Here is a 56,819-nt window from a genome sequence, read left to right on the forward strand (position 1 = left end):
TCGAACATGTGCAGGCTCGTTGACCTGGCCACCTGCGACTTTTCGGGGTAGATAACGCCACAACGCCGGGCTGAGCTGGCCCCCTGATTGAGCCTTTTCGCAGGCGGGCGGACCTCAGCCGTTGACGGCCGCTGCGATCTGCCGGGCCGCCTCGGCGGGTGTGAGGTGTGTGGTGTCGATGACCTCGGCCTCGGCGTGCAGCCAGGTGCGGGCCGCCTCGGCGTAGGGCTCAAGGTACTTGAGACGGAATGGGGAGTTGGGGCCGAGGACAGTGTCCCCCGCGATGCGCCCACGGAGGGTGGCCTGGTCGGTGTGGAGGACGAAGTGCCGTACTGGGATGGCATGTTGGGCGAGTCCCGTGCTGATCTCACGCCAGTACTGCTCGACCAGGACGGTCATGGGTATCACCAGAGTGCCGCCGGTGTAGTCGAGCACATGGCGGGCGGTCTCGACCACGAGCTGCCGCCACGGCGGCCAGTGCTGGAAGTTGTCCGTCCTGGGCAGCCCCGGCGTGATGTCCATGAGTGTCTCGCCGACCTTCTCGGCGTCGAACACCCGTGAATCCGGGATCAGTGGCTGCACGAGTGCACTGGTCGTTGTCTTGCCCGCGCCGTGGGTGCCGTTGAGCCATACGATCACGCCGCCCGATGCTAGCGCTGTACGGACCGCGGGAACGGGCACGGCAGAAATCCGGTACGGCTTCGGTGTTTCTCAGTGGTGTCAACCACCAAGATCAGGTGTCACCTATCTCGAAAAGTCGCACCACCGGGCCAAGCCCGACGCTCAGGCGGGCCAACCCTGACGCTCACGGGCCAACTCGGCCGCTCAGCCTCAGCGACCGAGCTGTGAGGTGAATCACAGTGGCGGGCTGTCACGATTCCGCCGGTGCGGGGTGTCTCGATGGCGTCCGAGGAGAGGGGCCGGGTGTGGCACCGGAGTGTCGACGCGTCCGAGAGGCCGTCACCTGCGACGGCATGCCCGCGGCACGGTCCCCCGCCGACGGTCGACCCGGAGAAGCCGCACCGTGCCGACACGGTGCGCACACTCGACAGAGGAGCACACCGGCAGTGGAAACCATGACGGTCGAACGCACCATCCACGCCCCGATCGACGAGGTGTTCGCCTGGCTCACCACGACCACCAACTACACGAGCTCGCCCCTGGTGCTGCGCTGCCGCCTGACCCGGCACGGCGGAACCGCGCCCTACGGCGTCGGCGCGGTGCGTGACCACCTCTGGCTGATCGGCTGGTTCCGGGAACGCATCACCCACTACGACCCGCCGTACGCCACCGAGTACCTCGTCGAGCGCAGCCTGCCGCCGTCCAGGCACGAACTCGGCCGCATGACGTTCACCGAGGTCGACGGCGGCACCCGGGTCCGCTGGACCACCCGCGCCGAGATCCCCGTCCCGTTGCTCGGCCCCCTCCTCACCCGGCTCCTCGCCCGGCCGATCATCACCCGCACCTTCCGCAACATCCTCGACGCCGCCGACACCGCTCTGGCCCGACACCCCCGGCCGGAGCCGAGCGGGCCGACCGCGCAGGCGCCGGTCCGCGGACCCGAGCCCCGCTGACGGCCCCGGCGGGGTGGCGCCGGCAGGCACGCGGTCCCGGGCGGGGAGGCGGCCACGACGCTCGCCGGCCGGCTCGGGCGCTCAGCCACGCCCGGGCAGCCCGGCGGCCCCGGTGGGCCGCACGGATTGCCGGGCGTGGCGCGGGCTCGGCTAGCCTGAGGGCACGATGAACCGCTTCACCACGCCCTGGGGCGCACTCGACCTGACCCGCTTCCCCGAGGACCCCCGGGACCGGCTGCGTGCCTGGGACGCCGCCGACGAGTACCTGCTGCGGCGGCTGGCGGGTGAACCGAGCGGGAAGCAGGCCGAGGCCGCGGGGGCAGTCGAACCGGCCGACCTTTCGGGGTGCGTGGTCGTGCTGGGCGACCGGTGGGGCGCGCTGACCACCGCGCTCGCCGCGCACCGTCCGGTCCAGATCTCCGACTCCTTCCTCACCCGGCAGGCCACCCGGGCCAACCTGGCCCGCAACGGCGCGGATCCGGACGCGGTGGAGCTGCGGTCCACCCGGGACGCGCCGCCGGAGCGGATCGACGTGCTGCTGGTCCGGGTCCCGAAGAGCCTGGCGCTGCTGGAGGACCAGCTGCACCGGCTGGCCCCCGCCGTCCATCCCGGCACCCTGGTGGTCGGCACCGGGATGACCACCGAGATCCACACCTCGACGCTGCGGCTCTTCGAGCGGATCCTCGGCCCGACCCGCACCTCGCTGGCGGTGCGCAAGGCGCGACTGGTCTTCTGCGCCCCGGACCCGGCCCTCGCCCCGGCCGCCAGCCCGTGGCCGCTGCGCTACGCGCTGCCGGACGGTCTCGGGGCCGCGTCCGGCCTGACCGTGACCAACCACGCCGGGGTGTTCTGCGCCGAGCGCCTGGACATCGGGACCCGGTTCTTCCTCGGCCACCTGCCGCGGCGACCCGGCCCGGCCCGGATCGTCGACCTGGGCTGCGGCAACGGGGTGTTGGGTACCGCCGCCGCGCTGGCCAGCCCGGGCGCCGAGCTGGTCTTCGTCGACGAGTCGTACCAGGCGGTGGCCTCGGCCGAGGAGACCTTCCGGGCCAACACCGACCCGACGGCCCGCGCGGAGTTCCTGGTGGGCGACGGCATGGCGGCGGTCCCGGCCGGCTCGGTGGACCTGGTGCTCAACAACCCGCCGTTCCACAGCCACCGGGCGACCACCGACGCGACGGCCTGGCGGATGTTCACCGGCTCGCGGCGGGCACTGCGGCCCGGCGGCGAGCTGTGGGTGATCGGCAACCGGCACCTCGGCTACCACGTCAAGCTCCGGCGGCTGTTCGGCAACTGCGCGGTGGTGGCGAGCGATCCGAAGTTCGTGCTGCTGCGGGCCGTCAAGAACTGAGACCGTCGCCGACCGCGACGTCCTGGCCTGCGCCCGGCCTGAGCGGGATTGTCGGACCTCCCTGGCAGGATGACCACGGGCCGTCAGGTGACGGTCCGTCATCAGCTACGGGCGAGGAGTGGCGGCATGGGCGACGGAGGGTTCTCGGCGGCCAGGGTCCGCCGGCTGCGCGGCGCGCTGGCCGGCCATGTCGACAGCGGCGCGGTGCCCGGCCTGGTGGCCCTGATCGACCGGCGCGGCGAGGTGCACGCGGAGGCGCTCGGCGCGCGTTCGCAGGGCGGGCCGCCGATCGGCCAGGACACCATCTTCCGGATCGCCTCGCTGAGCAAGCCGATCACCGCCGTCGCGGCGCTGATCCTGGTCGAGGAGTGCCGGCTACGGCTGGACGAACCGGTCGACCGGCTGCTGCCGGAGCTGGCCGACCGCCGAGTGCTGCGACGTCCGGACGGGCCGGTCGACGACACCGTGCCCGCCGAGCGTCCGATCACCGTCCGTGATCTCCTCACCTTCCGGATGGGCTTCGGCATCCTGATGCAGCCACCCGGCAGCTGGCCGATCCAGCGCGCCGCGGACGAGCTGGCGCTCGGCCAGGGCATGCCGCACCCGGCCGTTCCGCCGGAGCCGGACGAGTGGATCCGCCGGCTGGGCAGCCTGCCGCTGATCCACCAGCCGGGTGAGCGCTGGCTCTACCACACCGGCTCCGACGTGCTCGGCGTGCTGATCGCGCGGGCCGCCGGCCAGCCCTTCGAGGACTTCCTGCGGGAGCGGATCTTCGAGCCGCTGGGCATGACGGACACCGGCTTCTCGGTGGACGAGGAGCAGCTGCACCGGCTGGCCACCAGCTACTGGACCCCCGACCCGGCCAGCGACACGCTGCAGGTCTACGACGAGGCGGACGGCGGCGAGTGGAGCCGGCCACCGGCGTTCCCCTCCGGTGGCGGGGGCCTGGTCTCCACCGCCGACGACCTGCTCGCCTTCGGTCGGATGCTGCGCGGCCTCGGCCGGTACGACGGCGGGCGGTTGCTCTCCCGGCCCACCGTGGAGACCATGGTCACCGACCAGCTGACGGATGGCCAGAAGGCGCTCTCCGTGATCTCCCCGGGGTTCTTCGAGAGCCACGGGTGGGGCTTCGGGGTGGCCGTCACCACCCGGCGAACCACCCCGGTGGAACCGGTCGGCTGCTACGGGTGGGACGGCGGCCTGGGCACCACCTGGCGGGTCGACCCGCGCGAGGAGCTGGTCACCGTCCTGCTGACCCAGCGGGCCTTCACCTCCCCGGTGCCGCCACCGGTCTGCCAGGACTTCTGGACGGCGACGTACCAGGCGATCGACGACTGAGCTCCCGCCCCGGGGCAGCGGTTCAGCAGCGGGTTCGCGTCGCCGTACGCGTGCCGGAGGCAGGAGTGGCGCGGCGCCCCGGCGTGGCAGCGGACCCGGCAGCAGCAGGCCGGGGACTCGGGGTCGGGGGCGCGTGGCCGCCGTCATCGGCGAGGCGGTCTGGCGCGCCGCGCCCGGTGGGGCCAGAGTGTCGGCATGCAGACTCCGTCCTCCGCCGTGGATGTCCCCGACCGGGCCGAGTTGCTGGCCGACCTGATCGCCGAGGGGGACGGCCTGGACGGCCTGGTGGCCGAGTTGGATGCGACCGGCTGGGCCACGCCGACTCCCGCGCCGGGCTGGACGATTGCCCACCAGATCGCCCATCTGGCCTGGACCGACACGTGGTCGCTGCGCGCGGTGCGCGATCCGGCGGGGTTCCCCGCCGCCGCCCGAGCCTCGTTCACGGGCGCGGAACCCGGGTCGGGCGACGGGATCGAGCTGGGCGGGGCGGTGGACCTGGGCGCCGAGGCCGGCGCCCGGCGGCCGCACCCCGAACTGCTGGCCGGCTGGCGCACCGGTCGGGCCGAGCTGGCGCGGGCGTTGGCCCGGACCGCGCCGGACACCCGACTGCCCTGGATGGGGCCGCCGATGAAGCCGGCCTCGATGGCCACCGCCCGGATCATGGAGACCTGGGCGCACGGACAGGACGTCGCGGACGCGCTCGGCGTGGTCCGCTCCCCCACCGCACGGCTGCGGCACATCGCCCATCTGGGGGTGCGCACCCGGGGGTTCGCCTTCACGGTGCACGGGCTGGCCGCGCCGGCCGAGCCGGTCCGAGTGGAACTCACCGGCCCAACTGGTGAGTTGTGGAGCTGGGGACCGGCCGGGGCAGCCGACCGGATCACCGGGCCGGCGCTGGACTTCTGCCTGCTGGTCACCCAGCGCCGTCACCACGCCGACCTGGCCCTGACCCCCGAGGGCCCGGTGGCGACGGCCTGGCTGCCGATCGCGCAGGCCTTCGCCGGACCACCGGGAGCGGGCCGGGCCCGTCGCGGCTAGCACCCGCCCGGGCTCAATCCCCTGGCACCGCAGGCCCGTTGAGCACTGGCTCTGGCAGTTCGCCGTGATGTTCGCCAACACCACGGTCGGCTACCTCGCCTCCCCCTGGGCCTCCGCGTTGCTGGGCCGCACCCCCACCCCCGCCCAACTCGTGCTGGTCTCCGCCGCGTTCACCCTCGCCTGCGCCCCGGTCAACGCCTACGGGATCAACCTGCCGCGCTGGTTCGTCTCGCTCGGCATCGCCGCCGAGTCGATCGCCTCGGCGCTGGTCGGAGTGTCGCTGCTGCTCTTCTTCCGCAAGCACGGCTTCGGCCTGCTGACCGACACCCTGGGCGCACCCGCCGCCTCCGGCAGCAGCACCTGGGCGGCCTTCCTCGCGGTGATCGCGGTCGGCGGGTGGGCCTTCATCGGCTTCGACGCCTGCGTGTCGACCGCCGAGGAGACCAAGGACGCGGGCCGCCAGGTGCCGCGCGCGATGTGGTACGCGCTGCTCAGCGTCGGGGCGGTGGTGATCCTGAACGCGGTCGGCGTCGCGCTCGCCCACCCCGACCCGGCGGCCGTGGTCTCCGGCAAGGACCTCGACCCGGTGACCACCGCGGTGACCAGCTCGTTCGATGACCGGTCGGCCAAGCCCTTCGTGGCCGTGGTGCTGGCCAGCTTCACCGCCTGCCTGATGGCCTCGCAGGGCGGCGCGGCACGCGGGCTCTACTCGCTGGCCCGGGACGGGGCGTTCCCGTTCTCCGCGCGGGTGCGGCTGGTCAACAAGCACCAGGCCCCGATCGGCGGGCTGGTCGCGCCCACCCTGATCAGTTGCGCGGCGCTCCCGCTCGGCCTGAGGAGCGCCGCGATGGGCAACCTGATCACCTTCGACGGTGCCGCCACCTTCCTGCCGTTCTTCCCGCTCACGGTGGCCGCGCCGATCGGCCGGCTGCGCGGCGGCCGGCGGGGGCGGTCGGCTACGGCCGGCTCGGGACGCCGCTGAACGTGCTGGCGGTGCTGTGGACCGGCCCGGAGGTGCTGAACGTCTGCTGGCCGCGGGCCGTCCTGGCGCCGCCCGGCGCGCCCTGGTACCAGGTGTGGGCCACGCCGATCGGGGTCGGCGCGGTCTCCCTGGTCGGCCTCGGCTACCTGCCGGTCAGCCGCCCGCAGGACCGGATGCGCGCCCAGGAGGCGGCGCCCGCGACGACGGAACCGTCCCCGACGCCGCCGGCCCAGCTCCCGGACGGAACGGCGCCGCCGGAGCCCGCGTCGGGGTTTCGGCGGCGCTCGACACCCCGGCACCGCCGAACCCACTAATATGGCATGCGCATCACAAGATCTTCCAATGAACCGCCAGAGTAGCGCGCGACGGGGTGACTTCGTGCGAATTCGGGCTGATTATGGCCCATCACCAGCACCTCCCGGTATCCATGGGGCGGAAAGGATGCGCACTTGATCTTCAGCCGGATACGCCCCCGCAGACCGGAACCCGCCCCCGGGTGCCCGCTCGGCCACGGCGGCCCGTTCCCCGCCGCCCCCACCGCCCCGGAGCCCCCCGCCGGGGAGTTCACCGACCCCGAGGCGGCCGAGGCCTTCGTCCGCCAGTTCCACGCCGACCAACCCACCGGCGGGGACGTGGAAGTGCGGGTCGGCCAGGTGATCGAGGAGATCGCCCGGACCGGCACCTACCGGCACACCCCCGAGGAACTCGCCTACGGCGCCCGGGTCGCCTGGCGCAACTCCGCGCGCTGCATCGGCCGGCTGTACTGGCGCAGCCTGGTGGTCCGCGACCGCCGCGAGGCCGGCTCGGCGGACGAGATGGCCGAGGAGTGCTTCGAGCACCTGCGGATCGCCACCAACGGCGGCCGGATCCGCCCGGTCATCACGGTCTTCGCCCCGGACCGCCCGGGCCGTCCGGCCACCCGGATCGTCAACCAACAGCTGGTCCGCTACGCCGGCTACCGGCGGCCGGACGGCGGTTGGACCGGTGATCCGGCCGGCGGTCAACTCGCCTGCCGGGCCAGGGACCTGGGCTGGAAGTCGGCCGAAGGCCGGTTCGACGTCCTGCCGCTGCTGATCCAGGAGCGCCCCGGCGAGCGGCCGCACTGGTACGAGGTGCCGGACGACGCGACCCTGGAGGTGCCGCTCTCGCACCCCGACCACCGCTGGTTCGCCGGGCTGGGCCTGCGCTGGTACGCGGTGCCGGCGATCAGCGACATGACCCTGGAGATCGGCGGCATCCACTACCCCGCCGCGCCGTTCAACGGCTGGTACATGGGCACCGAGATCGGCTCCCGCAACCTCGCCGACGCCGACCGCTACGACCTGCTGGCCGAACTGGCCGAGCGGCTCGACCTGGACACCTCCAGCGAACGCACGCTCTGGCGGGACCGCACGCTGGTCGAGCTCAACCGCGCCGTGCTGCACTCCTTCGAGCTGGCCGGCGTGACCATGGCCGACCACCACACCGAGTCGGAGCGGTTCCTCAAGCACATCGCCCAGGAGCAGCGGCTGGGCCGGCCGACCCCGGCCGACTGGAGCTGGATCGTGCCGCCGCTCTCCGGCGGGGCGACGGCGGTCTTCCACCGCTACTACGACCCGGTGGACCCGGCGCTGCGCCCGGCGTTCACGGCCCGCGCACCCTGGTGACCGCTCAGCGCGCGAGCCGGGCGAACCGCAGCTCCAGCCCGTCCAGCAAGGCCTCCAGCCCGGTCTCGAAGGCCCCCTCGTCGACCGCGCGTCGGTGCTCGGCCAGCCGGTGCGCCTCGCCGAGGTGCGGGTACTCGGTCGCGTAGAGCTGGGCGTCCTCCGGGAACCCGGCGGCGAACGAGCCGAGCGCCGAGCCGGTGACGAAGTAGCGCATCAGCGCGCCGATCCGGGTCGCCTGGCCGCGCGGCCAGCCGGCCCGCACCAGGCAGCCGAAGACCGCGTCGGCCAGCCGCAACGCGTTCGGCCGCCGGCCCGGCCCCTGCGCCAGAACCGGCACGATGTGCGGGTGCGCGGCGAGCGCCGCCCGGTACGAGCGGGCCCAGTCGTGCAGCGCGGTGCGCCAGGGCGCGCCGCTGTCGAACATGCCCAGCTCCACCTCGCCCATCACGCTGTCCACCACCGCGTCCAGCAGCTCGTCCTTGGTGGCGAAGTGGTTGTACAGGGACGGTCCGCTGACCGACAGCTCGGTGGCCAGCCGGCGGGTGGAGAGCGCGTCCAGGCCCTCGGCGTCCACCAGGGCCAGCGCGGCGGCGACGATCCGCTCGCGACTGAGCAGCGGTGTGCGGGGCCGGGCCATGACGCTCTCCTCCGATCGGGTGACTGGACCGGCATTCTCGCAGCCGGCTCCTCCCGGGCGGCCGCCTCTTCCCAGAATGGCGTCGGCGGGCTAGAGTCCAAAAAACTTGCACCGCTAGTTTAAGGGGTCGAGACCATGGATCTGGAGCTGTCCGAGGAACAGGCGGCCGTCCGCGCGCTGGCCGCCGAGTTCACCGACCGCGAGATCCTGCCCTTCGCCGCCGAGTGGGACCGTGCCGAGTCGGTGGACCGGGTGATCGTCGGCAAGCTGGGCAAGCTCGGCTTCCTCGGCCTGACCATCCCCGAGGAGTACGGCGGCAGCGGCGGCGACCACCTGGCGTACTGCCTGGTCCTGGAGGAGCTGGGCCGCGGCGACTCGGCGGTGCGCGGCATCGTCTCGGTCTCGCTCGGCCTGGTGGCCAAGTCGATCAACAGCTACGGCAGCGAGGAGCAGAAGCGGCACTGGCTGCCCCGGCTGACCTCCGGCGAGGCGCTCGGCTGCTTCGCCCTCACCGAGCCCGGCGCCGGCTCGGACGCGGCCAACCTCTCCACCCGCGCGGTGCGCGACGGCGCCGGTTGGACGCTCAGCGGCAGCAAGATGTTCATCACCAACGGCACCTGGGCCGAGGTCGCGCTGGTCTTCGCCCGCACCGGCGGCCCCGGCCACCAGGGCGTCACCGCCTTCCTGGTGCCCACCGCCACCCCCGGCCTGGAGCGCCGGGAGATCCACGGCAAGCTCGGACTGCGCGGCCAGGCCACCGCCGAGCTGGTGCTGGACGGCGTACGGGTGCCGGACAGCGCCCGGCTCGGCCCGGAGGGCAAGGGCTTCACGGTGGCGATGGCCGCGCTCGCCAAGGGCCGGATGTCGGTCGCGGCCGGCTGCGTCGGCATCGCCCGGGCCTGTCTGGACGCCGCCGTCCGCTACAGCACCGAGCGCGACCAGTTCGGCAAGCCGATCGCCTCCTACCAGCTGGTACAGGAGCTGCTCTCGGACATCGCGGTGGACCTGGCCGCCGCCCGGCTGCTCACCTGGCGGGTCGCCGACCACATCGAGCGCGGGCTGCCGTTCGCCACCGAATCCTCGATGGCCAAGCTGTTCGCCAGCGAGGCGGCCGTCAAGGCTGCCAACAACGCGCTGCAGGTCTTCGGCGGCTACGGCTTCATCGACGAGTACCCGGTCGGCAAGCTGCTGCGCGACGCCCGGGTGATGACCCTCTACGAGGGCACCACACAGATACAGAAACTGCTGATCGGCCGGTCCCTCACCGGCATCAACGCCTTCTGACCTCCCGGATCTGGAGCAACGCCGTGCGTCCTGTCTACTTCGCCGCCGCCCGCCGCACCCCGATCGGCCGGCTGCGCGGCGCCCTCGCCACCGTCCGTCCCGACGACCTGTCGGCCGCCGTGCTGCGCGGCCTGCTGGGCGACGTGCCCGCCCTCGATCCGGCCCGGATCGACGACGTCTACTGGGGCGCCGCCAACCAGGCCGGTGAGGACAACCGCAACGCCGCCCGGATGGCGGTGCTGCTGGCCGGCCTGCCGGAGACCGTCCCCGGCGCCACCGTCAACCGGCTCTGCGCCTCCGGCCTGGAGGCGGTGACCACCGCCGCCCGGGCGATCGGCTCCGGTGAGGCGGAGATCGTGGTGGCCGGCGGCTGCGAGTCGATGTCCCGCGCACCGTTCGTGCTGCCCCGCCCGGACGAGGCGCTGCCGCACAAACTGGAGACCTTCGACACCCGGCTCGGCTGGCGGCTGACCAACCCCCTGATGACCGAGCTGCACGGCGTGCTCAGCATGGGCGAGACCGCCGAGGAGGTCGCCACCCGCTACCGGATCGACCGTGACCGGCAGGACGCCTTCGCGCTGCGCAGCCACCAGCGGGCCGCCGCCGCCCGCAAGGACGGCCACTTCGACGCCGAGCTGCTGCCGGTGCTGCGCCCGGACGGGGTGAGCGTCGGCGCGGACGAGGGCATCCGCGAGGACAGCACGCTGGAGCGACTCGGCAGGCTGAAGCCGGTCTTCCGGGACGGTGGCACGGTGACGGCGGGCAACTCCTCGCCGCTCAACGACGGCGCGGCCGCGCTGCTGCTGGTCAGCGAGGCGGCGCTGAACGAGCTGGGCCTGGAGCCGCTCGGCCGGTACGCGGCCGGCGCCTCGGCCGGGGTCCACCCGGACGTGATGGGCATCGGCCCGGTGCCGGCCACCCGCAAGGTGTTGGCCAGGCTGGGCTGGAGCGTGGCCGACATCGAGGAGGCCGAGTTCAACGAGGCCTTCGCCGCCCAGGCGTTGGCCTGCCTGGACCAGCTGGGCTTCGACCCGGAGCTGGTCAACCCGTCCGGCGGCGCGATCGCGCTGGGCCACCCGCTGGGCTGCTCCGGCGCCCGGATCCTGACCACCCTGCTGCACCGGATGCGCCGCACCGGCGCCCGGCGCGGCCTGGCCACCATGTGCGTCGGTGTCGGCCAGGGCACCGCCGTACTCGTCGAGAACAGCTGAGGGAGCCACCGTGGCACGATTCACCGGAAAGATCGCCATCGTCACCGGCGCCGGGCAGGGCATCGGCGCGGCCACCGCCCGCCTGCTGGCCGAGCAGGGCGCCGCGGTCGCCGTCATCGACCTGACGCCGGAGCGGGCGAAGGCCACCGTCGACGCCATCGTCGAGCAGGGCGGCACCGCCCGGGGCTACGGCTGCGACGTCTCCGACTACGACGCGGTGGCGGCCGTCTTCGCCACTGTGGTCGAGGAGTTGGGCGGTCTGCACATCCTGGTCAACAACGCCGGGATCACCCGGGACAACCTGTTCTTCAAGATGCCCAGGGCGGACTGGGACGCCGTCCTGTCGGTCAACCTGACCAGCGCCTACAACTGCAGCCACGTGGCGCAGAAGTACCTGGTGGCGCAGAAGTACGGCAAGATCGTCTCGCTCAGCTCGCGCTCCGCGCTGGGCAACCGGGGACAGGCCAACTACGCCGCCGCGAAGGCCGGGATCCAGGGGCTGACCGCCACTCTGGCGATCGAGCTGGGGCCGTTCAACATCAACGTCAACGCGGTGGCGCCCGGTTACGTCGTCACCTCGATGACCGAGGCCACCGCGGCCCGGGTCGGTGCCACGCCGGAGGAGCACCAGGCCGAGGTGGCCGCCCGCACTCCGCTGCGGCGGCCCGGCCTCCCGGAGGAGATCGCGTCGGTGGTGGCCTTCCTGGCGAGCGAGGAGGCCTCCTACGTCAGCGGCCAGACCCTCTACGTGAACGGCGGCGCGCGCTGACCGGTGGACGGCCCGGTGGACCGTTCGGCGGATCCCGCGCCTGAATCTCCGTCAGCCGTTCGGTTGATCTCCGGGTTCCGCCCGGCTGGGTGGGAATCGATCACGCCTGAGCCGTGCTGTGAGCGGCGGAACGCCGTTGAACACGTGAGGGGAACGTCATGGCAGTGGAGCGCGCGCTGGTGCTGGGCGGCGGTGGCCTGGCCGGGGCCGCCTGGGAGACCGGGGTGTTGGCGGGGCTGGCCGAGCGGGGGGTGGACGCCACCGGGGCGGACCACCTGGTCGGCACCTCCGCCGGCTCGGTGGTCGCCGCCCAGCTGGGCAGCGGGCTGCAGTTGGCCGAGCTGTTCCGGCGTCAGGCTGATCCGTCCTGGCAGAACGCCGAGTTGATCCCGTCCGGGCTCACCGTCCCCGAACTGCTGGAAATCTGGGCGAAGTTGGCGGCGAACGCCACCGATCCGTCGGAACTCCGCCGCCAGCTGGGCGAGTTGGCATTGAGCGTCGAGACGGTGAGCGAGCGGGCACGGTTCGAGGTGATCGAGGGCCGGCTGCCCGTGCACAGCTGGCCCGAGCGCCGGATCACCCTGGTCGCGGTGGACACCCGCAGTGGCGAGAGGCGACTCTTCGACCGGCGGTCCGGGGTCGGATTGGTGGACGCGGTGGCCGCGAGCTGCGCCGTGCCGGGAATCTGGCCACCGGTCACCATCGGGGGCGCGCGCTACATGGACGGCGGCGTCCACTCCAACGCCAACGCGGACCTGGCGGCCGGCGCCGATCGGGTGCTGGTGTTGGCCCCGCTGTCCGACCCGGCGCTGGAGGAGCAGACAGCCCTGCTGGCCGGGTCGGCCCGGGTCGAGACGATCGTGCCGGACGAGGCCTCGGCCGCCGCGTTCGGCGGCGACCCGCTGGATCCGGCCTCCCGGACCCCCTCCGCGCACGCGGGCTTCGCCCAGGGGCAGCGGGTGGCGGAGGTGGTCCGGGAGCTGTGGTCGTAGGGCCGCTGTCCTGGTGGGGCCGGTCCCGACCGGCCCCACCACCCGGCGCCGACGTCCGGACCCGGGTGAGGTCCGGGTCGGCCCGGGTCGGTCCGGGACCAGCCCTGGATCAGTGCGTCCAGTGCGGGCGCAGGGTGACGCTGAGGATGGTCCGGTACTCGGCCGGCTCCGCCGCCGGGACGGTGAACGGCGCGCTCGGGTCGGTGCCGTAGACCGAGCCGGTGCCGGGCAGCGGCTTGGGCGTGGAGTAGCCGGCGAAGACCATGGTCAACGTGCCGTTGTCGTTCCGCACCACGGTCGGATCGTAGACCCGGCCGGAGTAGTAGCCGCTGACGTCCAGCGCGCCACCGCCGGTCGCCTGCTCGGCCAGGGCGGAGAAGGTGTAGTCGGTGCCGATCAGCTTCTGCGGGGCCGACCAGCTCTCGCCGTCCCGGGAGGAGGAGTAGAAGATCTGGTTGAAGGCGTCACTGTCGCCGTCCGAGGCGTAGGCGCCGGAGAGGAAGAGGCCGTAGCTGCCGTCCGGGTTGGTCACCACGGTGCCGCGCGAGCCGATCCAGCGCAGCACGCTGTCGCTGTTGCCGGCCGGGTCGTTGAGGCCGCCGACCTGACCGAGGTCGGTGAAGTGCAGGCCGTCGTAGGTGTAGGCGGCGCGGACCACGGTGTAGTCCTCGTTGTTGCCGAAGAGCGACTTCGGCTTGTCCTTGCCCTCGCCGGTCTGTGCGAGCCGCGCGTACGGCACCACGGCGGCGCCGGGCGCGCCGACGCTGCTGCCCTTGGCCACCATGCCGGTGCCGCCGGTGCAGCCGGTCAGCTGGGTGGCGTCGGCGCCGGTGCAGGTCACCTGGACGATGCCGGCCGCGGTGCCCAGGCTGACGGTGACCGGGCCGCCGGTCGGCCGGAGCGCGGAGCTGTCCGCGACCGGCAGGGTGGCGGTCGGCAGGGTGACCGCGGCCGTGGTGGTGGTCGGCGTGTAGTAGTTGACGATCTTCTCGGTGTAGAGCACCGGGACGCTGCCCTTGGGCGCGCCCGGGTAGTGCGGCAGGGTGCTGATGATGCCGTCCGGGGCGATCAGGCCGGAGGTCCGCTGGGCGGTCGGCGGGATCACCGCGTCGGCCTTGACCGCGTCGCCGGCGGCGATGGTCACCCCGCCGGACGTGCGGGTGGTGCAGCCGGTGAACGCGGTCGCGGTGGCGGCGGCGTCGTTGCAGTCCACCGTGGTGCCGTCGACCGTGAAGTGGCCCGGCTGCTCGAAGTCGGCCGTGCTGCCGACCGCGATGGTGACGCCCGCGCCGCCGGGGCCGGCCGGGACGGTGACCGGCGCGGTCGCGGTGGTGGCGCCGCCCTCGCCGACCGGCTCGGCGGCGGGCAGGCCGGCCAGCGGGTCGCCGTCCTCGGGTGCGAGCCGGTGGACGATCAGGTTGACGCCCAGCGCGTCGCCCGAGGGGCGGGAGAGCGTGTAGAGGAACCGGCCGCTTCGGCCACGGCCGGCGGCGTCCGGCACGGTGAGCACGAAGGCGTGACCCTGACCGTCGTCGTTGGTGTTGCCGTTCGGACAGAGCCCGGCGTTCTGCTCCAGCGCCTCCCCGGTGTAGCGCCAGGTGCGGCCGTGGTCGGTGGAGGTGGCCGAGACCACCGCCTCGTCCCCGTCCTTGGGGCGGTAGTCGAACAGGCCGGTGAGAGTGGCGCCACCGTCCTGGCTCGTGACGAACGGGAAGTAGTACGGCTGCATGGGCAGCGTGCTGCCCTTCGGCTGGCGCAGCACGCTGCCGGTCTCGGGGGTGGGGCCGCCACTGGAGCAGTAGCCGGTCAGCGGGCCGGGGCTGCCGGTGACACCGCTGGCGGCCGGGACCGCACCGGAGCCCGCCGGGTCCACGGCCAGGTTCGGGTAGGTCACCCCGCCGACCGTCACCGTGGCGCCCAGGGTGGGGTCGCCCTGGGCGAGTGTCCAGGGGCCGCCCTCGACCCTGTCGACGACCGGGGTGCCGACGGTGTAGCCGATGGCGCCGTGCCGGTGGTGCGGGCCCTCCGGACCGCCGGCGGCGAGGGCGGGGTCGGCGGTCGCGGTGAGGGCGGCCAGTGCGGTGACACCGATGGCGGCTGCGGTCGCTAGGCGGCGACGGGGCATCGTTGCTTCCTTCCGGGAGTTCCCGATGGCGTCCGCACGGGGGGAGCCGCGCGGTCGGTCGAGATCCTGGCCGCTGCCGGGGGCGGGCGGGGGCGGGTCCGGGATTGTTCACCGACCGTTCGTCACCGCGTCTTCGGAGCCGATCCGAGCATCGGCGACCCGCACCGCGCCCCCTCGGGTTGCAGGATCGGGGCGGCACAGGTAGGTCGGCGGCGATGCCGTTTTTACCGTGTTTTGACGGCACTTCGGCCCGGTCGGGCCGGCCGGGGGCAGCACGAACCATCCGCCAGGCGGGTGAGCTGTCGGTATGCCGAGTGATCATGCCAAAGAATGTCAAGGGTCCGAATTGACTATAGATTCATCTGGTCTTCACACGGTGGGATACCGGAGCCGACTCCGTGTCGGTTCCGACCCCCGTCCCAAAGGAGTTCCATGGGCCTCTCCCCCGCCACCGCGGGCTCCCGACGCCCCGCCGGCACCCGTGCGCTGGCCCTGTTCGCCGTCGCGGCCACCGCCCTGACGGCCAGCGCGGTCACCGCCCCGACGGCCGCCGCCCTGGCCCAGAGCGCACCGGCTCAGGCCGCGTTCAAGCTGATTCCCGCCTCCGCCGGCCACTTCAACGCCACCGCGCACCCCGCCCCGACCAGCACCACCCAGTGCGTGGCGCAGCTCAAGATCCACTGCTACTCGCCGCTGCAGTACCGCACCGCGTACAACCTCAACCCGCTGTACAAGCAGGGCATCACCGGCAAGGGCCGGACCATCGTGATCGTGGACTCCTTCGGCTCGCCGACGATCCAGCACGACCTGGAGACCTTCGACAAGCAGTGGGGCATCCAGGACACCAACGTCGAGGTCATGAAGTGGGGCAACGTCCCGGCCTTCGACCCGAACAACTCGGACATGACCAGTTGGGCCGGTGAGACCACCCTCGACGTCGAGTACGCGCACTCCATCGCGCCCGACGCGCACATCATCCTGGTCGAGACCGGCGTCTCCGAGACCGAGGGCGTCACCGGCCTGCCGGAGATGATGGACGCGGAGCAGGCGCTGATCAAGGCCGGCCGCGGCGACGTCATCACCCAGAGCTTCGGCGCCACCGAGAACACCTTCCCGGGCTTCGCCCAGGGCAACTACAAGTCGCTCACCGACCTCCGCTACGCGTTCAAGGAGGCCGCCGCGCACAACGTCACCGTGCTCGCCTCCTCCGGCGACAACGGGGTGACCGACTCGGACCTGAACAACAACAACTACCCGTACAAGGTCAACTCCTGGCCCTCCTCGGACCCGCTGGTGACCTCGGTCGGCGGCACCGAGCTGACCCTGGACGACAACGGCAACCGCACCGCGCCGGACAAGGTCTGGAACGACGGCTACGGCGCCGGCGGTGGTGGCGTCTCCGCCATCTTCGGCCGTCCGTGGTACCAGTACGCGGTCAACACCGGCGGCGGCACCCACCGCACCACCCCGGACATCAGCATGAGCGCCGCGGTGGACGGCTCGGCCTGGACCTACGAGTCCTACGACCCGAAGTCGGTCGGCTGGCACCTGACCGGTGGCACCAGCGAGGCCTCGCCGCTCTTCTCCGGCGTGGTCGCCCTCGCCGACCAGCTGGCCGGCCACCGGCTGGGCCAGATCAACGGCTCGATGTACGCGATGTCGTGGCTGCCCAGCCAGTGGAGCGGCATCGTCGACGTCACCACCGGCAACAACAGCTTCGGTGGCGTGACCGGCTACACCGCCGGCAAGGGCTACGACATGGCGTCGGGCCTGGGCACGGTGGACGGCGCCAAGTTCGTGCGCGCGCTCGCGGACCACTGAGGTAGCAGCAGGCCGCGGTTGTCCGCCCCCGTGACTCCGGGGGCGGACAACCCGTGTCACTCCGCCGCCGTCAGCTGCGCCAGATACCGCTGCGCCGAACGCAACTTGCGACCGTCCGGCCCGGGCAGCAGCGCGCGCAGCTCCAGCAACTCCGGGGCGAAGCCGATCGCCTGGTCACGGTCCCGGACGGCCCGCCAGCAGGCCTCGGCATTGGTCGTGACCTGCTGTGTCTCCGGGTCGTCCGGTCCCCGCTCGGCGAGCAGCACCAGGGCGACCTCGCGGTAGAGCTCCGCCGCCCCAGCCGGATCGCCGGCCAACCTGGCCACGTGCGCGCGCACCTGACGGATCATCAGTACTGCTTCGGCATCCGGTCCGTGCGCGTCGGCGGCCTCCCGCTCCAGGACGCGGGCGAGTTCGGCGGCGGTGGCGTGCTCGCCGGCGTCGGCCGTGTGGACGATCCGGCCGATCGCCTCGCGGTAGTCGGTGGGCGCGGTCACCCGCTCGCTCTCGGCCGACGACCGCGGTCGCACCGCACCGGCGGGCAGCACCGGGGCGTCCGCCTTGGCCAGCGACACCGCCGCTCCACCCGCGGCCCCGCCGGCCGCGTTGCGGAAGATCGGCCGCTCCGGACCGTACTCCGTGACCACCAGCGCGTCCGCCGGCAGCGCCGCGTCCACCCGCTCCCGCAGCCGCTCCGGCGTCAGCAGGGGACCGGCACCCGGCCGACCGGCCCGCACCGCCTCGACCAGCGCCGACGTGAACGCGCCCGGTGGCTCGGCATCCGGGCTGACCACCGCCCAGAGCGGCAGACCGTCGGCCAGCGGCGAGGGCGTGCCCCGCACCAGCGGCCGGACGTCCGGGTCGGCGCCGAGGTCGGCGAGCACCAGGGTGTCCAGCCCGGCCGGGCGGGAGCGCAGTTCTTCCGCCACGCTCCGCCAGGCCAGCCCGTCCGGCCCGCGCAGCATCAACGACAGCCCACCGCCGGGGCGCTCGGCGCCCAGCCGGCCGGCGAGGTGCAGCAACAGCGGGCCGGGGTGCCGGGCGGCGGCCCGCAGGTGGGCGAGGACGGTCTCCAGGTCGCTCGCGGACGGCAGGTGCACGGCGTCCACCTGCTCGGCGGCGAGCAGCGTCTGCGGTGCGATGTCCGCGAGCAGCACGGAGACCCGCGCGCCGGCGTGCGCGCCCTCGATGGTCAGGATCCGCCCGCGCTGCCCCTCCCCGACCACCGCCGACGGGCCTTCGGCGGCATCGACGGCGGGTTCGGGCCTGACCACCCGCAGCACCGCCGTCGGCGCCGCGCCCGCGACCGGTGACGAGGAGAACCGCATGGTCAGCTGGTCCGCCGCCGGCTCGTCCCAGACGTCAGCGGGTCCGACTTCTCCGGAGATCGATGAACTGTCCGCCAACGCCGGTCACCACCCCGCCCGCCACCTCGGCGGTCTCTGTCCGCGGGTCACGGCCCGTGCCGCCGCTCCCCTCCCGCGCCACCTTACGGGGTTCCCGGCGCTCCGCTCCAGGGCGGCGGCGACCTGACGGCCTACCCCGGGACCGCCGCCTTCGGTAGGTTCACCATCGAACCATCACCCCCGAAGGGACCATCATGACCACCGAGCGCCCGTCGCCGCCGATGATCGCCGGCGAGCGCGAAACGCTGCGCGCCTTCCTCGACTTCCACCGGGCGACGCTCGTCATGAAGTGCGACGGGCTCTCCACCGAGGAGCTGCGCCGGCAGTCGATGCCACCCTCGACGCTCTCCCTGCTCGGCCTGGTGCGGCACCTGGCCGAGGTGGAGCGGCAGTGGTTCCGCCGCGTGGTCAACGGCGAGGACATCCCGCTCGTCTGGTCGGACCAGGGGGACTTCCAGGTCGCGTACGACACCACCGGCGCCACCCGGTCGGAGGCGTTCGACGCCTGGCGGGTGGAGGTCGAGCACGCCCGCCGGATCGAGCGGGAGGCGGAGTCGCTGGACGTGGTCGCGCACTGCGCCAGGTGGGGCGAGGACGTGTCCCTGCGCATGGTGATGCTGCATCTGATCCACGAGTACGCCCGGCACAACGGCCACGCGGACTTCCTGCGCGAGGGGATCGACGGCACCGTGGGTGCCTGATGGATCATCAGGCAGCCTAACGGGGGCCGCTGTTCAACATTCTGTCATGCGCACGGACTTCACGTGCCACCGGTGCTGTGCCTTACTGGTGGGCGCTACGCGCGTTGCCTTCGTCCGACCGCGTCAGGAGCCCCCGCATGAGCTTCACCCACCGTGTCCTGCTCACCCTCACCACCGGCGCCTCCGCCGCCGCCACCCTGCTCGCCCCCACCGCCGCGCACGCCGCCGGCGCCTACTCGCTGCAGATCCTGCCGGATCAGGGCGAGAGCGCGATCTACGACTTCGTCGAGTCGGCCAGCAAGTCGATCGACATGACCATGTACGAGCTGCGCGACACCACCATGGTCAACGACCTGGTGAGCAAGGAGAAGGCAGGCGTCAGAGTCAGAGTGATCCTGGACGCCGCGCAGACCTCGGTCAACAGCGCCGCCTACAGCGCGCTTTCGGCCGGCGGGGTCGGGGTCACCTACTCGTCCTCGGCCTTCGTCTACACCCACCAGAAGACGATCACCGTCGACGCTGCCGAGTCGTACGTCAGCACCGGCAACCTCGACACCACCTACTACAGCACCTCACGCGACTACGGGGTCTACGACACCGACTCCGCCGACGTCGCGGCCATTGAGCAGGTCTTCGACGCCGACTACGCCAAGACCTCGATCACCCCGTCCGACGGCGACGACCTCGTCTGGTCGCCCACCGACTCGCAGAGCCGCCTGCTGGCGCTGATCAACGGGGCACAGCACAGCCTCGACGTCGAGGAGGAGGAGTTCGACGACACCGCACTGGTCAACGCGATCGTCGCGGACGCGCAGCGCGGGGTCACGGTCCGGGTCGTCGCGGAGAACGAGTCGTCGACGTACAGCAGCGAGCTCAACCAGGTGACCGCCGCGGGCGGCAAGGTGACCACCTACACCAGCCCCACCGGCTTCTACATCCACGCCAAGGCGATCGTCGCCGACTACGGCACCCCGACCGCGAAGGTGTTCGCCGGCTCGGAGAACTTCTCCGACAACTCGCTCAACCACAACCGCGAGTTGGGGCTGATCATCAGTGACCCCGGCGTGCTGAACGGCATCGAGTCGACCTTCAACGCCGACTTCAACCAGACCAGCAGCGGCGGCGGCAGCGTGGCCGTGACCAGCCCCGGCAACCAGACCGGCACCGTGGGCACCGCCACCAGCCTGCAGATCTCGGCGAGCGACACCGCCGGCGGCACGCTCGGCTACACGGCCACCGGCCTCCCGGCCGGGCTGTCGATCAACCCCTCGACCGGCCTGATCTCCGGCACCCCCACAGCCGCCGGCACCTCCACCGTCTCGGTCACCGCCACCGACAGCACCAACGCCACCGGCAGCACCACCTTCAGCTGGACCGTCAACCCGGCCGCCGGCAGCTGCACCGCGGCCCAGCTGCTGGGCGACCCCGGCTTCGAGACCGGTAGCGCGGCGCCGTGGTCCGCGTCGTCCGGCGTGATCAGCGACAGCAGCGACGAGCCACCGCACAGCGGTTCCTGGGACGCCTGGCTCGACGGGTACGGCACGACGCACACCGACACCCTCTCCCAGGCCGTCAGCCTCCCGAGCGGATGCCGCAGCTACCAGCTGAGCTTCTGGCTGCACGTCGACACGGCGGAGACCAGCACCACCACCGCCTACGACACCCTGAACGTGCAGGTCCTGAACAGCTCCGGCACGGTGCTGGGCACCCTGGCGACCTACTCGAACCTCGACCACGGCACCGGCTACGCCCAGCACACCTTCGACCTGTCGCCCTACGCCGGACAGAACATCACGCTGAAGTTCACCGGCACCGAGGACTACGAGCTGCAGACCTCGTTCGTCATCGACGACACGGCCCTCAACGTCGGCTGATCCCCACGCCCACCCGGCTCCCGTCCCCTCGCAGGGGGCGGGAGCCGTCACCCGTACCCTCGTGCCCGTCAATGGACCGTGATCACCTGCACGTTCATCCCGTGTGGACATGCCGTAGGGTCCGGAGCTCGATGCGTACTGGCTCCCCGGTCGAAATCGACCGGCCGACGCGCTCGTTCGTCCAGCGAACCAAGGAGAACGCGGGACTCCCGCCTGCGTGGCCGGCCACCACCCCGCTATGCCGCGCTGCGCGGCGGCAGCCGCCGTGTGATCCGGTCGAACAGCTCCTCCAGCGGTTCGCCGAGGTCCCGGCCGAACTCGGTCAGCCCGTAGCTGACCTGGGGCGGCGTCGTCGGCTCGACCTCCCGCCAGACCAGGCCGTCCTGAACCAGCGCGCGCAGGGTCTGGGCCAGCATCTTCTCGCTGATGCCCTGAATGCTCTCGCGCAGCTCGTAGAACCGGAGGTCGTTGCTCCGCAAGGAGATCAACACCCAGATGCCCCACCTGCTGGTCACGTGGTCGACCACATCGCGCGCCGGGCAGTCGGTGTGAAACACCTCATACCGCTTCCCGGCCCCGGCCCGCTCGTCCTGCACACCTACCACCATGTCCCGAGCTTACGTCAAGGTATGTCCTTACCAAGGGTTAGCCGCGGCTCCTAGCGTGAAGGCCACAGAGGACATCGGGCAAGGAGCTGATCATGATCGTGGTGACCGGGGCTACCGGGAACGTGGGCCGGCCGCTGACGCGGGCGCTGGCGGAGGCGGGCCGGCAGGTGACGGCGGTGTCGCGGCACGCGGCGGCGGTGCCGGACGGTGTCCGCCACCTGGCGGCCGACATTGCCGAGCCGGCCGGCCTCGAGCCCGCGCTGACCGGGGCGACCGCGCTGTTCCTGCTGCTCTCCGGCGACCTGCACGCCGCCGGAGCCAGCCCGGCCGACATCATCGGCCAGGCCGCGGCCAGCGGGGTCCGCCGGGTCGTCCTGCTCTCCACGCAGGGCGTGGCGACCAGGCCCTGCGGCGCAACGCGGATCGCGATGCGCGCGCTGGAGGAGGTGCTGCGCGAGTCCGGCCTGGAGTGGGCCATCCTGCGGCCGGGCGGTTTCGCCTCCAACGCCCTGTGGTGGGCCGAGTCCGTCCGCGCGCGGCGGGTCGTCGCCGCTCCCTTCGGCGACGTGGGGGTGCCGATCATCGACCCGGCGGACATCGCCGAGGTCGCGGCGGCCTGCCTGCTGGACGACCGGCACACCGGCGGTGTGTACGAGCTGACCGGCCCGGAGGTGATCACACCGCGCCAGCAGGCGGAGGCCATCGGCGCCGCGCTGGGCGCGCCAGTGCGGTTCCACGACCTCACCCGCGACGAGGCCAAGACCGCCATGGCCCAGAGCATGCCGGCGGAGCTCGCCGAGGACACCCTGGACATCCTCGGCTCCCCGAGCCCGGCCGAACTGCGCGTCAGCCCGGACGTGCGGCGGGTCCTCGGCCGCGCCCCGCGTCCCTTCGGCTGCTGGGCCGTCCGCAATGCCGCCGCGTTCCGCTGAGTCCGGCCAGCGCCGCAGGGGACTGCTCGGCGTGCTCGGCGATCCACTGCTGACAGTCGAGGAACCTGATCCGAGGTCGACGTCGGCACTCTGGATCGGGACTTGAACACTCCAGATGGCCAGTTCCTGCGGGCACCGCCATCGGCACCGCATGCTCACGGTGCCCCTTGCTCGCGCTCTCGCGGTGAAAGCCCGGTAGGGAATGGAACCTGACGGTTCCATTCCGGAGTAGGTGCGCAGCAGATCCCGGATTTGCGCATTCACTGCGCATCATCCTCCGACATCGCGCATCGAACTGCGGAACCCACACATGCGCCTCCCGTTGTCACGCACCGGAGAGGAGGTCGCGGAGCAGGGAGACGGTGTCGGGGTCGAGGCTGCGGCCGGTGCGGCGGCTGAGGGCGTCCAGGCGGTTGACGGCCTTCAGGAGCTGGTCGCGGGCGCCGGCCGAGGCGTAGGCGTAGAAGAGGTCGCGGTGCAGGAGTTCGACGTCGGGTGCCACGGCGAGGCCGCGGAAGACCGCTGCCTCGGCGTTGCGGTGGTCGCCGTACTGGAGCCTGCGGGCGGCCAGTTCGTGGGCGGTGTCGACGACGGTGGCGAGCATGTCCTGGCGGTCGGCCTCGGCCCAGCCGTAGGCGGTGGCCGGGGTCTCCGCGAACGGGGCGCCGCGGACCAGGGCCAGCGCGTGCGCCAGCGCGGCATCGGCGGTGGAGCTGGTACTGCGCATGCCGCGACGGTAGAGGCTGCGGAACTCGTCCCAGTCGCAGGTGACGGTGGGGGCGAAGGCGCAGCCCTCGGGGGTGTCCTGGCGCAGGAAGGCGCGGCCGTCGGGGGCGTTGCCGAGCCAGCCCGCCAGCTCGTCGAGGGAGGCGGGCAGCGGCTGGTCCGGGCGGGCGTGGTCGCCGGGGTGCAGGGCGCGGTCGATGGCCTCGGGGGTCGCCCCGGGGTGCAGGGCCAGGTACGCGGCGAGTTCGGTGAGGCCGGGGCGGGCGGACGGCTCGGCCGGGCCGATGGCGCCGAGCACGTCCACCGGGCCGAGCAGACGGATCCGGGGAGCGGCGCGGAAGGCGTGGGCCTCCGGGGAGCGGAGGATGGCGAGCAGGTCGTCGGCGTCGCTGCGGACGGGAGTGGTCGTCGCGGTGAGCGGGGCGGGGGCGGCTGGTTCCGGACGGGACGGGACGCCGGGGTCGGCCTCGGCGAGCGCGGGGGCCGTGTCGTGGGTGGGGAGGGGCTCGGGGGTGGGGTCAGGAGTGGAGTCGGGGACTGCGACGAGTTCGGTGGGGCCGGGGGTGGGGACGAGGTCGGTGGGAGTGGGGTCGTCGGTGGCGGGCTCGATGTCCGGCCGGGTCTCGGGCGACACGAGGGGAACCGGGAGTACCGGCGCCACCGGGGGGACGGGGGACACCGCGGCCACCGGAGGCTGGCTGGCCTGCAGGCCACGGCCGTTGAGCGCGTGCCGGGGCCGCAGCGGGAAGGCCGGGAGCACCGGTACCACCGTCGGAGTGGCGTCACCGGTGCCGCCGCACGGTGCGGCAGCCGGGTCGACGGTCGCGAACGGGCTGCTGCCCGTGCCGACCACCCGGGCGATCAACCGCGGGCCGCTCTCCGGCAGGCCCTCCGGCAGTGAGGCGCCGATGAACGGCAGGTCGGACGCACCAACTCCGGCCAGTACCGGTACTGGCACCGGCAGTTCGGACGGGTCCAGCTCGTCGCCGTCCAACGTCCAGTCGGGCGCGGGCCGTTGCTCGGTGGATCCGGAGGTGTGCAGCAACTCGGTCCAGTGCGCGTACTGTTCGTCGGTCAGCCGCTGCAGTTGCAGTTGCAGGTTCAGGCCGGGCAGGGTGGCCGGGCCGCTGCTGGGCAGCGTCCAGCGCGCGACCGGGCCGGCGCCGCGCTCGGGGGCCCGGGTGACCACGGCGAGGCAGGTGCGCGGGCGGCCGTCCAGCAGCCGGCCCAGCTCGGCCGGGAGCTCCCCGCCGGGTGACTGGACGGAGAGCACGATCTCCGGCACCCAGGCCTCGTCGGCCTGGCCGCGACTGCGCGCGTCCCTCGGGTGGGTGGCCCCGGCGGCCACCAGGGTGGCGCGGGCCCGGTCGGTGCGCGGGCCGACCGCGTCGAGCGCCGCCTCCAGGCTGGCGTACCGGTGGACCCGGTCGACCACCGTGTCGGAGACCGGCAGGTCGTCGGCGAAGCCCACCAGGTGCAGGTTGAGCTTGTCGGCGAGCGGGCTGTGCGCGAGTTCCAGCGCGATGGTGCGCAGCACGTCGCGGGCGTCCTCCGGCTGACCCGAGAGGTGCAGCAGCCGGGCGGTCTCCAGGTCGGCCAGGACGGCCGCGCCGTCAGCGGCGGTGCCCAGGGTGACCAGCGCGGGGTAGGGGGCGGTCACCTTGGCCGCCTGCTCGGCGGTCAACAGCCCGTCCGAATCGGCGGTGCACCACCAGATGTTGGCGGTGTGCGCGGCCCGGAACGGGGCGATCGGTGCGGCCGCCACGGCCAGGTGCAGCTCCACGGTGCCGCCGGTGGTCACCCGGACCGCGGCGAGCGCGGGCAACCGCTTGCCGGTCCGGCTCACGTTGCGCGCCATGGTGCGCAACGCACGGTTCAACAGGTCGAGGCCGTAGTTGTTCTGACGTGTCTTCAGTTCGGACTCGAAGACCGCGGCGGGCGGTGCGGGCAGCGGGATCCGGCGACGCGGCCGGCGGGCCCGCTGTTGGGCACCGCGCCGGTGGGCGACCGCACCGATCAGCACGGCGGCGAGCAGCACACCGACCCCGGAGACGGCCAGGGCGTCGGTGTAGTCGCCGCTCGGGTCCTCGGCCCGGGCTCCGTCATGGCTGCGCGTCTGGGCCCGGCCGCCGCGCGGGTGGGCCGGGGTGGCCGGCCGGGCGTCGGCGGACGGCCCGGGCGCCCCGCCGGGGTGGGCGTCGCCCCGGAGGCCCGGGTCGTGCTGCGGGGCCGCGGGAGCCGGGTCCGCCTGGGCAGGCGCGGGCGCCGGGGCCGCCGGGGCGGGGGCGGCAGGGGCGGGCGTGGCCTGGGCGCCCGGGATGGTGAGCACCATGCCCGGCACCACGACGTTGGGATCGGTCAGCCGCTCCCCGTCCGGCGCCTGCACCCCCTTGTTGGCGTCGAAGAGTTGCGGCCAGTCGTCCGAACTGCCCAACTCCCGTTGGGCGATGGCGGACAGCGTGTCGCCGTCGCGGACCGTGGTGCTGGCCGGCCGCGCGTCCCCGGCCGGCGCGGACCGCCGCGCCGCGGGGGCGGGCGTGGCGGCCTGGGCGGCAGAGCCGTCCGGCTCGGCGTCGGCCGGCATGAGCAGTTGCCAACCGGGCTGGATCGGCCGGTCCGCGTCGAACCGGGCCCCCGAACCGTCCATCACCCGGCCGTCGTTGAGCTTGGCGATCTCCTGCCAGCGGTCGCCCGAGCCGAGTTGACGCTCGGCGATCGACCAGAGACTGTCGGCGGGCCGGCTGTCCCGCACGGTGTAGGTTGGCTGTTGCTGGGGATCGGAGGCCTGCAGCGCGGTCACCGGGGTCGCCGACGGACCGGCGGTGAGCGCCGCGAGCCGTGGTGCCGCGGCGAGTTGGGCGGGAGCCGTGGCGGCCGGCAGTCGTGGCACGGTGGCGGCGAACGAGGCGCCGGCCACCGGCAGCAGCGCGATCACCGCACCGACCAGACCCGCCGCCATCCGCTGACTCCAGCCGAAGGCCGGGATCCGGCGGGCCACCCGTCCGCGCAACTGGGCGGGGACCTCCAGCAGGACGGACGAGACGAAGCAGAACCAACCGATCCAGCCGATGCCGACCAGCGCCCAGAGGAAGAGCTGTCCGTTGTCCGGACCGGTCAGCAGCGCACCGGGGTCGGCGAGATCCACCCCGCCCATCGCCAGCACCGCGTCGGTGCCGTACCAGAGCAGCGCGGGCACGCCGAGCAGCAGCACGGCGAGCGCCAGCAGTGCGCCGAGCGCGGCCGGGAGTGAGCGCAGCGTGTCCGAACCACGCCCCGGCGGGCCGGAGTTCGGCTTTCCGCCCAGCGAACTCCCTTGGGACCTCGCGGCGTTCGGGGCGCCGGAGGCCGCCTCGGGGTTCGGGCGGGCATGGACCTTGGCTCGTGGTGCGGCCATCAGGCGCCCCCCGCTTCCTCATCGCCGGGCACCAGGGTGGCGGTGCCGGTTCCTTGCACGGTCAGGGTGGGTGTGTCGAAGAGCCCCAGCAGGGCGGTCCGATACGTGGTGTTGATCACCACGGTGATCGAGGTGGCGAGCGCCGCGGGCGGACTGCCGTCCGGCGGATCGGCGTGCAGCCCGTACGGCCTGAGGTAGGCGTTGGCGGCCGCGTATCCCTCGGCCGTGTTGATCAGCAGACCCTGGCCGGTGAGCAGGGCCCGCTGGTCGATCTCCTGCCCGCCGACCCGGGCGGCCTCCTGCGCCAGTGCGTCGGCGTTGGCGATCGCCCGCAGGCGCCCGCCGCAGTCGAGCACGATGCCGACGAACATCAGCATCATCGCGGCGCTCAGTGCCACGAAGATCGAGACGGTGCCCCTGTCGCGGGCGTCCCGACGGACCCTCACTACCCCTCCCCAGGGCGTACGGTGTGCTACTGCGACCGGTAGCGGTCGATGACCGAGGTGAAGCTCCCGGTCATCGTCTCCGAGCCCGGTACCCACAGTGGGAACAGATCACTCACCCTGACCTGGCAGGTCACGGTGACGTTGACGGCGTTCAGGGTGGTGTCGCCGACCGGCAGCTGCTCCGGCGTCGCGGAGACGGCGAGGTCCGGGCAGACCACGCCCCGGGCGCGCAGGACCTCGGCGGCCGACTCGCTCGCGACCTCCTGTGCCGAGCGGGTCGAACGGTCGAGCGTGGCGCTGCGGGCCGCGGTCCGGGCCGCCTCGTCGACCGTGCCGCCGACCACCTGCAGCCGGCCGATCACGATCACCAGGCAGAACAGCACCAGGATGGCCGGCACCAGGATCGCGGCCTCGATGGCCAGGCTGCCGCGCTGCGGATCGGGCCCGCCGGACGGACGGGCGGTCGTGGCGCCACGGACGGTCATGGCGCCACGTACCGTTCGATCGGTGCCGTGGCGCTCTGGGTGATCCACAGGCCGCTGACCCCCGGTGGGAGGAACAGCGGCTCGAAGCGCACGGTGACCCTGATGGTGTTGGGGTCCGGGTGCTCCACCTTGACCTCGGGTTTGTCGAGCAGCCCCTGGCACAGGGCGAGGAAGTCGGTGGCGCGCTGCTGGGCGGCCTGGTCGTTGCTCTGGTACCCGCGTCCCGCGTCCACGCCCTCCCGGGCGGCGGTCAGCGCGACGGAGTCGGAGTACCAGAGCAGCGCGACCTGGGCCACCCCGATGACCAGGAAGAGCACCGCCGGGAAGACGAGCGCGAAACTGAGACTGAGGACTCCGCTGTCGTCCCACCGGCGGCGCCCGGTCACGAGTGCACGCCGTTGGGGATCGTGGTCGGCACCTGCTTGCTGACCGCGCCACCCAGGGTGGTCAGGGCCGCCAGCACCGCGCCGGCGATGCCGATCACCACGATGACGATCAGCGCCATCTCGACGCTCAGCGCGCCGCGGTCGCCCGCGGACCGGGCGGCCCGCAGCCGTCCGGTGTGGACCCGCAGCAGGGCGGTGGCGAGCAGCAGCGGCAGCAGCAGCGGTTGCAGGAACTGGCGGGGCAGACTGCGCAGGGACTTCATGATTCGCTCTCCCAGGGGGGACGGAACTCCGGTGGGCCGGAGTGGACTTGATCCGGACGGGTGTGCAGCGGGGGATATCGGCCGGTCCTTCGGAAGACCGGCCCTTCAGAAGACATGGAGCATCTGGTACAGCGCGGGGTAGACGATCAGGACGGTCATCAGCAGGGTGAGCGCCGCGCCGGGCGCCACCATCCGCTCGCTGTCGGTGCCGGCCTTGGCCAGCTCGTCGGCGAGCAGCTCGTCCCGCAGACCCTTGGCCCGGGCCCGCAGGGTGTCGTACACGGCGGCGCCGTCGGTGCCCGAGATCCGCATGATGTCGGCGACGTCCTGCAGCGGAGTCAGGCCGAGCTCCTCGGCGAGCGTGTCCAGGCCGTCCCAGGGCGGCAGCCGGTCGGTGGCGGCCCGCTCCAGGGCGTCCCGGATCCGGCGCAGCACCGCGCCGCGGCCGATCGCCGCCGCCCGGCGCATCGCCTCGGCCGGACCGTGGTCCGACGCCCGCTCCAGCGCGACGAGTTCGAGGTAGGCGGCGATGCCGTGCAGGTACTCGACCCGGGCCTCCTTCGCCTCGCTCTGCACGATGGCGTCGGGCAGCAGCCAGCCGCCCGCGGCCATGCCGAGCCCGGCCAGCATCGGAACCGCCACCGGCAGGGCCACGCCGCCGACCGCTGCCATCGCGGACAGGTAGCCGGGCAGCACCAGGCCGATCAGGGCGAAGAGCAGCTTGTGCGCCATGAAACGAGCCGGGGCGCGGCCGATCAGAGCCAGCTCCTGCCGCGGCACCCGGGCACCGACCACGGCCAGTGCGCGGGCGCCGAGCTGGTCGTACCAGCTCGCCCGGGCGGTGGTGGCGGCCGTCCGCCGGGGGCTCGGGGCGCGGTGCAGGCGCTCCAGGGCCTGACCCAGGTCGGGTGGCGCGGGGCGGAGTTCGGAGATCAGCACGGCGAGTCCGCCGGCGGCGGCGGCACCCGCCAGCACGGCCCAGGGCGAGATCACCGGGCCTCCCTGAGCAGGGACTGGCCGGCGGCCGGTCCGTCGTCGGGGGTGCGGGCCGGGTCGGGGCCGTGGGCGGGGTCGGCGAGTCCGCGGTCGTCGCCCGGGTCGTGCTCGCCGTCCGACTCCGGCAGTGCCATCACCCGGCTGCGGCGGTCGGGCTCCAGCAGGCGTGGCAGCGGCGGATTGGCGGCGAGCGACCGCATCCAGGCGATCACGGCGACGAAGAGCGCGGCCAGCACGCCGAGCACCAGCTGGCCCTGGAAGGTGCTGTAGGGCGCGGTGTAGCGGCTGTTGAACGAGCCGACCACGATCACGATCAGGATGATTCCGACCAACCAGCGGATGGTCGTCCGGTGCTTGGCCCGGTCCGCCTCGATCGAGCGGCGCTGGCGCACCTCGTCGCGGACCGAGTCCGCCAGGTCGGCCAGCGACCTCGCCAGCCCCGGACCGCTGTCGCCGGAGCGCAGCAGCAGGGCGGCCAGCACCTTGTCGGCGGTGGCGTCGGCGAGGCTGTCGGCGAAGGCGCGCAGCGCGTCCTCGACCCGCCAACGGGCCTGCAGGCGGGAGGCGAGATCGTCGATCTCGTCGGCGAGCGCGGCGGGGGCGGTCCGACGGCTGGTCAGCAGCGCCTGGTTGAGGCCGGTGCCGAGGAGCAGGACGTCGGCCAGCCGCTGGGTCCACTCGGCCAGCGCCTCCAAGCGGACGATCTGCCGGGTGTCCGAGCGGGTCGCGGCGAACAGCCAGGGGAGGCCGAAGAAGGCCAGCGGCGCCAGGCCGGCGGTGACCGGGATCCCGGTGAACAGCCAGAGCAGCGGCGCGGCGGCCAGGGAGAGGCCGAGCTGGATCCGGCGCAGTCGGGCCGTACCGGGGCTCGCCGCACCGGGCGCGCCGTACCAGAGGACGTGCGCCCGGGTGGCGAGCGGTCCGGGCTCGGCGGGCCGGGCGGCCCGGCTGCCGCGAACGCCGACGACCAGTGCGACCAGACCACCCGACAGCAGGACCCCGCACAGGGTGTAGAGGAGCATCAGTGGCCCCTTCCAAGGGTGGTGAGCGGTGCTCTCGGGGTTGGCGGCGTTGGCATGGGAGCGGCGCTCTTCTTCGCGAGCAGCGCTCTCGGCTTCGGCGCGAGAGCACTGCTCCCGTCCGTGAGCAGCGCCCGCAACGAGATCAGTGCTCTCGTTTTGGAACAGCGATCTCGGGAGCAGAGCAGTGCTCTCGCGCCGGATGCCGTGGACTGCGAGCAGAGCACTGCTCTCGCCTCCGACACCCTGAGCTGCGAGCAGAGCGCCGCTCTCGTTTCGGGCACTGTTTTCATCGCAGACCACCGATCCGCAACGAGAGCGGTGCACTCCAACTGCCGTGCGCCGACTGCAGGAGCCCGGCGTCGAAGCCGGCCCGCCGCAGGTCGTCCAGGCAGTGCGGCGGCGTGTGCGGGACGGCTCTGGGCTCGCCGAGATCCGGGCGGGGGCCGAACACCGTGTTGAGCGCCGGCCTGCCGTTCTCCCCGAGCCCGGTCACCTCCAGCACGTGCGACACGAACCGGTGACGCTGCCCGCCGACGGCCGTCTCGTCCACCATCGCCACGTGCACGATCAGGTCCACCGCGTTGGCGGTGAGCCGGTAGGCGAGGCTGTCGGTCATGTGTGAGCCGTACTCCAGGCAGAGCTCGGCGATCCGGTCGACCACCATGTGCGGTCCCCGGGCGTGCAGGGTGCACATCGACCCGCCCTCGCCGTTGGTCATCACCCGCAGCATCGGCACCACCTCGCCCGAGCGGACCTCGCCCACGATGATCCGGGAGAGCGTCATCCGCAGTGCGGCCGGGATGAGTTCACCGATCGTGAGCTCACCGGCGACCCGGCCGTCGACCCGTTCGCCGTTCCCCTCCCGGGCCTCCATCGGCACGACCTGGCGCAGGTGTCCCAGCGTGTGCAGCCACAGCTCGAACTCCGACTCCAGAGTGCCGATCCGCTCGTCCGGCGGGATCTCGGCGGCCATCGCCCGCAGCAGGCTGGTCTTGCCGACGCCCTGGGTCCCGGTGATCATCACGTTCTTCCGGGCCCGGATGGCCGAGGCCAGGAAGGCGGCGATGGTCGAATCGACGGTCCCCAGGGTCACCAGATCGGCCAGGGTGGCCGAGGCCACCCGGTGGCGGCGGATCGCGACGTACGGCCGCGGAGTCACCTCGGTCAGCGCCTGCAGCCGCATGCCCCCCTCCAGGCGCAGCGCCAGGGTCGGGCTCGCGGTGCTCAGGGTCCGCTCACCGCCGCCGTGCTGGCGGGCCAAGTCCTGGAGCAGCTCGATGAGTTCGGCATCGCTGTTGGCCACCGGCGGTACCTGGCACAGGGGTTGGTGGACCCGGGAGACCCAGACGTCGTCGCACCCGTTGATCACGATGTTCTCGATGTCGGGATCGTCCAGGTAGGGCTGCAACCGGCCGGCCCGGAACATCAGGTCGTAGACGGCCTCGGCCAGCGCGCGGTCCTGCTCGCGGGTCGGGCTCACCCCGTGGGTCACCGCGTACGCGTCGGACCAGCGGGCCACCGCCTCCTCGATCAGCGCCCGGCCACGCTGCCGCCGGGTCGCCCGGTCGGTGTCGGGCCCGTGGGTCCCGGGCGCCCGGGAGAGCTGCTGGTGCAGTTCGGTGGCGACCTGCCGCTTGAGCTCGCGGGCGACCTGCGGATCGACGGCGGGGACCGCCCCGACCTCCCACGTCCCGCTGGCGGGCAGCACGGGCAGGCCCGACGGGGTGGCGGTCGCGCCGGGCGTCGGCGCGGTGGTGGCGGACGGGACGGACGGACGGGCCGCCGCCACCCGTGCACCGGCGCGCGGCCCGGCACCCGACGGCTCGGGCGCCGCCGGACGCGTGCCGGGCACCACGGCCCACGGCAGGGCGGCCGGATCGGCCGGGCCAATCGGGGCGGTCGCGGGCACGTCCCGCATCGGGCTACCGCGCACGGAGCACCTCTCCCGGGGCGTCGGCGCTCTCCGCGGGGGCGGGGAACGGTGCGGGCGCGGCCGGATGTGGCGCTATTCCGGCGAACGGCGGGGGCACGGGGGCAGGGGCGGGTTCCGGCGCGGTTCCGGTCTCCTGGGCGGGCCCGGTCTGCGGCCCGTAGAGCTGACCGGACGCAGCGGCGTAGCCGGCCGGACCGGGCCGTGGTGCCGGGGCCGCGGCCATCGGGCCGGGGAGCACCGCACCGTTCACCGGGGGCCCGGGGGTGAAGGGAGTGCCCTCCGCCCAGGCCGGTTCGCCGACCGGACCGAAGTTCTGACCGGACGGTGGGGCGTAGGCACCGCCGCCGTGCGGTTCATGGGCCTGCCCCTCGGCGTGGAAAGCCGGCGGAGCCGACTCCTGGGGCCGAGCGAGGGGGTAGGAGTCCACGGTCGACGGGTCCGCCCAGCCGTTCCACTCGCCAGCGGGGCCGGGGCCGCCCGGGAGGTCGGCGGCAGGGCTCGCAGGGGCGCCGGTGGCGGCAGGGCCGGCAGTGACAGCAGGGCCGGCGGGAACGCCCGGGACAACAGGGACACCGGGAACAGCGGCGGCGACACCCGAGCCGGCGGGCCCACCCGAAGTGCCGGCCCCGGCGGAGGCCCCGGGCGTGAGCCGCACCCGCCGCCGCCCGACGAGCGCCTGCAACTCGTCGGCCGCCGTCCGTACCGTGCGCATCAACTCCGAGCGGACGAACCGCCGGTCCGTGCTGTCACCGCCGTCCGAGAGGACGCGGGCCGTGCGGACCGCGTGCGGCAGCGTGGCGAGCACCGGCAGCCCGAACTCGCGGGTGATCTCCGCCGCCGGGTACGGGCCCTCGGCGACGACCAGCAGGCCGAGCGCGTCCGCGCCGGTCCCGGCGCTCTCCAGGTCCGCGCGGAGCGCGGCCAGCCGCGGCCGGGCCGTGCTGAGCCCGCGCAGCGTGCTCCGCACGGTCACCGCGACCGCGTCGGCCCGCCGGGCCAGCACCGCGCTGCGCCCGAACGCGCCGGACCGACCGAGGTCGAGCAGCACGTCGTAGCCCTGCGCCTCCAGCCCGTGCAGCGTCTCGACCAGCGGCTCCCAGGTGTAGGCGAGCCCGGCGGCCTGGGCCGGATCGGTCAGGCCGGGCAGCAGCAGCCGGTCCCCCGCGCCCTGTGGTGAGACGTCGATCAGCTGCTCCCACAGGGTCTGCGCGAGCAGGCCGCGCCGGTCCGCGACCGCGAGGTTGCGCAGCCCGTACACCGCCTCGACCCGGCCCTCCAGCGCGCCGGCCAGCGCCGCCCCGCCGTCCGGGTCACACTCGACGAGCAGCACCCTGCGCCCGGCCGGCAGCGGCCAGGCGAGCAGCAGGGCGAGGGCCGTGGTGGTGGCCCCGGGCGCGCCCGGGCCACCGGCGATCGCGATCACCGCCATCAGGAACCGCCCCCGCTCTGGCCACCCGTGCTCGGACTCGATGACGCCTGTGGTGCGGACGAGGGCGACCGCGCCGCCAGGATCACCTCGACCCGACCGCTCGCCACCCACGCCGCCAGCGTCGGCCCGTTGCTCGCCGGCACCGCGACGTTCACCACCTGCCCGCCGTCGCCGTCCGGTTTGCTCGCGTCCGCGACCACCGCGTTCATCGTGGTCGGCGAGCCCCCGGGCAGTCCGCCCGTGGACGGATCGCCGGTCAGCACGAGGACCACCTGCTGGCCGGCCTCGAGGTCGCCGGCGGGCAGTTGGCCGCGCTTGAGCGAGACCCCGACCACCTGCTGGTCCGGCTGCACCACCAGCGCCCGGGTGATGTCCGCCACCAGCAGCAGCGCCCCGCGGTGCAGGTCGGTGGTGGCCCGCTGGCCGATCGCCAGCTGCTCGTCGGCCGCGTTCACCGGAGCCAGCGCCGGGTCGCTGGCGATCCGCGCCACCACCAGGTCGGCCGCGGTCAGCGGCTGTCCGTACGGGACGTCACGAGCCAGCGCCAGCACGGCGATCCGCTGTCCGGTGCTGTTGTAGAGGACGGCGCCACCGAGCCCGCCGGCCGCGATCAGCGTGGCGGCCATCGCGATCACCGCGGGCCGGCGGCGCCGGGCGCGCAGCGAACGGGACGGCGCGACCGGGTCCGGCCGCTCCTCCGAGCGTGCCGGCACCGCCACCCCGGCCGCCTGCTCCCGGCCGAAGGCGGACCTGCCGAGGGTCGGTGCCGGGAAGGTGCGGTTCTCCATCGGGCGTCGGCCTTCCTCACGAGGTACGGGGTACCACCAGGTACGGGGTTTCGGGTACAGGTGCTGTGCCACGGGCTAGTTGAGGACCTGCAACTCGTTCACCGACAGCCCGATCGGGTCGCTCGCCACGGTGATCGTGAGGTCCGGATAGGCCTGGTCGCCGGCGGTGTTGTTCCACGAACTGACCGTCCAGTACTCGGTGGCCGTCAGGTAGAACCCCGCCGGGCCCCCCGCGGCGGCCGAGGGAGCGGCCGTCGGGGTGGTCGCCTTGCTGAACGTCCTGGTGCACGCGCCGGCCGGCACGTCCTGCTCCAGGCCCGGCTGGTACGGCACCCCGGGCCCCTTGCAGTCGAGCACCGCCTCCTGGCCGGTCGTCGGATCCACGTAGCCGAGGTCCCAGAGCACGTGGTCGAGCCGCGCGGTGGCGGTCACCGAGAGGCCGTTGAGCGAGACCGTGGTGCTCTGCGGTCCGACCGTCTGGTCCTGGTCCGCGGCCGAGGTCTCGTACCAGAACCAGACCGGCACCCCCACCAGCGCCGTTCCGGCCGGCGCGGTGTGCACCACCGGTTTGGCGAACTTCAGTTGCTTGATGGCCATCTGGGCCGCCGTGCCCGGGTCGGGTGGCGCCTGCCCGGTCCCCGGCGGCTTGGCCAGCCAGACGGGGCTCTCGACCTCCAGCCCGCCGCCGGTCAGCGCACACGTCTTGGCGTACACCGCGCCGTCACTCGAGCTGTGGCCGTCCCAGAGCGGATCGCCCGGATCCGGCTGCGGACTCAACTCGTCGAAGTAGCAGCCGGACGAGCTGTCGAACCAGCCGTAGTCCGGATCCCAGCACGGCCACTGCTGACCGTTCCAACTGCACATCGCCGGGCCGCCACCACCCGAGCCGGTACCGCCACCACCGCCGGAGCCCGGCGTCGGGCTGCTCCCCGGTGAGGTGACCACCACGCAGACCTCCAACACCACACAGGGGTTGACGCCACCCCTGGTGGGTCCGGCCGCCGCGGCGGGTGGGGTCGTGCCGGGTAGCAGGGTCGTGCCGGCCAGCAGACCGGCGATCAGCAGGAGTTGGCCCATCGTGCGGCGTAATGACCTCAACATGTCCGGCCCGCCTCGCGGTTGAACTCGAATACCTTCCAACTGCTGTCATTGATCCGCAGCACCACGGTCGCCGGGTAGCGGGTGAGGCGCTGCGGTGGATCCTCGATCGCGCCGCTGTGGGCGTCCGCCTGGTGCCAGCCGGTGACGTCCACGCAGTCCTCGATCACCGCGCTCTGCGGACTTCTCCGCAGGTCGAGTTGTCGAACCACCGGGTTGGTGGCGGGCGCACCCGTCATCACCAGCTGCGCCTGGTGCAACTGCTGCAGGCTGACCAGCACTTGACTGAGCGCCTGCCCGTTGGAGTACGCCCGCACCTGCGCACCGGTCTGGTCGCCGGTGGCGAACGCCTGGACCTGCGCCGCCCACCAGGCCTGGTAGGCCCGGAGCACCACCCGCGCCACCGCCGCATCGGGTCCGCTGCTGGGAACCGCCGCGCCGCCCGACGGACCGGGCTGCGGCACACCGGACTGCGGCACCCCGGAGGAACCCGGCGACGCTTCCGACGACGACGGCGAAGGCACCCCCGAGCCGCCGGCAACTCCCGCACCGGGAACGCCCGGTGCGAGCCGGGCCGCGGTCCCCGCCGAGGCCGCGCAACCGGCCGGGAAAAGCGTGAGCAGAACCGTCGCACCGACCCCGACCGCCCTCAGGCGTAAGACCGCCCTCAGGCGTGACAAAGCCTTGCTACGGCACATAACCCCACCTTGCCGCGACTAACTCGACGACAACCGGCCGAAGTTGGCAGAAAACACCCACCTGTTGCCCAAGTACGGCGTGGGCACCGATTCTTCGCCAACCCACCCGCGCCCGGCAACACCTTGGGCCCCTGACCTTACGCGGAAGGCGGATCGGTTGGGGCACTTTCCCGCCACAGAACAGCCAACAGTTCTTCGGAAACCGACAATCCGGCCAGCGCGCCGCGCACCGCGGCGCGATTGCGTATCAACAACCGGCCACCGGCGGGCGGCACCAGCAGCCGTGCCTCGACCCCCGACGCCAGCTCGCCCCACGCCAGTTCCGCCGCCACCGCGGGCTGCAGGTCGGCCGGCCCGACCGCGGGCGGCGCACCCGGCACGCCCTTCTCCAGCACCCGGGCGAGCGCCCAGCTGAACGAACCCTCCGCGCCCGGCAGCACCGCCGACCGGCCGCGCCGACCACCCGGGTACGGCCCGACTCTTCCCCACAGCGGGACTCTGGAGTGCGCCAGCAGCTCGGCCGCCCCCTGCTCGCCGGTGGATCCGCCGAGCGCCGCCCAGGTGTCCGGGGCGGCGACGGCGTCCACCAGGAGCAGTGCCTCCTCCTGCGCGCCGTGCACCATGGTGCTCACCACCCAGTCCCACGCCAGTCCGCGCCGGTAGGCGTTGTCGGGAGTGCTGCCCGCGGTGACCAGCGCCAGCCGTCGCGCGCGCGGGTCGGCCACCAGCTGGCCGAGCAGGCAGACCACCAGCCAGCGCCCCTCCTGCTTGGCCGCCTCGCGCAGCGCGGTCAGAATCGTGTTCGCGTCCGCTCCGGGTGGCACCAGCGTGGTCCGACAGCCCTGGTTGCCGGTGTCGAAACAGACCCCGGGCAGCGCCTCGGCCAACAGCCGCGCGCCGTGCGCGGCCCGCGCCGAGCCGCCGAAGCTGCGCTCCGGACCGCCGTCCGCGCCGATCACCACCAGTTCCACCCCGCCGCTCATGCCCGCACCCCTTCGTCGCCCGTCGCCACCCCGCCGGCGTCACCCGCCGCTTCCCGCCCGGCCCACTGGTATCGCGCGCCACCTTCCGCACGCCACCCACGGCGCCCGTCCCGCCGGCGCCGGACCGGGTCACCGACGGGACGTCACCGCCCCCGGCGCGTCGCTCACCTCACACTCTGCCGCACGGCCGCCCGCCGGGTGGGGGTCTCGGCGAGAACACCTCGATCGGGTGTCCGGCGAAGTGGACCGCCCCGGTCCCCCCGGACGGTGACCCCGGCCCACCCGGACGGTGATCCCGGTCACTCTCCGCCAGGGCTTGCCGACTCCGGGACCATGGGCCCTATCGGCCCGCCCCGCCTGGGCGCACTATCTGGGGTATGGACCGTCCGGACCGCGTCGAGGACCTGAGCGAGGCCGACTGCCTGCGCCTGCTGGCCACCGTGCCCATCGGGCGCGTGGTGTACACCGAGCACGCGCTGCCCGCCGTGCTGCCGGTCGTCTTCCGGCTCGACCCGGACGGCCGGCTGGTCCTCGCGCTGCTGCCGGACCCCGGCCGCTCCCGCGCGCTGGACGGCACGGTGGTCGCGTTCCAGGCCGACCACCTCGACGCCGCCGGCGGTACCGGCTGGAGCGTGCTGGCGCACGGCCGCGCCGAGGTGCTCCGCGACCCGGCGCGGCGCCACGCGCTGCTGAGCACCGGGCCGCGGCTCTGGCTGACCGAGCGCGAGCCGATGTTCGTCCTGCTCACCCCCGAGCTGCTCGCCGGGCGCCGGCTGCGCCCGCCCGCCACCGCCGCCCTGCGGCCCGCTCCCGCCCCGCAGCCCGCCGGCGCGGCTTGCGGGCACCGGCCCGTCGGGTGACCGGCCGGTAGGACTACGCTCCCCGAAACGGGTGGCCGGCCGTCGAGCCGGGCCGAGCCGGCCGTCCCGAGTCCGCACCGGCCCTCAGGAGCGCAGCATGACGACGTTCACCACCCTCGACGAGCTGACCGCCGCCGTCGGCACCGAACTGGGCACCAGCGCGTGGCACACCGTGACCCAGGAGCAGGTCGACCAGTTCGCCGAGGCCACCGGCGACCACCAGTGGATCCACGTCGACCCCGAGCGCGCCAAGGAGGGTCCGTTCGGCGGTCCGATCGCGCACGGCTACCTGACCCTTTCGCTGATCCCGCTGCTGGCCAAGGAGTGCTACAGCGTCGGCGGCGTCCGGATGGCGGTCAACTACGGCTCGGACAAGGTCCGGTTCCCCGCCCCGCTGCCGGTCGGCACCGCGGTCCGGGCCACCGCCGAACTGCTCTCGGTGACCGAGGTGTCCGGCGGGGCGCAGGCCGTGGTCCGGTTCTCGGTGGTGAGCGAGGCCAGCCCGAAGCCGCACTGCGTCGCGGAGACGATCACCCGCTTCTACGTCTGACGCTCCCACGGCCGCCGCCTGCACCCGTTCACGGCGCCTGCTGACGGCCTGTCCAGCGCCGCCTCGAACGGAGGGTCGACTCCCCGATCCGACGGGCCGAGCGGCCGCGGGACCGGTAGTCTCCCGATGAGGTGTTGATCGTATCGAGCGGGCCCACCTGACGGCAGGCCCGCTCGGCGTCGTGTGACGTCCGTTCCAGGACTTCTAGGACTAGGAGCTGCCGTGCTGCCCGGCCCCGTCCCCTGGTACTCCCGAGTCTCCGAACTGCTCTCCCCCGGGACCGGTGGACTGCGCGGGCTGTCGACCGCCGGCTGGCGCCGCGTCCGGGCGAAGGCCTTCGGGGCCGAGCCGGCCGGCGAGCGGCTGGCCCGGATCCGGCGCAGCCCGCACTTCGTCGACGGGGCCTTCCGCAACCCGGTGCCGACCCGCCGGCTGGTCTACGAGCGGTCGGCGCTGGAGGTCACCCGCGCCCAGCTGACCGCCGACCGGGGCCGCCGGGTACCCGGCAACCCGGTACCGGTGCACCCGCTGCGGGCGGCGGAGCTCACCGTCCCGCCCGCCTCCGGGCTGCGGCTGACCTGGCTCGGCCACGCCACCGTGCTGGCCGAGCTGGACGGCCGCCGGGTGCTCTTCGACCCGGTCTGGGGTGAGCGCTGCTCGCCGTTCACGGGGATCGGCCCCAAGCGGCTGCACCCGGCGCCGATCCGGATCGCCGACCTCGGTCCGGTCGACGTCGTGGTGATCTCCCACGACCACTACGACCACCTGGACATGACCTCGGTGCGGGCCCTGATCGGCGGCGGCGCGCAGTTCGCGGTGCCGCTCGGAGTCGGCGCGCACCTGGAGCACTGGGGCGTGCCGGCGCACCGGATCACCGAGCTGGACTGGTGGGAGTCGGCCGAGGTCGCGGGCCTGACCCTGACCGCCACCCCGGCGCGGCACTACTGCAGCCGCGGCCCGCGCACCAGCACCCACTTCCTGTGGGCCTCCTGGGTGGTGGCCGGACCCGCGCACCGGGTGTTCCACAGCGGCGACACCGGCTACTTCCCCGGCTTCGCGGAGATCGGCGGCCGGCTCGGCCCGTTCGACGCCACGATGGTGCAGATCGGCGCGTACAGCCGGTTCTGGCCCGAGGTGCACATGACACCGGAGGAGGGCGTCCGGGCGCACCTGGACCTCGGGGGCGCGGTGCTGCTGCCGATCCACTGGGGCACCTTCAACCTCGCGCCGCACCCGTGGGAGGAACCGGTCGAGCGGACCGTCGCCGAGGCCCGGTCGCTGGCCGTCACGGTGGCCGTGCCACGGCCCGGGGTGCCGTTCGAGCCGGCCGAGCCGCCCGAGCCGGAGAGCTGGTGGTGCGCGGTGGTGGGCCGCCCGGAGCCGCTGGTGGTCGAGGCGCAGGCCGCCGAGCCACTGGGGGAGCCGCAGTCGGTGCCGGACGAGGCCTCCCACGGCGACGAGGTCCCCGCCTGACCGCGGGCGCGGGCCGGCCACGGGCGCGGGCCGCTCACCCCGCCCGCCTGCGGCGGCGCCCCGCAGGTGCCCGTTACCAAGCTCACAGCCCGGTCGGCCCGCCCTCTGTCACTATGATCCGATGACTGACGCGGTGACGGTGGGGCAGCAGGAGGCGGGGGCCGGCAGATCGTTCCGTGACCTGCTGCGGATCGACCAGCTCGACGAGAACGCGTTCCGCGGCCGCTGCCACGCCGGCGCACCGATGCGGGCCTTCGGTGGCCAGGTGGCCGCCCAGGCACTGACCGCCGGCGGCCGGACCGTGCGGGCCGGGCGTCAGGTGCACTCGCTGCACGGCTACTTCCTGCTTCCCGGTGACCCGACCGAGCCGATCGACTACCAGGTGGACCGGGTCCGCGACGGCCTCTCCTACGCGACCCGGCGGGTGACGGCGGTCCAGCGCGGCCAGGCGATCTTCACGCTCTCCGCCTCGTTCAAGACGCCCGAGCAGGGGCCCGAGCGCCGGCGCACCATGCCGCCGGTGCCCGGGCCGGAGGAGCTGCCCGACCCGATCCGGCGCTGGGCCGAGACCGACCCGGAGGACTTCGGCCGGGCCGCCGGCTTCCACTCGCTGGACATCCGGTTCGTCCCGGCCGACGCACCCGGCCTGCCACCCGCCGTCCCGGGCATGCCGCAGCAGTTCGTCTGGGTGCGGACCGGCACCGAGCTGCCGGCGGACGACCCACTGCTCCAGGTCTGCGCGCTGACCTACCTCTCCGACCTGACGCTGGCCTCCACCACCGCGCTGCACCTGCAGCAGCACCGGTTCCAGCGGACCGGGCCGACCCGGGTGGCGCTGGCCTCACTCGACCACGCGATGTGGTTCCACCGGCCGTTCCGCGCCGACGACTGGCTGCTCTTCGCGCAGCGCAGCCCGAACGCGGGGGACGGCCGCGGGCTGGCCATGGGTGAGTTCTACGACCGGGGCGGCGTGCTGGTCGCCTCCGCCGTCCAGGAGACGCTGCTGCGCGAGCGCGGACCGGTCCGCCCGCTGGGCTGAGCCCGGTCACCGCCCCGCTCCCACCCCCGCCCGCGTCATATTCACCGTGCGGAGCGGCCCGTATCATGGTGTGGGTGACGACCAAGGTTGACCTGTCACCCCGTCCGATCGAGGCGATGTCGCCCCGTCAGCTGGAGCGCCGCCGGAGCCTGATCGCGGCCTCGCTCGCCCTGGTCACCGAGACCGGCGTGGAGCGGCTGCAGATGAAGCAGGTGTGCGAGCGCTCCGGGGTCGCCCTCGGCACGGCCTACCGTTATTTCTCCTCCAAGGAGCACCTGCTCGCCGCCGCGATCGCCGACTGGCACCGGCTGCTGCTCGCCGATCTGGTCGCGGAGCCACGCCGGCCGCGCGGCCTGCCGGAGTCGGCCGGCCCGTCGGAGCCGTCCGACCGGATGCTGCGGTTCGTCCGGCACGGCATGCGGGCGTACCAGCGGCAACCGCAGCTCGCCCATCTGCGGGTGACGGTGGCGGGCTCCACCGACCCGTTCGCCAGCGAGGCGCTGCAGGGCATGGCCCGGGCGGACGCGCTGGCGCTGCGGGCGGTGATGTCCGACGTGCCACCCGCGGAGAGCGACCTGGTCGGCCGGATCGTGGCGCACGCCTGGCAGGGCGAACTGACCGCGTGGGTCACCGGCCGGGCCACCCTGGGCGATGCCCGGCGCCGGCTGGAGGACGTGGTGCGCCTGGTGCTGGCGCCGTACGGGACGGCCTGAGCGGCCCTCCGCCCTTCCTCCGTCCGGGTGAATTCCCAGCCCGGCCGCGCGCCGCGTCCCACGGTCATCTCCCTTGGCGTGCCCAGGCGGTGCCGCCCGAGCACGGTCGATTACCACAGGCAACCGAACATTACAGAAAGTCAGATGAGTGGCATGCTGGCGGACACCGACCGGCCCCGCCCGTCACTCGGGGCCGCCCGGTCGCCGCACCGTCGCCGACCGGTCGCCGCCATCACCGCGTCCTTCCTCTCGTCCGTCCGAAAGCCGATCAGCATGTCCGTCCAGACGGCCAGCGCACCCGCCCGCCCCGCCACCGCCTTCCCCTCCGTCCACGGTCCTTCCCACGGCCGGCGCGGCCGGGCGACCGACCACACCGTCCGCCGCCGTCCGGTCCCGGTCGCCCCGCGGGCCTGCGCGCGGTTCGGCGGGCACCCGGTGCCGCTGCCGAGCTTCTGCCACGGCACGGCGCGGTAAAGCCGGCCGCCGCCGTGCCGGCCGTGCTCCGACCGGCCCCGGGGCGCCGAGCCGGTGCCCCCTCCCCCACCCTGCTCGGTCCGTCCCTCCTCCAGTCGAACGCAAGCCGCTGACCAGCGGACCCACCCAGAATCCGGCCCGCCGCAGCGGGTTCCGCGCAGGCTTCCGGACCACCGTTCCGAATCGCCGCGTGGGACGGGTGCGGCGTTCACCCTCGTGTCGTCATCGTTTAACACCTGACTGGGAAGCTCATCACCATGAACGACCACCTGCCACGCTCCCCCCGCCCGCTCCCCGGGCCGGCGGCGCTGGACCCCCTGGACGCGCGCGACCTGCGCGACGCGTACCCGGCGAGCGCGATGGACGCCACCGCCGACTCGGCCCACCCGGCCACGGCGGCCGGCGCGAACTCCTCCGGTTTCCCGCTCCCGCAGCGCCACCGCCGGATCCTGGCCTGCGCGGCGGTGGCCGCGTCCATCGCGCTCGGCGGCTTCGGCGTCGGCGCGACGGTGGAGACCGTCCAGCACGGCACGGTCAACGCCGCGGCCGCCTCGCACTGACGGCGACAGCGGCTCCCGGAACCGCGCCCGCCACGCCCGGCCGGCTCCCCTCGAACGAAGCTCCTTCGCCCCGCCCTCCCTCACGTGTGGCACTGCCGGTGGCGCGGGTAGGAACGCCGGTATGACACCAGCAGGCCGTGAGCCCACCGTCCCGGAGATGCTGCGGGCCAACGAGCGGAACTGGGACGCCCGTACCCCGGTGCACGCGACCAGTGACTTCTACGGGCTGGACGGCTCGCGCTCCCCCGCCGACTGGTTCGCGCCCTTCGAGTGGGAGGACCTCGGCGACCTGCACGGGCGCACCGTGCTCCACCTGCAGTGCCATCTCGGCACCGAGACCCGCGCCTTCGCCGAGCGCGGCGCGGCCCACACCGTGGGACTCGACTTCTCCGGGGAGGCCATCGCGCAGGCCCGCCGGCTCGCCGCCGGGGCGGAGCGCGGCCTGGAGTTCGTCAGGGCCGACGTGCACGACGCGGTGGCCGCGCTCGACGGGCGGCGGTTCGACGTCGTCTACACCGGCAAGGGCGCGCTCTGCTACCTGCCGGACCTGGCCAGGTGGGCGCAGATCGCGCACACCCTGCTGCGGCCGGGCGGCGTGCTGTACGTGGTGGAGTTCCATCCGCTGCTCAACTCCCTCGGCCCGGTTCCGCAGCCGGGCGAGGAGCAGGGACACCTGCGTCTCCACCGCGACTACTTGGGCGGCCGAGGGCCGGTGCGGATCGACTCCGCCCACACCTACACCGACGGGCCGCCACTGCTGGGGGCGACGGTGAGCTACGAATGGCGGCACGGCATCGGTGACGCCGTGCAGGCGGTGGTGGGCGCGGGGCTGCGGGTGGCGGGGCTGCGCGAGACGGACCTGCTGCCGTGGCCGCGCTTCCCGAGCATGCAGCGGGAGGAGAACGGCTGGTGGCGGCTACCGGACGACGCACCGAAGGTGCCGCTGATGTTCGCCCTGCGCGGGGTCAGGCCGGCCTGACCCCGCACGCGTGCGGGGACGGGAGCGACTCCTCGAGGAGGGCGGGTCAGGGGTGCGTGGCGCGCCGGGAGTGGCGGCCGTTGCCGGGGGTGGGGCGGAGTACGGCGGGGGCGGCGTAGCGGGCGGCCGGGGCCAGGAGCAGCCAGCCGCGGACCGGGCGTGCCGGCGGGAGGGTGGCGGCCGGGGCCGGGGTGATCAGGCTCATGCGGTGGAGCAGGCCGAGTACCTCACGACGGAAGGCGGAGCGGTGGGCCAGGTGGGCGGGCCGCCACCCCACGCCGGCGCCGTACTCGTCCGCGATGTCGCCGAGGATGCCGTCGATCAGCGCCTCCGGGATCGGCACGCCGACCGCCGCGTCGCCGTCCTCGGGGAGCGGGCGCAGGAGCTCGGCAAGCCGCTCGACCAGGAGCAGCGCGGCGTGCGCCGGGGCGTCGGTGCCGGGCAGCCGGAGATCGGTGAGTTCGCCGGCCGGGTCCAGCAGCGCGACCCCCTCCTTGCGGATCTCCGCGGTGAGGCCCAGGAAGTCGGCGAAGGTCTCCGCCTCCTGCCGGCGGGACTCCCAGAGCCACTCCCGCTCCAGCGCGGTGAGGTCGTGCAGGAGGACGACCGGGGTCTCCGCCAGCCGTCGCCGCACCGCGACCGGGATGCCGGCGTGCCGGTCGGAGCGTTCCGCCGGCTCTGCGGAGGGGAAGTCGGCGCAGCCGACGCTGAGCGCGCAGGCGAGCTGCTGGTCGACGGCCAGCCAGGGCTCGGGGGCGCCGTCGGGGGTGGCGGGGGTGGAGAGGACCTGCCAGGTTGCCAGGACGTCGAGCGCGGCGGCGACGGCCCCCGGGTCGATCGCCGCGGTGAGGGCGGGAGCGCGGACGGCGGAAGCGGGGGCGGTGGGACCGCTGGGGGCGGGCAGGCCGGGGGCGGTGAGGCCCTCGGTGTCCGCGAGTTCGAGGAGGCGGGCGGTCAGTTGTGCCAGCGGCCGGCGGGGCGGCCCGGTGAGGAGCTCGGCCAGAGCCAGCGCCAGAGCCGCGTAGGCCTCGGGCGGGCAGGGCCTGCCGTCGATCTCCAGGCCGCGCAGGGCGTCGGCGCCGGGGTGGGCCTTCAGCAACCGGGCGAAGCCGTCGGTGACCACCAGGGGGTAGCCCAGCAGCGCGTCGAAACGTTCGGTCAGCCAGTCGGCGTGACGCCGGATCAGTGGCAGCGCCTCCGCGTGCGGCCCGGTCGCGGTGACCAGCGGGTGCGCGAGCAGCATCCGTGCCGCCGTGCGGCGCTCCACGCCCAGTGCCGCGTCGGGGCGGTCGCCGGTGGCGGGCAGTTCGGGCTTGCGGTGGCGACCGGCGGTACGCCGTCCGGCGCCGTCCGTGCCGCCCTCGGGCCCGGCCGCGGGGCTCACCGGCCCCTCACCGCAACCGCGGCGCGGGCGGCGCCGGGTCGGCGAACCGCCCGGTTCGCTGGGCTGCGCGGACACCGGCGCCGGCGCCGGGGCGAGCGGCTGACCGACCGTCGGGCCGTGCCACCAGCTCACCTCCGCCAGGTCGGCGGCGTCCTGATCCGGTGCCAGGCCGAAGTGCCGGGCGCTGTAGAGGCCGAAGGCGGCGGCGAAGAGGTCGTGGGCCGCACGGTCGTCGGCCGCACGGGCGAAGCGTCCGGCCAGTCGCAGCAGGCCCGACACCGCGTCCGGCGCCGACCGGGCCAGCGGGCAGCCCTCGGCGGGTTCGTGGGCGCAGCGGGTGCGGGGCAGCACGGCCGGCACCGGCGCGTCGTCCGGTCGGAGGCCGGGCAGCGGGGTTGACGCGGCCTCCGGTTCGAGCGTCAGTACGCCGATCGGACGGAACGGGCCCGGCCGGCCGACGGTCGCGCCGTCACCGAGGGGCCGACCGGCACCGCCCAGCGCTCCGCCCCCGTTCACGCGCCCTCCGCCGTGCCGCCGGGTGCGCTCACCGCCCGGCATGTCCGTCCCGCCTTCATCTTGTCGGGCAATAGCCTAAGACACCCGGACGGGGGCTCAGCCGCTGCCTTGCGGTTGCGGTGCGGTACGACGGCGACACGTGGGGGACGGCCGCGCGGCCACCGGGCTACGCGGGAGTAACATCCCCTTCCCGCTCCGCTGCTCGTCCCCGTATCGTGCCGGGGATGGACGAGCGGGGCTCCGGGCCGGCAACCCGAACCCGCCAAGACCGACCCGGAGGTCCTCCCCCATGCTGAACAGCCTCGCCATCCGCACGACGACGTTCTCGGGCCGCGGCAGCGGACGAGCCCGCGGGCTGCTGGGTGCCTTCGCCGCCACCTCGGCGGCGCACCTGGGCGCGCTGCTGACGGCCGGCCGGGGCGTGGAACGGGCCACCAAGCCGGCGCTGATGCCGCTGCTGGCCGCGCACGTGCTCGGTACCCGGGCCGCCCGCGCCACCGGCGCGGAGGACCCGGGCACGACCGGCGCGGCCCGGCCGCTGGTCCCCGCGCTGCTGGCGAGCGCGGCCGGGGACACCCTGCTGCAGTTCGAGGACGAGAGCGCGTTCCTGGCCGGGATGGGCGCGTTCGCCGCGGCGCACGTCTGCTTCGTCACGATGTTCGCCAAGCAGGGCGCGTTGACCGACCGGCGCCGCACCGCCCTGGTGGCGGCGGCGTACGGGACGGCCTGGGCGGTGATGATCAGTCAGCTCTGGCCGGGGCTGGGCGCGCTGCGGGTGCCGGTGGCCGGCTACAGCCTGCTGCTCGCCGCCACCGCGGTGAGCTCGGCCGGCCTCGGCCCGCGCGGCGGGCTCGGCGGCGGGCTGTTCCTGCTCTCCGACACCCTGATCGCGACCCGGCTGGCGGGCTGGCGGGAGCTGCCGGGGCACGAGTTCTGGATCATGTCCACCTACCTGGCCGCCCAGTACCTGCTGGCCACCGCCGCGCTGCGGGCCGAGGAGCGCTGAGGCGCGGGCCGAGGAGCGCGGACCGTCCCGGTGTCGTACGGTCGGACCCCCGGGGCGGCGAAGGAGGCCCGGGCAGAGAGGCAGGCAGTGCCATGACCACGGACAGCGGCCACGCGTGCCGGGAACCGGACCTCGACCTCGAACTCGTCCATGCGGCCACCCGGGTGGCCGAGACCGCCTGCCACGGTGAGCTGCACACCGTGGCCGCCGCGGCCCGGGCTCGGGACGGCCGGATCGTCACGGGGGTGAACGCCTTCCACTTCACCGGCGGGCCGTGCGCCGAGCTGGTGGTGATCGGCGCCGCGGTGGCGCAGGGCGTCCGCGAGCTGACCGGCATGGTCGCGGTGGCGGACCGCGGCCGCGGGGTGATCCCGCCCTGCGGCCGCTGCCGACAGGTGCTGCTGGACTACTATCCGGAACTCACCGTGATCATCAACACCGGCGGCTGGCTGCGCGGCGTCCCGGTCCGCGAGCTGCTGCCCGAGGCCTACGTCTGGGCCGACCAGGTGTAGGTCCCGGGCCGGTGGGCCGGCGCGCCCGGTGGACTCAGAGCGCCAGGTCGACGACGACCGGCGCGTGGTCCGAGGTGCCCTTGCCCTTGCGGGCCTCCCGGTCGACGTAACTGTCGGTGACCGCGCTCACGAAGGCGGCGTTGCCGTAGGTGAGGTCGATCCGCATGCCGCGGTTCTTCGGGAAGGCCAGCTGGCGGTAGTCCCAGTAGGTGTAGGGCCGGTCGTACTTCAGCGGCCGGGGCAGCACGTCGGCCAGGCCGGCCTCGCGCAGCGCCGCCAGCGCGGCCCGCTCGGCCGGGGTGACGTGGGTGAGGCCCTCGAAGGCGGCCGGGTCGAAGACGTCCTCGTCGGTCGGCGCGACGTTGAAGTCGCCGAGCACCGCGAACGGCCGACCGCCGGCCGCGTCCTCCCGCACGGCGGCCCGGAGCGCCTCGAACCAGTCCAGCTTGTAGCGGAAGTGCGCGTGGTCGACCTCGCGCCCGTTCGGCACGTACACCGACCAGACCCGGACCGGCCCGCAGGTGGCGGCGATGGCGCGCGGCTCCAGGGTCGGCAGCAGCGCGTCGTCGGCCAGGTAGCCGGGCTGGTCGGGGAGGTCACGGACCACGTCGGCGAAGCCCAGCCGGGAGAGGATGGCGACGCCGTTCCACCGGCCCGTCCCGTGCGCCTCGGTCTCGTAGCCGAGCGCGCCGACCTCCTCGTAGGGGAAGGAGTCCGCGGCGCACTTCAGCTCCTGGAGGCACAGCACGTCGGGCTTGGCGCCCTCCAGCCACTCCAGCAGCTTGGGCAGCCGCGCGGTGACGGAGTTGATGTTCCAGGTGGCGATGCGGACGGTCACGGCGGGGCCCTCCCGGGGCGGTGCGGCGGGGCCGGCGCCGGGCTCCCGCCACCGGCCGGCCCCCGGACGGACGGGCACCGGCCGCCTGGCCGGTACCCGTCACCGAATCTACCGCCCGGCACCGACAACGCCGTCCCGCCGGTCGAGCCCTACCGCTCCGCGCGGCTGCGCTTGACCGTGCGGAACCGGCGGGCGACCGACCGGGCCAGGTCGGCGGCGCCGACCAGTCCGGCCTCGTTGCCCAGCGCGGCCCGGGCGAGCTGCGCCTCCGGACGGAAGCCGCGCCCGGTCAGGGTGCGCCGGAAGGCGTCCTGGGCCGGCGCGAGCAGCAGATCGCCGGCGGCCGAGACGCCGCCGCCGATCACGAAGCGCCCGGGGTCCAGCGCGGCGGCCAGGTTGGCCAGGCCGACGCCCAGCCAGGTGCCGATGTCGTGCAGCAGCTCCACCGCCATCGGGTCGCCGGCCTGGGCCGCCTCGGTGACCAACGGGCCGGTGATCGCCGCGACGTCCCCACCGGCCATCGCGAGCAGCGGCTGGGCCACCGGCGACTCGGCGGCCGCCAGCTCGCGCGCCTCGCGGACCAGCGCGTTGCCCGAGGAGTACTGCTCCCAGCAGCCGCGGTTGCCGCACGGGCAGCGGTGTCCGCCCGGCACCACCTGCATGTGCCCGAACTCGCCGGCCAGCCCGTAGCGGCCCCGGTCGACGTAGCCATGCCGGACCACCGCGCCGCCGATCCCGGTGCCCAGGGTGATCATCACCAACAGGTCCTCGCCGCGCCCGGCGCCGAACCGCCACTCTGCCCAGGCCGCCGCGTTGGCGTCGTTCTCGACCACCACCGGGAACTTCAGCCGGTCGCTGAGCGCCTCCCGCAGCGGCTCGTTGCGCCAGTTGAGGTGCGGGGCGAAGAGCACCCGGGAGCGGTCGGCGTCCACCCAGCCGGCCGCGCCGACGCCCACCGCGTGGACGTCGTGCCGGTCGGCCAGCTCCAGCACCAGCTCGACGATGACGTCCTCGACGACCTTGGGGCTCTTGCTCTTGTGCGGGGTCTCGGTGCGCAGCTGTTCGACGATCCTCCCCTCGCCGTCCACCACCCCCGCGACCACCTTGGTGCCGCCGATGTCGATGCCGATCGTGGGCAGCCGCAACACGCTGGCGGGCAGCGGACGGCGGCCACGGCGGTCGGCACCGCGCTGGCCGAGGCCGAGCAGGGCGGGGAGGACGGGCTGGCCGGTCCGGCCTTGGGGGGCGGTCACGACGGCGGTGGCTCCTTCTCGGCGACGACGGGGCGGGAACGACGGACGACTCGGCTGCCATCCTCCCGCGCCGCCCCGGCCGGCAGCAGCCGGGTGCGGCATCCGGGCGGCCCCGGGGCGGCTCGCGGGCGGCAGCCAGGTAGTCCGCTGAGTACTTTCTGGGCCCGTGCAGGGGACTCGGTCGCAAAGATGACAGACTAGGGCGGCCGCATTCAGTGGATTCTCATGCCCGCGTGATCTTCCTCTCAGGTTCCGCTCAGGTTCAGCGGCAACCGATCACGCGTTCACGACCGTCCACTCCAGTGGTAAGCGCACCGGGCAAGCGGCGTCCGGGGCGGCTGGCGACCCGGATACGAGAACTCCTGATGCAACTGACAGGCAAGCCCTTCCTGATCCTCACGATCCTGCTGGTACCCGTCTCCATCGTGGTGGCCATGCTGCTGTGGGGGCGGGTCCGCGGCTCCAGGGTGGTGCAGGCCCTGGCCCGGCTGATCATGCTGCTGTTCTGCCAGGCCACCGCGGTGACGCTGGTCTTCGTCCTGGTGAACAACGCCAACCTGCTCTACGGCAGCTGGGACGACCTGCTCGGCAGCGACAGCCACGTCCGCTCGGTGTCCGCCCCGCCGGCCGACGCGGGCGCCGGCGGCGCGGACGCCAAGGCCCAGCCCAAGGTGCTGCAGCAGTTCAAGGCGATCGACGACCCGGCCGTGCCGAGCGACGTGCAGACCACCGACCTGAAGGGCCGGCTGTCCGGGGTCGACGGCGAGGTCAACGTCTGGCTGCCGCCGCAGTACAACGACCCCGCGTACAGGGACAAGAAGTTCCCGGTGGTCGAGCTGCTCCCGGGCTTCCCGGGCTCCTCGAAGACCTGGTTCGGCACCCTGAAGGTGTCCGAGCAGCTCAAGCCGCTGATGCAGTCCGGCCAGGTGGCGCCGTTCATCCTGGTCTCGCCGCGCACCCAGCTGCTCGGCACCGGCACCGACAGCGGCTGCGCGGACGTGCCGGGCAAGATCAACGCGGACACCTGGCTCTCCCGGGACGTGCCGCAGATGATCCTGGACAACTTCCGGGCCGACCCGTCCGCGAGCCGCTGGGCGGTGGCCGGCTACTCGGCCGGGGCGCACTGCGCCAGCCGGCTGGCGCTGGAGCACCCCGACCGCTACCGCGCGGGCATCAGCATGTCCGGCTACAACGACCCGGCCGCCGAGCCGGACTCGCTGACCGCCAAGGACCCGCACCTGCGCGAGATCGCCAACCCGCTCTACGTGCTGACCCACGCCGCCACCCCGCCGAACGTCGCGCTCTACGAGGCCGGGGACGCGGGCGACGGCTACGAGGCCGGTCAGGCGCTGGCCAAGGCGGCCAAGGCGCCGACCACGGTGACGGTGGTCGAGACCACCGGCCCGCACACCCCGGCACTGTGGAAGCCGATGGTCCCCCAGGTGTTCAAGTGGCTGACCGGGATCATCCCCGCCCAGCCCTGATCACCCCGTCCTGATCGCCAGATCCTGACCGGTCGTCGGCCCGACGTCCGGTCAGGCCAGTTCCAGGGCCAGGTAGAAGTCCACCCGGTCCTCCAGCCGGGACAGGTCACGGCCGGTCAGCTCCTCGATCCGGCCGATCCGGTAGCGCAGCGTGTTGACGTGCACGTGCAGCTGGGCGGCGCAGCGGGTCCACGAGCCGTCCGAACGGAGGAACGCCTCCAGGGTGCGCACCAGGTCCGCCTGGTGCTCGATGTCGTAGCCGATCACCTTGTCCAGCAGCCGGCTGCGGAACGCCCGGCGCACCTCGTCCGGCACGGCGGCCAGCAGCAGCACGTGCGAAGCCAGCTCCTCCGGGCCGGAGACGCAGACCCGGCCGACCCGGGCGGCGGCGATCCGCCGCGCGTGCCGGGCTTCCTCCAGCGCACCGCGCAGCCCGCCGGCCTCCAGCGCGGGCGCCGAGACGCCGACGGTGATCCGGCCCTCCGAGCCGAGCCCGGCCTCCAGCGGCGCCAGCAGGTCGCGCAGCGCGTCGGCGGGCACCGCGGCCTCCAGCGCCGGCATCACGACCACCGCTGAGGTGCCGGTGCCGGCCACCAGCGCCCGGTCGGTGGTGTCGGTCAGCGCCTCCTCCAGGATGGTCCGCACCGCGCCGTCCGGCAGACCGGTGCCCTCCGCGCTGAGCACCAGCCAGGAGGTGTCCGACACCGGGGTCCTGGGCACCGCGCCCTCGTACTTGGCGGCCATCGCCGAGGAGGCGTGCAGGGTGCGGCTGATCTCGGCCGGGTCGGCGTCGCGCTGCAGCAGGGTCAGCACCTCGTCGGCCAGCCGGCGGCGCAGCCGGCGCCCCTCGTCCCGTCGGGTGCGCTCGGCTGCCACCAGCCGGGACAGGTTCTCGGCGAGCTGCTGGCGCTTGGTGGTCCACTCGGTGACGTCGCCGGCGATCGCCAGCACCCAGTCGGAGAGCGGCGCCTCGTCCTCCGGATCGACGGCGGCGGGCAGCAGCGAGTACGAGCCGGAGGCCAGCCGGGCCCGGTGCGGCGGGCGGCGGCGCTGCCGCTGGGCCGCCAGGTGGGCGCGGACCAGCTGCTCGCGGTCCTCGGCGCCGAGGTGCTCGGCGGGGCCGGCCACCACCCGGCCGGTCGGGGTGAGCACCCAGCAGTCCAGGTCGAGGTCGCCGCCGAGCAGGTTGAGCACGGCGTCCAGACCGCCGCCGCCGGCCGCGGTGACCAGCAGCCGGTGCCGGTCGACCAGGGCGGCCAGGTCGGCGGCCCGGTCGGCGGAGACCTGGCGGCCGATGAACTCGGTCAGCGTGCTGAAGGCGATGTCGTCGGGGACCGCCAGCAGCGGCATCCGGTGCCGGCGGCAGGCGTCGATCAGGTCCTCGGGGACCGGCCCGACCTCGGCCTCGCCCGCCGCCAGGGCGACCGCCCCGCCGGCCGCCAGGGTACGGACGAACCGCTCGGAGTCCTCCGGCGCGGCGCGCCACAGCATCCCGGTCAGCACCAGCTCGCCCCCGTGCAGGTAGCGGCCCGGGTCGTGCAGGTCCGTGGTCATGACGCCGCTGACCTGTCGGTCGAGCTCGTCCTCGGCGGCGAGCAACCGAAGTCTCGGGGCTCCGGGGGCGAGCAGGTCACGGACGCGCATCCGCGGACTCCTTGTCTGGGCTTGTGGGGGCCGGAGGGGGTCGGTCGTGGGGGTGGGAGCGGGGATGGGGCGGGCTGCGGTGAGCGCAGCGTGGGGTGGTCGCCGCAGGTGAGGGGGCTCACAGTGTGCCCGAATCCGGGCCTTCGGTGTTACGTATCAGCGCTCCGCGGGGTCACGGGGCCGTCGCTTCGTCATCACGGCCGGATTACGGTCGTATGGGGCGGCTGGAAAACCGCTCAGCTGGGCATTCATTGCCCTTAGAGGAACGTACAGGATGCCGGGCGACCCCGGCGCACGGGCTTCATGCCATCGGTGACTGCCTCCGGACGGCCGAACGGGAGTTCACTGGCCACACGCCGCCGGACACACCCCGGTGACCAGGACCCGACGCCGCGGCAACGCTCCGGTGCCGAGTCCGAACACCGAAGGTGTGGACTCTCGCGCCGAGGCCCCCGAACGGGCGAAGCCCTGCGGAGTCCGGGCACGGTGCCCAAAGGTTCGATTGGCGACGACTTGAGGAGACACCCGCATGGAGTTCCTGCGGCCCGCTACCTGGGACGAGGCGCTCGCGGCGAAGGCTGAGTACCCGACCGCGCTGCCGATCTCCGGTGGCACGGACGTGATGGTCGAGATGAATTTCGACGTGCACCGGCCGTCCGCGCTGCTCGACCTGAACCGCGTGACTGAGCTGTCCGAGTGGTCCATCACCGATGACGTGGTGAGACTGGGCGCCTCGGTGCCCTACACCCGGATCATCGAGGAGCTCTCCGGCCCCCTGCCGGGTCTGGCACTCGCGGCCCACACCGTCGGCTCGCCGCAGATCCGCAACCGCGGCGGGGTCGGCGGGAACCTGGGCGGCGCCTCGCCGGCCGGTGACGCGCACCCAGCGCTGCTGGCCGCCGGTCGGGACGTGTTCGTCGAGGCGCACTCGGTGCGTGGCACCCGGCTGATCCCGATCGACGAGTTCTACGTCGGGGTGAAGCGCAACAGCCTGGAGCAGGACGAGCTGATCCGCGCGGTGCGCATCCCGGTGGCGGACGGGCCGCAGCAGTTCTCGAAGATCGGCACCCGCAACGCGATGGTGATCGCGGTCTGCGCGTTCGGCTTCGCGCTGCACCCCAGGACCGGCACCGTCGGAACGGGCATCGGTTCGGCCGCCCCCACGCCGCGCCGTGCCGTCGAGGCGGAGGAGTACCTGCAGGGCGTGCTCGCCGAGCGCGGCCTGTGGGAGTCCGGCGAACTGCTGGGCACCGAGGTGATCCAGCGGTTCGGCGAGCTGGTCAAGGCCGCCGCCTCCCCGATCGACGACGTCCGGGGCACCGCCGACTACCGGCGGCACTCGCTGGCCGTGATGGCCCGGCGCACGCTGACCTGGACCTGGAACGACTACGGCAAGCAGATCAGGAGCGCGGCATGAGGGTCACTTTCACCGCCAACGGCAAGCCGGTCGAGGCGGATGACGTGTGGGAGGGCGAGAGCCTGCTCTACGTGCTGCGCGAGCGGGTGGGCCTGCCGGGCTCCAAGAACGCCTGCGAGCAGGGCGAGTGCGGCTCGTGCACGGTCTACCTGGACGGCACGCCGGTCTGTTCGTGTCTGGTCGCGGCCGGTCAGGTGCAGGGCCGCGAGGTCCGCACGGTCGAGGGCCTGGCCGACGAGAGCGGCCTGGACCCGGTACAGCAGGCGTTCATCGACGCCGGCGCCGTGCAGTGCGGTTTCTGCACCCCGGGCCTGCTGGTCCAGACCCACGCGCTGCTGGACCGTGACCCCCAGCCGAGTGACACCGACATCCGTGAGGCGCTGAGCGGCAACCTGTGCCGCTGCACCGGCTACGAGAAGATCATGGACGCGGTGCGGCTGGCGTCCGCCCGCAAGTGCCAGAAGGCGGGGTCCACGGAATGAGCACGCGCACCATCCAGGGTCAGAAGAACCTGCAGGACATCACCACCGGCAGCCCGGACGGCATCGGCGGCTCGCCACTGCGCCCGGACGGCACGCTGAAGGTCAGGGGCGAGTTCGCGTACTCCTCGGACATGTGGCACGAGGACATGCTGTGGGGGATGGCGCTGCGCTCACCGCACCCGCGCGCCAACATCCTCTCGGTGGACGTCTCCGAGGCGCTCAAGGTGCCCGGCGTCCACGCGGTGCTCACCCACGAGGACATCCCCGGCTCCAAGTTCTACGGCCTGGAGATCCAGGACCAGCCGGCGCTGGCGATCGACAAGGTCCGCTACCACGGTGAGGCGATCGCCCTGGTCGCCGCCGACCACCCGGAGACGGCCCGCCGCGCGGTGAAGAAGATCAAGGTCGAGTACGAGGTGCTCACCCCGATCGTCACCGAGGAGCAGTGCCTCAACCCGGAGAAGTACGGGTACGTGCACGAGCCGCACGAGTACAAGTCGCACGGCTCCGGCAACGTCGTGCACTCGCAGAAGCTGGTCTCCGGTCTGGGCGTGACCGACGAGGTGCGGGCGATGGCGGACGTCGTCGTCAGGGGCGAGTACCAGGTCGGCATGCAGGACCAGGCCTTCCTCGGCCCGGAGTCCGGCCTGGCGGTGCCGGCCGAGGACGGCGGCATCGACCTCTACATCGCCACCCAGTGGCTGCACGTGGACCGCCAGCAGATGGCCCCGGTGCTGGCACTGCCGGAGGAGAAGGTCCGGCTCACCCTGGCCGGCGTCGGCGGCGCGTTCGGCGGCCGCGAGGACCTGTCGATGCAGATCCACGCCTGCCTGCTGGCGCAGCGCACCGGCAAGCCGGTCAAGATCGTCTACTCCCGCGACGAGTCGTTCTTCGGCCACGTGCACCGTCACCCGGCCAGGATGACCTACGAGCACGGCGCCACCCGGGACGGCAAGCTGGTCTTCGCCGACGCCCGGATCGTGCTGGACGGCGGTGCCTACGCCTCCGCCTCGCCCGCCGTGGTCGGCAACGCCGCCTCGCTGGGCCACGGCCCGTACGTGATCCCGAACGTACGGATGGAGGCCATCGCCCTCTACAGCAACAACCCCTCCTGCGGCGCGATGCGCGGCTTCGGCGCGGTCCAGGCCTGCTTCGGCTACGAGTCGCAGATGGACAAGCTGGCCGCCGAACTGGGCATGGACCCGGTCGAGCTGCGACAGCTCAACGCGATGTCCGAGGGCGACCACATGCCCACCGGCCAGCTGATCGACTCGCCGGCCCCGGTCGCCGAACTGCTGCAGCGGGTCAAGGACATGCCGCTGCCGCCGCCGCTGGACCTGGACAACCTGGACATCCGTGAGGTCCCCGGCGCGCTCTCCAACACCTCGCACGGCGAGGGCATCGTGCGCGGCATCGGCTACTCGGTCGGCATCAAGAACGTCGGCTTCTCCGAGGGCTTCGACGACTACTCCACCGCCCGGGTCCGCCTGGAGGTGATCGGCGGCGAGCCGGTCGCCATGGTGCACACCGCGATGGCCGAGGTCGGCCAGGGCGGCGTCACCGTGCACGGCCAGATCGCCCGCACCGAGCTGGGCGTCGAGAAGGTCACCATCCACCCGGCCAACACCGAGGTCGGCTCGGCCGGTTCCACCTCCGCCTCCCGGCAGACCTACATGACCGGCGGCGCGGTCAAGCTGGCCGCCGAGGCCGTCAAGCAGGCACTGATCGCCAAGGGCCGCCAGCGCTACGGCTGGACCCGGAACGACATCACGCTGACCGGCGGCAAGGTGGTCTCCGAGTCGGCGGGCGTGCTGGTCACGATGGTCGACCTGCTCGGCGACGACGCGATCGACCTGACCCGCGAACACCACCACCGCCCGACCGTCCCGTTCGACAAGGAGACCGGACAGGGCTTCGGCCACGTCCAGTACACCTTCTGCGCCAACCGCGCGGTGGTCGACGTCGACGTCGAGCTCGGCCTGGTCAAGGTCGTCGAGCTGACCGCCGCCCAGGACGTCGGCAAGGCGCTCAACCCGCTCTCGGTGATCGGCCAGATCCAGGGCGGCTGCACCCAGGGCCTGGGCCTCGCGGTGATGGAGGAGATCATCGTCACGGACGGCAAGGTGCGCAACGCCTCCTTCACCGACTACCTGATCCCCACCATCCTGGACGTCCCGCCGATCCCGGTCGACATGCTCGAACTGCCCGACCCCAACGCCCCGTACGGGCTGCGCGGCGTCGGCGAGGCCCCGACGGTGTCCTCCACCCCGTCGATCGTGGCCGCCATCCGGGCCGCCACCGGCATCGCCCTCAACCGGGTGCCGGTCCGCCCCGAGCACCTCACCGGGACGCTCTAGGCAGCACCCCCAACCTCCCCGGGGCGGCGGCCAGTCTTCCCCCGCCGCCCCGGGGCCGCTCCACCCCACCCACGACAACAGATCCAGGCAAGACTGTTGTGCATCAATCCGCTGCCTCTCCCACGCCGGGGCTCTGCAGCGGTGCGCACCACCCCAACGCACCGCGGGCACCACAGAGTGCGCCTCGTGAGTCGAACAAGTCCCCCTCCTGTCGTCCCCAACCGACAGCCAGGTCGACTCGCCCACCCCAATCCCCTATGACACTTGGGAGTGGACATGACCCGGATCCCCACGGACCCCGGCACCACTGAAGAGATTCCCGCCCAGGCCGGCACCCCCACG

General features: G+C 73.7%; 52 protein-coding genes (1 of these 52 cut by a window edge). 30 read left to right on the forward strand and 22 right to left on the reverse strand.

Annotation, left to right across the window (positions count from 1 at the left end; all coding sequences use genetic code 11):
* Nucleotides 1-114 precede the first annotated feature (114 nt).
* Complete coding sequence (locus tag ACZ38L_RS06755; protein WP_465689905.1) at nt 115-639, reverse strand: AAA family ATPase; 525 nt, start codon at nt 637-639, stop codon at nt 115-117.
* Nucleotides 640-1,067: 428 nt separating this feature from the next.
* Between ACZ38L_RS06755 and ACZ38L_RS06760 the strand changes: the two genes are divergently transcribed.
* The 7 genes from ACZ38L_RS06760 (at nt 1,068) to ACZ38L_RS06790 (ending at nt 7,929) form a co-directional block, all read left to right on the forward strand.
* On the forward strand, nt 1,068-1,574 hold the full coding sequence (locus tag ACZ38L_RS06760) for an SRPBCC family protein (RefSeq protein ID WP_465689907.1): 507 nt from the start codon (nt 1,068-1,070) through the stop codon (nt 1,572-1,574).
* A 166-nt stretch (nt 1,575-1,740) separates the two neighbouring features.
* The gene (locus ACZ38L_RS06765) at nt 1,741-2,925 is read left to right on the forward strand and encodes a methyltransferase (RefSeq protein WP_465689909.1); all 1,185 of its coding nucleotides are present in this window, start codon (nt 1,741-1,743) and stop codon (nt 2,923-2,925) included.
* Between the two features lie 126 nt (nt 2,926-3,051).
* On the forward strand, nt 3,052-4,263 hold the full coding sequence (locus tag ACZ38L_RS06770) for a serine hydrolase domain-containing protein (protein ID WP_465689911.1): 1,212 nt from the start codon (nt 3,052-3,054) through the stop codon (nt 4,261-4,263).
* 195 nt (nt 4,264-4,458) lie between these two features.
* Nucleotides 4,459-5,301 carry a TIGR03084 family metal-binding protein gene (locus ACZ38L_RS06775; RefSeq protein ID WP_465689913.1) on the forward strand — a complete coding sequence of 281 codons (843 nt, stop codon included), beginning with the start codon at nt 4,459-4,461 and terminating at the stop codon, nt 5,299-5,301.
* A 67-nt stretch (nt 5,302-5,368) separates the two neighbouring features.
* Nucleotides 5,369-6,283, forward strand: coding sequence for an APC family permease (locus ACZ38L_RS06780; protein WP_465689915.1), 915 nt, complete (start codon nt 5,369-5,371; stop codon nt 6,281-6,283).
* Between the two features lie 2 nt (nt 6,284-6,285).
* The gene (locus ACZ38L_RS06785; RefSeq protein WP_465689917.1) at nt 6,286-6,597 is read left to right on the forward strand and encodes a hypothetical protein; all 312 of its coding nucleotides are present in this window, start codon (nt 6,286-6,288) and stop codon (nt 6,595-6,597) included.
* A gap of 135 nt (nt 6,598-6,732) precedes the next feature.
* The gene (locus ACZ38L_RS06790) at nt 6,733-7,929 is read left to right on the forward strand and encodes a nitric oxide synthase oxygenase (RefSeq protein WP_465689919.1); all 1,197 of its coding nucleotides are present in this window, start codon (nt 6,733-6,735) and stop codon (nt 7,927-7,929) included.
* A gap of 4 nt (nt 7,930-7,933) precedes the next feature.
* Here the strand turns inward: ACZ38L_RS06790 and ACZ38L_RS06795 are convergent, their stop codons facing one another.
* Complete coding sequence (locus ACZ38L_RS06795) at nt 7,934-8,566, reverse strand: TetR/AcrR family transcriptional regulator (RefSeq protein WP_465689921.1); 633 nt, start codon at nt 8,564-8,566, stop codon at nt 7,934-7,936.
* A 135-nt stretch (nt 8,567-8,701) separates the two neighbouring features.
* Here ACZ38L_RS06795 and ACZ38L_RS06800 point away from each other — a divergent pair, with 135 nt between their 5' ends.
* From ACZ38L_RS06800 to ACZ38L_RS06815, 4 genes are all read left to right on the forward strand, one after another.
* Nucleotides 8,702-9,850, forward strand: coding sequence for an acyl-CoA dehydrogenase family protein (locus ACZ38L_RS06800; RefSeq protein WP_465689923.1), 1,149 nt, complete (start codon nt 8,702-8,704; stop codon nt 9,848-9,850).
* Between the two features lie 23 nt (nt 9,851-9,873).
* A complete protein-coding gene (locus tag ACZ38L_RS06805) occupies nt 9,874-11,061 on the forward strand; it encodes a thiolase family protein (protein WP_465689925.1) in 1,188 nt (395 codons plus the stop codon).
* 10 nt (nt 11,062-11,071) lie between these two features.
* Entirely contained in the window at nt 11,072-11,830 is a 759-nt protein-coding gene (gene fabG, locus ACZ38L_RS06810; RefSeq protein WP_465689927.1) for a 3-oxoacyl-ACP reductase FabG, read from the forward strand.
* A 158-nt stretch (nt 11,831-11,988) separates the two neighbouring features.
* Nucleotides 11,989-12,822, forward strand: coding sequence for a patatin-like phospholipase family protein (locus ACZ38L_RS06815; RefSeq protein ID WP_465689929.1), 834 nt, complete (start codon nt 11,989-11,991; stop codon nt 12,820-12,822).
* Nucleotides 12,823-12,931: 109 nt separating this feature from the next.
* Here ACZ38L_RS06815 and ACZ38L_RS06820 read toward each other — a convergent pair whose 3' ends face one another.
* Nucleotides 12,932-14,947: a hypothetical protein gene (locus ACZ38L_RS06820; protein WP_465689931.1), complete on the reverse strand. Its 2,016-nt coding sequence runs from the start codon at nt 14,945-14,947 to the stop codon at nt 12,932-12,934.
* A 432-nt stretch (nt 14,948-15,379) separates the two neighbouring features.
* Here ACZ38L_RS06820 and ACZ38L_RS06825 point away from each other — a divergent pair, with 432 nt between their 5' ends.
* Nucleotides 15,380-16,768, forward strand: a complete 1,389-nt coding sequence (locus ACZ38L_RS06825) for a S53 family peptidase (RefSeq protein WP_396562058.1) — start codon at nt 15,380-15,382, stop codon at nt 16,766-16,768.
* A 56-nt stretch (nt 16,769-16,824) separates the two neighbouring features.
* Here the strand turns inward: ACZ38L_RS06825 and ACZ38L_RS06830 are convergent, their stop codons facing one another.
* A complete protein-coding gene (locus tag ACZ38L_RS06830) occupies nt 16,825-18,174 on the reverse strand; it encodes a hypothetical protein (protein WP_465689933.1) in 1,350 nt (449 codons plus the stop codon).
* Between the two features lie 194 nt (nt 18,175-18,368).
* Between ACZ38L_RS06830 and ACZ38L_RS06835 the strand changes: the two genes are divergently transcribed.
* On the forward strand, nt 18,369-18,875 hold the full coding sequence (locus ACZ38L_RS06835) for a DinB family protein (protein WP_465689935.1): 507 nt from the start codon (nt 18,369-18,371) through the stop codon (nt 18,873-18,875).
* Between the two features lie 137 nt (nt 18,876-19,012).
* The gene (locus ACZ38L_RS06840; protein WP_465689937.1) at nt 19,013-20,749 is read left to right on the forward strand and encodes a phospholipase D-like domain-containing protein; all 1,737 of its coding nucleotides are present in this window, start codon (nt 19,013-19,015) and stop codon (nt 20,747-20,749) included.
* Between the two features lie 236 nt (nt 20,750-20,985).
* On the opposite strand, the gene ACZ38L_RS06845 is transcribed toward ACZ38L_RS06840, so the two are convergent.
* The gene (locus tag ACZ38L_RS06845; RefSeq protein ID WP_465689939.1) at nt 20,986-21,357 is read right to left on the reverse strand and encodes a winged helix-turn-helix transcriptional regulator; all 372 of its coding nucleotides are present in this window, start codon (nt 21,355-21,357) and stop codon (nt 20,986-20,988) included.
* A 92-nt stretch (nt 21,358-21,449) separates the two neighbouring features.
* Between ACZ38L_RS06845 and ACZ38L_RS06850 the strand changes: the two genes are divergently transcribed.
* Nucleotides 21,450-22,289: an SDR family oxidoreductase gene (locus tag ACZ38L_RS06850; RefSeq protein WP_465689941.1), complete on the forward strand. Its 840-nt coding sequence runs from the start codon at nt 21,450-21,452 to the stop codon at nt 22,287-22,289.
* A gap of 325 nt (nt 22,290-22,614) precedes the next feature.
* Here the strand turns inward: ACZ38L_RS06850 and ACZ38L_RS06855 are convergent, their stop codons facing one another.
* The 13 genes from ACZ38L_RS06855 to ACZ38L_RS06915 form a co-directional block, all read right to left on the reverse strand.
* A complete protein-coding gene (locus ACZ38L_RS06855; protein ID WP_465689943.1) occupies nt 22,615-26,409 on the reverse strand; it encodes a LysM peptidoglycan-binding domain-containing protein in 3,795 nt (1,264 codons plus the stop codon).
* Nucleotides 26,409-26,855 carry a hypothetical protein gene (locus tag ACZ38L_RS06860; RefSeq protein ID WP_465689945.1) on the reverse strand — a complete coding sequence of 149 codons (447 nt, stop codon included), beginning with the start codon at nt 26,853-26,855 and terminating at the stop codon, nt 26,409-26,411. The genes ACZ38L_RS06855 and ACZ38L_RS06860 overlap by 1 nt, the downstream gene beginning before the upstream one ends.
* Before the next feature lie 26 nt (nt 26,856-26,881).
* Entirely contained in the window at nt 26,882-27,340 is a 459-nt protein-coding gene (locus ACZ38L_RS06865) for a TadE/TadG family type IV pilus assembly protein (RefSeq protein ID WP_396562072.1), read from the reverse strand.
* Complete coding sequence (locus ACZ38L_RS06870) at nt 27,337-27,726, reverse strand: TadE/TadG family type IV pilus assembly protein (protein ID WP_396562074.1); 390 nt, start codon at nt 27,724-27,726, stop codon at nt 27,337-27,339. Before ACZ38L_RS06870 ends, ACZ38L_RS06865 begins: the two co-directional genes overlap by 4 nt.
* Nucleotides 27,723-27,989, reverse strand: coding sequence for a hypothetical protein (locus ACZ38L_RS06875; protein WP_396562076.1), 267 nt, complete (start codon nt 27,987-27,989; stop codon nt 27,723-27,725). Before ACZ38L_RS06875 ends, ACZ38L_RS06870 begins: the two co-directional genes overlap by 4 nt.
* Before the next feature lie 105 nt (nt 27,990-28,094).
* Nucleotides 28,095-28,982 (reverse strand): hypothetical protein, encoded by an 888-nt coding sequence (locus ACZ38L_RS06880; protein WP_465689948.1) that lies wholly within the window; start codon nt 28,980-28,982, stop codon nt 28,095-28,097.
* Nucleotides 28,979-30,007 carry a type II secretion system F family protein gene (locus ACZ38L_RS06885; protein WP_465689950.1) on the reverse strand — a complete coding sequence of 343 codons (1,029 nt, stop codon included), beginning with the start codon at nt 30,005-30,007 and terminating at the stop codon, nt 28,979-28,981. The genes ACZ38L_RS06880 and ACZ38L_RS06885 overlap by 4 nt, the downstream gene beginning before the upstream one ends.
* 286 nt (nt 30,008-30,293) lie before the next feature.
* The gene (locus ACZ38L_RS06890; protein WP_465689952.1) at nt 30,294-31,940 is read right to left on the reverse strand and encodes a CpaF family protein; all 1,647 of its coding nucleotides are present in this window, start codon (nt 31,938-31,940) and stop codon (nt 30,294-30,296) included.
* Nucleotides 31,930-33,369, reverse strand: a complete 1,440-nt coding sequence (locus tag ACZ38L_RS06895; protein ID WP_465689954.1) for a hypothetical protein — start codon at nt 33,367-33,369, stop codon at nt 31,930-31,932. Before ACZ38L_RS06895 ends, ACZ38L_RS06890 begins: the two co-directional genes overlap by 11 nt.
* Nucleotides 33,369-34,157, reverse strand: a complete 789-nt coding sequence (locus ACZ38L_RS06900; RefSeq protein WP_465689956.1) for an SAF domain-containing protein — start codon at nt 34,155-34,157, stop codon at nt 33,369-33,371. The genes ACZ38L_RS06895 and ACZ38L_RS06900 overlap by 1 nt, the downstream gene beginning before the upstream one ends.
* Before the next feature lie 75 nt (nt 34,158-34,232).
* The gene (locus ACZ38L_RS06905) at nt 34,233-35,234 is read right to left on the reverse strand and encodes a hypothetical protein (RefSeq protein ID WP_465689958.1); all 1,002 of its coding nucleotides are present in this window, start codon (nt 35,232-35,234) and stop codon (nt 34,233-34,235) included.
* A gap of 17 nt (nt 35,235-35,251) precedes the next feature.
* Complete coding sequence (locus ACZ38L_RS06910) at nt 35,252-35,734, reverse strand: hypothetical protein (protein ID WP_465689960.1); 483 nt, start codon at nt 35,732-35,734, stop codon at nt 35,252-35,254.
* A gap of 356 nt (nt 35,735-36,090) precedes the next feature.
* Nucleotides 36,091-36,936 carry a hypothetical protein gene (locus tag ACZ38L_RS06915; protein ID WP_465689962.1) on the reverse strand — a complete coding sequence of 282 codons (846 nt, stop codon included), beginning with the start codon at nt 36,934-36,936 and terminating at the stop codon, nt 36,091-36,093.
* Between the two features lie 377 nt (nt 36,937-37,313).
* On the opposite strand from ACZ38L_RS06915, the gene ACZ38L_RS06920 reads away from it, so the two are divergent.
* The 8 genes from ACZ38L_RS06920 to ACZ38L_RS06955 all read left to right on the forward strand — a co-directional run bounded on the left by ACZ38L_RS06920 (nt 37,314) and on the right by ACZ38L_RS06955 (nt 43,584).
* Nucleotides 37,314-37,796 carry a pyridoxamine 5'-phosphate oxidase family protein gene (locus ACZ38L_RS06920; protein WP_465689964.1) on the forward strand — a complete coding sequence of 161 codons (483 nt, stop codon included), beginning with the start codon at nt 37,314-37,316 and terminating at the stop codon, nt 37,794-37,796.
* A gap of 97 nt (nt 37,797-37,893) precedes the next feature.
* Nucleotides 37,894-38,346, forward strand: coding sequence for a MaoC family dehydratase (locus tag ACZ38L_RS06925; protein ID WP_465689966.1), 453 nt, complete (start codon nt 37,894-37,896; stop codon nt 38,344-38,346).
* Nucleotides 38,347-38,634: 288 nt separating this feature from the next.
* Entirely contained in the window at nt 38,635-39,819 is a 1,185-nt protein-coding gene (locus tag ACZ38L_RS06930; protein WP_465690011.1) for an MBL fold metallo-hydrolase, read from the forward strand.
* A 121-nt stretch (nt 39,820-39,940) separates the two neighbouring features.
* Complete coding sequence (locus ACZ38L_RS06935; RefSeq protein ID WP_465689968.1) at nt 39,941-40,858, forward strand: acyl-CoA thioesterase; 918 nt, start codon at nt 39,941-39,943, stop codon at nt 40,856-40,858.
* A 74-nt stretch (nt 40,859-40,932) separates the two neighbouring features.
* Complete coding sequence (locus ACZ38L_RS06940; protein ID WP_396562096.1) at nt 40,933-41,571, forward strand: TetR/AcrR family transcriptional regulator; 639 nt, start codon at nt 40,933-40,935, stop codon at nt 41,569-41,571.
* 144 nt (nt 41,572-41,715) lie between these two features.
* Complete coding sequence (locus ACZ38L_RS06945; protein ID WP_465689970.1) at nt 41,716-42,045, forward strand: hypothetical protein; 330 nt, start codon at nt 41,716-41,718, stop codon at nt 42,043-42,045.
* A gap of 257 nt (nt 42,046-42,302) precedes the next feature.
* Complete coding sequence (locus ACZ38L_RS06950) at nt 42,303-42,605, forward strand: hypothetical protein (RefSeq protein WP_465689972.1); 303 nt, start codon at nt 42,303-42,305, stop codon at nt 42,603-42,605.
* Nucleotides 42,606-42,726: 121 nt separating this feature from the next.
* Entirely contained in the window at nt 42,727-43,584 is an 858-nt protein-coding gene (locus ACZ38L_RS06955; protein ID WP_465689974.1) for a class I SAM-dependent methyltransferase, read from the forward strand.
* A 46-nt stretch (nt 43,585-43,630) separates the two neighbouring features.
* On the opposite strand, the gene ACZ38L_RS06960 is transcribed toward ACZ38L_RS06955, so the two are convergent.
* Nucleotides 43,631-45,484 carry a DUF2398 family protein gene (locus ACZ38L_RS06960; protein WP_465689976.1) on the reverse strand — a complete coding sequence of 618 codons (1,854 nt, stop codon included), beginning with the start codon at nt 45,482-45,484 and terminating at the stop codon, nt 43,631-43,633.
* A gap of 289 nt (nt 45,485-45,773) precedes the next feature.
* On the opposite strand from ACZ38L_RS06960, the gene ACZ38L_RS06965 reads away from it, so the two are divergent.
* Together ACZ38L_RS06965 and ACZ38L_RS06970 are read left to right on the forward strand one after the other, a co-directional pair.
* Nucleotides 45,774-46,490, forward strand: a complete 717-nt coding sequence (locus tag ACZ38L_RS06965) for a lysoplasmalogenase (RefSeq protein ID WP_465689978.1) — start codon at nt 45,774-45,776, stop codon at nt 46,488-46,490.
* Nucleotides 46,491-46,582: 92 nt separating this feature from the next.
* Nucleotides 46,583-47,002 carry a cytidine deaminase family protein gene (locus ACZ38L_RS06970; RefSeq protein ID WP_465689980.1) on the forward strand — a complete coding sequence of 140 codons (420 nt, stop codon included), beginning with the start codon at nt 46,583-46,585 and terminating at the stop codon, nt 47,000-47,002.
* Between the two features lie 34 nt (nt 47,003-47,036).
* Here the strand turns inward: ACZ38L_RS06970 and ACZ38L_RS06975 are convergent, their stop codons facing one another.
* Together ACZ38L_RS06975 and ACZ38L_RS06980 are read right to left on the reverse strand one after the other, a co-directional pair.
* Nucleotides 47,037-47,840 (reverse strand): exodeoxyribonuclease III, encoded by an 804-nt coding sequence (locus tag ACZ38L_RS06975; RefSeq protein WP_465689982.1) that lies wholly within the window; start codon nt 47,838-47,840, stop codon nt 47,037-47,039.
* A 149-nt stretch (nt 47,841-47,989) separates the two neighbouring features.
* Complete coding sequence (locus ACZ38L_RS06980) at nt 47,990-49,093, reverse strand: ROK family glucokinase (RefSeq protein ID WP_465689984.1); 1,104 nt, start codon at nt 49,091-49,093, stop codon at nt 47,990-47,992.
* Nucleotides 49,094-49,458: 365 nt separating this feature from the next.
* Between ACZ38L_RS06980 and ACZ38L_RS06985 the strand changes: the two genes are divergently transcribed.
* Nucleotides 49,459-50,577, forward strand: a complete 1,119-nt coding sequence (locus ACZ38L_RS06985; RefSeq protein WP_465689986.1) for an alpha/beta hydrolase — start codon at nt 49,459-49,461, stop codon at nt 50,575-50,577.
* Between the two features lie 51 nt (nt 50,578-50,628).
* Here the strand turns inward: ACZ38L_RS06985 and ACZ38L_RS06990 are convergent, their stop codons facing one another.
* A complete protein-coding gene (locus ACZ38L_RS06990; protein WP_465689988.1) occupies nt 50,629-52,221 on the reverse strand; it encodes a PucR family transcriptional regulator in 1,593 nt (530 codons plus the stop codon).
* 529 nt (nt 52,222-52,750) lie between these two features.
* Here ACZ38L_RS06990 and ACZ38L_RS06995 point away from each other — a divergent pair.
* The 4 genes from ACZ38L_RS06995 to ACZ38L_RS07010 all read left to right on the forward strand — a co-directional run.
* Nucleotides 52,751-53,638, forward strand: a complete 888-nt coding sequence (locus ACZ38L_RS06995; RefSeq protein WP_465689990.1) for an FAD binding domain-containing protein — start codon at nt 52,751-52,753, stop codon at nt 53,636-53,638.
* Nucleotides 53,635-54,120 (forward strand): (2Fe-2S)-binding protein, encoded by a 486-nt coding sequence (locus ACZ38L_RS07000; RefSeq protein ID WP_396562118.1) that lies wholly within the window; start codon nt 53,635-53,637, stop codon nt 54,118-54,120. The genes ACZ38L_RS06995 and ACZ38L_RS07000 overlap by 4 nt, the downstream gene beginning before the upstream one ends.
* Complete coding sequence (pucD, locus tag ACZ38L_RS07005) at nt 54,117-56,477, forward strand: xanthine dehydrogenase subunit D (RefSeq protein ID WP_465689993.1); 2,361 nt, start codon at nt 54,117-54,119, stop codon at nt 56,475-56,477. Before ACZ38L_RS07000 ends, pucD begins: the two co-directional genes overlap by 4 nt.
* Before the next feature lie 276 nt (nt 56,478-56,753).
* Nucleotides 56,754-56,819, forward strand: partial view of an NCS2 family permease gene (locus ACZ38L_RS07010; RefSeq protein ID WP_465689995.1) — the beginning only. 1,428 nt of this gene lie beyond the right edge of the window; 66 of the gene's 1,494 nt are visible here — the first part of the coding sequence; its start codon is at nt 56,754-56,756; the stop codon falls past the right edge of the window.

The organism is Kitasatospora sp. NPDC024654 (assembly GCF_055559155.1).

Coding starts and splice junctions, on each gene's coding strand:
- ACZ38L_RS06765 (WP_465689909.1), top strand. CDS start 1,741: ATGAACCGCTTCACCACGCCCTGGGGCGCACTCGACCTGACCCGCTTC.
- ACZ38L_RS06770 (WP_465689911.1), top strand. CDS start 3,052: ATGGGCGACGGAGGGTTCTCGGCGGCCAGGGTCCGCCGGCTGCGCGGC.
- ACZ38L_RS06775 (WP_465689913.1), top strand. CDS start 4,459: ATGCAGACTCCGTCCTCCGCCGTGGATGTCCCCGACCGGGCCGAGTTG.
- ACZ38L_RS06780 (WP_465689915.1), top strand. CDS start 5,369: ATGTTCGCCAACACCACGGTCGGCTACCTCGCCTCCCCCTGGGCCTCC.
- ACZ38L_RS06795 (WP_465689921.1), bottom strand. CDS start 8,566: ATGGCCCGGCCCCGCACACCGCTGCTCAGTCGCGAGCGGATCGTCGCC.
- ACZ38L_RS06800 (WP_465689923.1), top strand. CDS start 8,702: ATGGATCTGGAGCTGTCCGAGGAACAGGCGGCCGTCCGCGCGCTGGCC.
- ACZ38L_RS06815 (WP_465689929.1), top strand. CDS start 11,989: ATGGCAGTGGAGCGCGCGCTGGTGCTGGGCGGCGGTGGCCTGGCCGGG.
- ACZ38L_RS06820 (WP_465689931.1), bottom strand. CDS start 14,947: ATGCCCCGTCGCCGCCTAGCGACCGCAGCCGCCATCGGTGTCACCGCA.
- ACZ38L_RS06825 (WP_396562058.1), top strand. CDS start 15,380: ATGGGCCTCTCCCCCGCCACCGCGGGCTCCCGACGCCCCGCCGGCACC.
- ACZ38L_RS06835 (WP_465689935.1), top strand. CDS start 18,369: ATGACCACCGAGCGCCCGTCGCCGCCGATGATCGCCGGCGAGCGCGAA.
- ACZ38L_RS06840 (WP_465689937.1), top strand. CDS start 19,013: ATGAGCTTCACCCACCGTGTCCTGCTCACCCTCACCACCGGCGCCTCC.
- ACZ38L_RS06845 (WP_465689939.1), bottom strand. CDS start 21,357: ATGGTGGTAGGTGTGCAGGACGAGCGGGCCGGGGCCGGGAAGCGGTAT.
- ACZ38L_RS06850 (WP_465689941.1), top strand. CDS start 21,450: ATGATCGTGGTGACCGGGGCTACCGGGAACGTGGGCCGGCCGCTGACG.
- ACZ38L_RS06855 (WP_465689943.1), bottom strand. CDS start 26,409: ATGGCCGCACCACGAGCCAAGGTCCATGCCCGCCCGAACCCCGAGGCG.
- ACZ38L_RS06865 (WP_396562072.1), bottom strand. CDS start 27,340: ATGACCGTCCGTGGCGCCACGACCGCCCGTCCGTCCGGCGGGCCCGAT.
- ACZ38L_RS06875 (WP_396562076.1), bottom strand. CDS start 27,989: ATGAAGTCCCTGCGCAGTCTGCCCCGCCAGTTCCTGCAACCGCTGCTG.
- ACZ38L_RS06885 (WP_465689950.1), bottom strand. CDS start 30,007: ATGCTCCTCTACACCCTGTGCGGGGTCCTGCTGTCGGGTGGTCTGGTC.
- ACZ38L_RS06895 (WP_465689954.1), bottom strand. CDS start 33,369: ATGGCGGTGATCGCGATCGCCGGTGGCCCGGGCGCGCCCGGGGCCACC.
- ACZ38L_RS06900 (WP_465689956.1), bottom strand. CDS start 34,157: ATGGAGAACCGCACCTTCCCGGCACCGACCCTCGGCAGGTCCGCCTTC.
- ACZ38L_RS06905 (WP_465689958.1), bottom strand. CDS start 35,234: ATGGGCCAACTCCTGCTGATCGCCGGTCTGCTGGCCGGCACGACCCTG.
- ACZ38L_RS06915 (WP_465689962.1), bottom strand. CDS start 36,936: ATGAGCGGCGGGGTGGAACTGGTGGTGATCGGCGCGGACGGCGGTCCG.
- ACZ38L_RS06920 (WP_465689964.1), top strand. CDS start 37,314: ATGGACCGTCCGGACCGCGTCGAGGACCTGAGCGAGGCCGACTGCCTG.
- ACZ38L_RS06925 (WP_465689966.1), top strand. CDS start 37,894: ATGACGACGTTCACCACCCTCGACGAGCTGACCGCCGCCGTCGGCACC.
- ACZ38L_RS06935 (WP_465689968.1), top strand. CDS start 39,941: ATGACTGACGCGGTGACGGTGGGGCAGCAGGAGGCGGGGGCCGGCAGA.
- ACZ38L_RS06945 (WP_465689970.1), top strand. CDS start 41,716: ATGAGTGGCATGCTGGCGGACACCGACCGGCCCCGCCCGTCACTCGGG.
- ACZ38L_RS06950 (WP_465689972.1), top strand. CDS start 42,303: ATGAACGACCACCTGCCACGCTCCCCCCGCCCGCTCCCCGGGCCGGCG.
- ACZ38L_RS06955 (WP_465689974.1), top strand. CDS start 42,727: ATGACACCAGCAGGCCGTGAGCCCACCGTCCCGGAGATGCTGCGGGCC.
- ACZ38L_RS06965 (WP_465689978.1), top strand. CDS start 45,774: ATGCTGAACAGCCTCGCCATCCGCACGACGACGTTCTCGGGCCGCGGC.
- ACZ38L_RS06970 (WP_465689980.1), top strand. CDS start 46,583: ATGACCACGGACAGCGGCCACGCGTGCCGGGAACCGGACCTCGACCTC.
- ACZ38L_RS06985 (WP_465689986.1), top strand. CDS start 49,459: ATGCAACTGACAGGCAAGCCCTTCCTGATCCTCACGATCCTGCTGGTA.
- ACZ38L_RS06990 (WP_465689988.1), bottom strand. CDS start 52,221: ATGCGCGTCCGTGACCTGCTCGCCCCCGGAGCCCCGAGACTTCGGTTG.
- ACZ38L_RS06995 (WP_465689990.1), top strand. CDS start 52,751: ATGGAGTTCCTGCGGCCCGCTACCTGGGACGAGGCGCTCGCGGCGAAG.
- ACZ38L_RS07000 (WP_396562118.1), top strand. CDS start 53,635: ATGAGGGTCACTTTCACCGCCAACGGCAAGCCGGTCGAGGCGGATGAC.
- pucD (WP_465689993.1), top strand. CDS start 54,117: ATGAGCACGCGCACCATCCAGGGTCAGAAGAACCTGCAGGACATCACC.